39 protein-coding genes and 1 tRNA gene (1 of these 40 running past the window's edge) are annotated in these 57,671 nt (G+C 37.1%); 31 read left to right on the top strand and 9 right to left on the bottom strand.

Annotation, left to right across the window (positions count from 1 at the left end; genetic code table 11):
* On the top strand, window positions 1–349 hold the final stretch of the coding sequence (locus O0955_RS09275; protein WP_269427271.1) for an energy transducer TonB. Its footprint begins 494 nt before the window's first position; the window shows 349 of its 843 coding nt (coding positions 495–843); its start codon lies off the left edge, out of view; the stop codon is at window positions 347–349.
* Window positions 350–485: 136 nt separating this feature from the next.
* Here the strand turns inward: O0955_RS09275 and purL are convergent, their stop codons facing one another.
* Window positions 486–4,181 carry a phosphoribosylformylglycinamidine synthase gene (purL, locus tag O0955_RS09270; protein ID WP_269427786.1) on the bottom strand — a complete coding sequence of 1,232 codons (3,696 nt, stop codon included), beginning with the start codon at window positions 4,179–4,181 and terminating at the stop codon, window positions 486–488.
* Between the two features lie 98 nt (window positions 4,182–4,279).
* Between purL and gloA2 the strand changes: the two genes are divergently transcribed.
* The 4 genes from gloA2 to fbp all read left to right on the top strand — a co-directional run bounded on the left by gloA2 (window position 4,280) and on the right by fbp (window position 7,081).
* Window positions 4,280–4,663 (top strand): SMU1112c/YaeR family gloxylase I-like metalloprotein, encoded by a 384-nt coding sequence (gloA2, locus tag O0955_RS09265; protein WP_269427270.1) that lies wholly within the window; start codon window positions 4,280–4,282, stop codon window positions 4,661–4,663.
* A 56-nt stretch (window positions 4,664–4,719) separates the two neighbouring features.
* Entirely contained in the window at window positions 4,720–5,370 is a 651-nt protein-coding gene (locus O0955_RS09260; protein ID WP_269427269.1) for a tRNA1(Val) (adenine(37)-N6)-methyltransferase, read from the top strand.
* Window positions 5,371–5,490: 120 nt separating this feature from the next.
* Window positions 5,491–5,982, top strand: coding sequence for a metallophosphoesterase family protein (locus O0955_RS09255; RefSeq protein WP_269427268.1), 492 nt, complete (start codon window positions 5,491–5,493; stop codon window positions 5,980–5,982).
* A 19-nt stretch (window positions 5,983–6,001) separates the two neighbouring features.
* The gene (fbp, locus tag O0955_RS09250; RefSeq protein ID WP_269427267.1) at window positions 6,002–7,081 is read left to right on the top strand and encodes a class 1 fructose-bisphosphatase; all 1,080 of its coding nucleotides are present in this window, start codon (window positions 6,002–6,004) and stop codon (window positions 7,079–7,081) included.
* A 63-nt stretch (window positions 7,082–7,144) separates the two neighbouring features.
* Here the strand turns inward: fbp and rnhA are convergent, their stop codons facing one another.
* Window positions 7,145–7,618, bottom strand: a complete 474-nt coding sequence (gene rnhA / locus O0955_RS09245) for a ribonuclease HI (RefSeq protein ID WP_269427266.1) — start codon at window positions 7,616–7,618, stop codon at window positions 7,145–7,147.
* Between the two features lie 176 nt (window positions 7,619–7,794).
* Between rnhA and O0955_RS09240 the strand changes: the two genes are divergently transcribed.
* From O0955_RS09240 to O0955_RS09185, 12 genes are all read left to right on the top strand, one after another.
* Window positions 7,795–7,868: transfer RNA gene (locus O0955_RS09240), tRNA-His, on the top strand.
* Between the two features lie 277 nt (window positions 7,869–8,145).
* Entirely contained in the window at window positions 8,146–8,472 is a 327-nt protein-coding gene (locus O0955_RS09235; protein ID WP_269427265.1) for an NAD-dependent epimerase/dehydratase family protein, read from the top strand.
* A gap of 718 nt (window positions 8,473–9,190) precedes the next feature.
* The gene (locus O0955_RS09230; protein ID WP_269427264.1) at window positions 9,191–10,003 is read left to right on the top strand and encodes a CHRD domain-containing protein; all 813 of its coding nucleotides are present in this window, start codon (window positions 9,191–9,193) and stop codon (window positions 10,001–10,003) included.
* A gap of 29 nt (window positions 10,004–10,032) precedes the next feature.
* Window positions 10,033–12,918, top strand: a complete 2,886-nt coding sequence (locus O0955_RS09225) for a SusC/RagA family TonB-linked outer membrane protein (protein ID WP_269427263.1) — start codon at window positions 10,033–10,035, stop codon at window positions 12,916–12,918.
* An 18-nt stretch (window positions 12,919–12,936) separates the two neighbouring features.
* Window positions 12,937–14,685 carry a RagB/SusD family nutrient uptake outer membrane protein gene (locus tag O0955_RS09220; RefSeq protein ID WP_269427262.1) on the top strand — a complete coding sequence of 583 codons (1,749 nt, stop codon included), beginning with the start codon at window positions 12,937–12,939 and terminating at the stop codon, window positions 14,683–14,685.
* Window positions 14,686–14,701: 16 nt separating this feature from the next.
* The gene (locus tag O0955_RS09215; RefSeq protein WP_269427261.1) at window positions 14,702–17,842 is read left to right on the top strand and encodes a SusC/RagA family TonB-linked outer membrane protein; all 3,141 of its coding nucleotides are present in this window, start codon (window positions 14,702–14,704) and stop codon (window positions 17,840–17,842) included.
* An 11-nt stretch (window positions 17,843–17,853) separates the two neighbouring features.
* The gene (locus tag O0955_RS09210; RefSeq protein WP_269427260.1) at window positions 17,854–19,620 is read left to right on the top strand and encodes a RagB/SusD family nutrient uptake outer membrane protein; all 1,767 of its coding nucleotides are present in this window, start codon (window positions 17,854–17,856) and stop codon (window positions 19,618–19,620) included.
* Between the two features lie 48 nt (window positions 19,621–19,668).
* On the top strand, window positions 19,669–19,947 hold the full coding sequence (locus O0955_RS09205; protein ID WP_269427259.1) for a hypothetical protein: 279 nt from the start codon (window positions 19,669–19,671) through the stop codon (window positions 19,945–19,947).
* Between the two features lie 109 nt (window positions 19,948–20,056).
* Window positions 20,057–21,499, top strand: a complete 1,443-nt coding sequence (locus O0955_RS09200; RefSeq protein ID WP_269427258.1) for a beta/gamma crystallin family protein — start codon at window positions 20,057–20,059, stop codon at window positions 21,497–21,499.
* Between the two features lie 99 nt (window positions 21,500–21,598).
* On the top strand, window positions 21,599–22,987 hold the full coding sequence (locus O0955_RS09195) for an alpha-L-fucosidase (protein WP_269427257.1): 1,389 nt from the start codon (window positions 21,599–21,601) through the stop codon (window positions 22,985–22,987).
* The gene (locus O0955_RS09190) at window positions 22,984–24,570 is read left to right on the top strand and encodes a beta-N-acetylhexosaminidase (RefSeq protein ID WP_269427256.1); all 1,587 of its coding nucleotides are present in this window, start codon (window positions 22,984–22,986) and stop codon (window positions 24,568–24,570) included. The genes O0955_RS09195 and O0955_RS09190 overlap by 4 nt, the downstream gene beginning before the upstream one ends.
* Window positions 24,571–24,598: 28 nt before the next feature.
* A complete protein-coding gene (locus tag O0955_RS09185) occupies window positions 24,599–26,053 on the top strand; it encodes an alpha-L-fucosidase (RefSeq protein WP_269427255.1) in 1,455 nt (484 codons plus the stop codon).
* Window positions 26,054–26,896: 843 nt separating this feature from the next.
* Here the strand turns inward: O0955_RS09185 and O0955_RS09180 are convergent.
* Window positions 26,897–27,364, bottom strand: a complete 468-nt coding sequence (locus O0955_RS09180) for an Lrp/AsnC family transcriptional regulator (protein ID WP_269427254.1) — start codon at window positions 27,362–27,364, stop codon at window positions 26,897–26,899.
* Window positions 27,365–27,537: 173 nt separating this feature from the next.
* Between O0955_RS09180 and O0955_RS09175 the strand changes: the two genes are divergently transcribed.
* The 9 genes from O0955_RS09175 to O0955_RS09135 all read left to right on the top strand — a co-directional run bounded on the left by O0955_RS09175 (window position 27,538) and on the right by O0955_RS09135 (window position 40,971).
* On the top strand, window positions 27,538–28,581 hold the full coding sequence (locus O0955_RS09175; RefSeq protein ID WP_269427253.1) for a PLP-dependent cysteine synthase family protein: 1,044 nt from the start codon (window positions 27,538–27,540) through the stop codon (window positions 28,579–28,581).
* Window positions 28,582–28,609: 28 nt separating this feature from the next.
* Window positions 28,610–29,059 (top strand): protein-disulfide reductase DsbD N-terminal domain-containing protein, encoded by a 450-nt coding sequence (locus tag O0955_RS09170; RefSeq protein WP_269427252.1) that lies wholly within the window; start codon window positions 28,610–28,612, stop codon window positions 29,057–29,059.
* A gap of 16 nt (window positions 29,060–29,075) precedes the next feature.
* Window positions 29,076–30,728 (top strand): protein-disulfide reductase DsbD family protein, encoded by a 1,653-nt coding sequence (locus tag O0955_RS09165; RefSeq protein ID WP_269427251.1) that lies wholly within the window; start codon window positions 29,076–29,078, stop codon window positions 30,726–30,728.
* A gap of 219 nt (window positions 30,729–30,947) precedes the next feature.
* Window positions 30,948–31,541 carry an RNA polymerase sigma-70 factor gene (locus O0955_RS09160; RefSeq protein ID WP_269427250.1) on the top strand — a complete coding sequence of 198 codons (594 nt, stop codon included), beginning with the start codon at window positions 30,948–30,950 and terminating at the stop codon, window positions 31,539–31,541.
* Window positions 31,542–31,611: 70 nt separating this feature from the next.
* Window positions 31,612–32,754 (top strand): FecR family protein, encoded by a 1,143-nt coding sequence (locus O0955_RS09155; protein ID WP_269427249.1) that lies wholly within the window; start codon window positions 31,612–31,614, stop codon window positions 32,752–32,754.
* A 197-nt stretch (window positions 32,755–32,951) separates the two neighbouring features.
* The gene (locus tag O0955_RS09150; RefSeq protein ID WP_269427248.1) at window positions 32,952–36,557 is read left to right on the top strand and encodes a SusC/RagA family TonB-linked outer membrane protein; all 3,606 of its coding nucleotides are present in this window, start codon (window positions 32,952–32,954) and stop codon (window positions 36,555–36,557) included.
* 11 nt (window positions 36,558–36,568) lie between these two features.
* Window positions 36,569–38,038 carry a RagB/SusD family nutrient uptake outer membrane protein gene (locus O0955_RS09145; RefSeq protein WP_269427247.1) on the top strand — a complete coding sequence of 490 codons (1,470 nt, stop codon included), beginning with the start codon at window positions 36,569–36,571 and terminating at the stop codon, window positions 38,036–38,038.
* Between the two features lie 86 nt (window positions 38,039–38,124).
* Window positions 38,125–39,531 (top strand): TlpA family protein disulfide reductase, encoded by a 1,407-nt coding sequence (locus tag O0955_RS09140; protein ID WP_269427246.1) that lies wholly within the window; start codon window positions 38,125–38,127, stop codon window positions 39,529–39,531.
* Window positions 39,532–39,561: 30 nt separating this feature from the next.
* Window positions 39,562–40,971: a TlpA family protein disulfide reductase gene (locus O0955_RS09135; RefSeq protein ID WP_269427245.1), complete on the top strand. Its 1,410-nt coding sequence runs from the start codon at window positions 39,562–39,564 to the stop codon at window positions 40,969–40,971.
* A gap of 509 nt (window positions 40,972–41,480) precedes the next feature.
* Here the strand turns inward: O0955_RS09135 and O0955_RS09130 are convergent.
* From O0955_RS09130 to O0955_RS09115, 4 genes are all read right to left on the bottom strand, one after another.
* On the bottom strand, window positions 41,481–42,764 hold the full coding sequence (locus O0955_RS09130; protein ID WP_269427244.1) for a tetratricopeptide repeat protein: 1,284 nt from the start codon (window positions 42,762–42,764) through the stop codon (window positions 41,481–41,483).
* Between the two features lie 660 nt (window positions 42,765–43,424).
* Window positions 43,425–43,883 (bottom strand): MaoC family dehydratase, encoded by a 459-nt coding sequence (locus tag O0955_RS09125; protein ID WP_269427243.1) that lies wholly within the window; start codon window positions 43,881–43,883, stop codon window positions 43,425–43,427.
* Window positions 43,884–44,040: 157 nt separating this feature from the next.
* Window positions 44,041–44,817, bottom strand: a complete 777-nt coding sequence (locus tag O0955_RS09120; protein WP_269427242.1) for an oxygenase MpaB family protein — start codon at window positions 44,815–44,817, stop codon at window positions 44,041–44,043.
* Window positions 44,818–45,451: 634 nt separating this feature from the next.
* Window positions 45,452–46,087 (bottom strand): TetR/AcrR family transcriptional regulator, encoded by a 636-nt coding sequence (locus tag O0955_RS09115; protein WP_269427241.1) that lies wholly within the window; start codon window positions 46,085–46,087, stop codon window positions 45,452–45,454.
* 173 nt (window positions 46,088–46,260) lie between these two features.
* Between O0955_RS09115 and O0955_RS09110 the strand changes: the two genes are divergently transcribed.
* The 4 genes from O0955_RS09110 to O0955_RS09095 all read left to right on the top strand — a co-directional run bounded on the left by O0955_RS09110 (window position 46,261) and on the right by O0955_RS09095 (window position 49,931).
* On the top strand, window positions 46,261–47,313 hold the full coding sequence (locus tag O0955_RS09110) for a serine hydrolase domain-containing protein (protein WP_269427240.1): 1,053 nt from the start codon (window positions 46,261–46,263) through the stop codon (window positions 47,311–47,313).
* 76 nt (window positions 47,314–47,389) lie between these two features.
* Window positions 47,390–48,118: a hypothetical protein gene (locus tag O0955_RS09105; RefSeq protein ID WP_269427239.1), complete on the top strand. Its 729-nt coding sequence runs from the start codon at window positions 47,390–47,392 to the stop codon at window positions 48,116–48,118.
* 271 nt (window positions 48,119–48,389) lie between these two features.
* Complete coding sequence (locus tag O0955_RS09100) at window positions 48,390–49,328, top strand: serine hydrolase domain-containing protein (protein WP_269427238.1); 939 nt, start codon at window positions 48,390–48,392, stop codon at window positions 49,326–49,328.
* A 393-nt stretch (window positions 49,329–49,721) separates the two neighbouring features.
* Entirely contained in the window at window positions 49,722–49,931 is a 210-nt protein-coding gene (locus tag O0955_RS09095; protein WP_269427237.1) for a bacteriocin immunity protein, read from the top strand.
* A gap of 149 nt (window positions 49,932–50,080) precedes the next feature.
* On the opposite strand, the gene O0955_RS09090 is transcribed toward O0955_RS09095, so the two are convergent.
* Window positions 50,081–51,463, bottom strand: a complete 1,383-nt coding sequence (locus O0955_RS09090; RefSeq protein WP_269427236.1) for a helix-turn-helix transcriptional regulator — start codon at window positions 51,461–51,463, stop codon at window positions 50,081–50,083.
* A gap of 166 nt (window positions 51,464–51,629) precedes the next feature.
* Window positions 51,630–53,063, bottom strand: a complete 1,434-nt coding sequence (locus O0955_RS09085) for a tetratricopeptide repeat protein (RefSeq protein ID WP_269427235.1) — start codon at window positions 53,061–53,063, stop codon at window positions 51,630–51,632.
* A gap of 411 nt (window positions 53,064–53,474) precedes the next feature.
* Here O0955_RS09085 and O0955_RS09080 point away from each other — a divergent pair.
* A partial coding sequence (locus tag O0955_RS09080; RefSeq protein ID WP_269427234.1) for a beta strand repeat-containing protein occupies window positions 53,475–57,671 on the top strand: 4,197 nt, incomplete at its 3' end.

Here is a 57,671-nt window from a genome sequence, read left to right as displayed (position 1 = left end):
TAAGATAGAAGGGACGGCTGATAATGGCATTACAGATATTAGTGGGGTAGATGAATACCCTGAATTTGCCGGTGGAATGAATGCCTGGGCAAAATACATTCAGCGTAATTTAAGGTACCCAAGTCAGGCACAGGAAGATGGTATCCAGGGAAAAGTATTTATCAGTTTCGTAGTTGAAAAAGATGGATCGATAACCGATGTTAAAGTGGTGAAAGGGATCGGCTATGGTTGTGATGAAGAAGCTGCAAAAGTGATTAAGAAATCTCCGTTATGGAAACCGGGGAAAAATGCAGGTGTGCCGGTAAGGGTTCGTTATAATTTGCCGATAAACTTTACCATTTCTAACTAAATATTCAATTAGCGCTCGGTGTAGGGGGGATGTTTGAGAGTTCGGGGAAACCCGAACTTTTTTATACCTATATAATCAGGTATGCAAACAGAAAGGCAGATGTTTTTAACTCATCTGCCTTTATCTATAAAATTAATTATTTTTTTTCAATCCATTTTCTGGCATTAACAAAAGCTTCCATCCATGGCGATACTTCATCTTTACGGCCTTTTGGATAATTTGCCCAGTGCCATTGGAATAGGGAACGTTCAATGTGTGGCATCATCACGAGGTGACGACCTGTTGTATCACACATCATTGCTGTGTTATAATCAGATCCGTTTGGACTTGCAGGATAACTCTCGTAAGCATATTTAGCCACAATGCTATATTGATCTTCACTATAAGGTAAACTAAAACGACCTTCGCCATGCGATACCCAAACACCCAGAGTATTGCCTGCTAAAGTAGAAAGCATTACCGAATTGTTTTTGGCAATGGTTAAGGAGGTAAAAATACTTTCGTGTTTATGACTTTCGTTATGCAGCATTTTTGGTTTTTCTGCATGGTCTTTGTTAATCAAGCCTAACTCTACAAAAAGCTGGCAGCCATTACAAACCCCTACAGAAAGTGTATCCGGGCGGGCGAAGAAATTTTCTAAAGCTACTTTAGCCTTTTCATTAAACATAAATGCACCTGCCCAGCCTTTAGCTGATCCTAAAACATCAGAGTTAGAGAAACCACCAACTGCGCCAATAAACTGAATATCTTCCAATGTTTCTCTGCCCGAAATTAAATCGGTCATGTGTACATCTTTAACATCAAAACCTGCAAGATACATGGCATTTGCCAGTTCACGCTCTGAGTTACTGCCTTTTTCGCGTAATACAGCTGCTTTTGGTCTTGGCTTACTTTCGTCAATTACTGGTTTTTTACCGTTAAAATAACTCGGGAAAGTATAATTTAAAGGTTGATTTTTATAGTTATCAAAGCGTTCTTTAGCTTTTACCGGACCGCTTTGTTTTTTATCCAATAAATAAGAAGTTTTAAACCAAACATCACGTAAGTGATCGATATCGAAGCTTAAACTATCTGATTGGTTTTTTAATTCAAGTTTTGCAGCAGCATTTACCTCACCAATTTTATGATAAGTAATGCCTTTTTCTTCCAGTATAGATTCTACAGAAGGATCAGCCTGGAAAACTACAGCAATGTTTTCAGCAAAAAGTACTTTAATAATATCTTGCTCAGCTAAAGAAGAAAGATTGATGTTTGCACCTAAATTACGGTCGGCAAAGCACATTTCTAATAAAGTGGTAATTAAGCCACCACTACCCACATCATGTCCTGCCTGTATTTTATCTGTCGCAATTAATTGTTGAAGCGTATTAAAAGCCGTTTTAAATTTTTCAGCATCCTTAACATCAGGGGTTTCCGTACCAATTTTGTTTAAAACCTGTGCGAAAGATGATCCGCCAAGTTTATATGCATCGTTAGAAAGATTGATGTAATAAATAGAACCGCCATCTTTTTGAAGAACAGGTTCAACAACTTTCGTAATGTCGTTACAATTACCTCCTGCAGAAATAATTACGGTACCCGGCGCAATTACATCACCAGTTGCATATTTCTGTTTCATTGAAAGTGAATCTTTTCCGGTCGGAATATTGATTCCTAAATCAATGGCAAAATCAGAACAAGCTTTAACTGCTGCATATAAACGGGCATCTTCACCTTCATTTTTACAAGCCCACATCCAGTTGGCAGAAAGTGAAACACTTTTTAAACCATCTTTTAGCGGTGCCCAAACGATGTTTGAAAGCGATTCGGCAATGGCATTACGACTGCCAGCAGCGGGATCAATTAGCGCCGAAAGCGGTGCGTGGCCTACCGAAGTAGCAATACCTTCTTTACCCTGAAAATCTAAAGCCATTACGCCACAATTGTTTAAAGGCAATTGCAACGGACCTGCATTTTGTTGTTTAGCTACGCGGCCACCCACACAACGGTCTACTTTATTGGTTAGCCAATCTTTTGAAGCAACAGCTTCTAATTGTAAAACCTGCTCTAAATATTCGTTAATCTTTGTAGTGTCATAAGTAACCGGTTGATACTGACGATCAACTGTTTTATCTTCCATTACAATTTTTGGAGAACTGCCAAACATATCTTTCAATTCTAAATCCATTGGTTTAGCGCCAGTGGATGCAGATTCAAAAGTAAAACGATGATCGCCGGTTACTTTACCTACCGTGTACATAGGCGAGCGTTCGCGATCAGCAATTTTTTGTAAAGTATTAATGTGTTCATCGCTAATCACCAATCCCATGCGTTCCTGAGATTCGTTGCCGATAATTTCTTTAGCCGAAAGGGTAGGGTCGCCTACAGGAAGTTTATCTAAATTGATTTTACCACCAGTTTCTTCGACTAATTCGGAAAGACAATTTAAGTGACCACCTGCGCCATGATCGTGAATAGAAACAATGGTGTTATGGTCACTTTCTACCATACCACGAACAGCGTTGGCTGCTCTTTTCTGCATTTCAGGATTTGAACGCTGAATGGCATTTAATTCAATACCACTGCCATGTGCTCCGGTATCTGCAGATGAAACTGCTGCTCCACCCATACCAATGCGGTAGTTTTCTCCACCCAGCACTACGATATTATCACCCTCAGTTGGTTTTTGTTTTTTCGCCTGGCTTGCTTTTCCATATCCAACACCACCTGCAAGCATAATTACTTTATCAAAGCCTAACTTACGTGAGTTTTCTTCATGTTCGAAAGTTAATACCGACCCCGTAATTAAAGGTTGTCCGAATTTATTTCCAAAATCTGTAGCCCCATTTGAAGCTTTAATCAGGATATCCATTGGGGTTTGATATAGCCATTGTCTTTCTTCAACCCCTTTTTCCCATGGGCGGTTTTCTTCCAAACGGGATAAGGCAGTCATGTAAACAGCTGTTCCAGCTAAAGGCAAAGAACCTTGTCCGCCAGCCAATCTGTCTCTGATTTCGCCACCAGAACCTGTAGCCGCCCCATTAAAAGGCTCTACAGTGGTTGGGAAATTATGGGTTTCCGCTTTTAACGAGATCACCGATTCAAAATCACTTAGTGCATAGTAATCAGGCTCATCAGCACGTTTTGGCGCAAATTGCTGCACTTTAGGGCCTTTTATAAAAGCTACGTTATCTTTATAGGCGGAAACAATATCGTTAGGATTCTCTTCAGATGTTTTACGGATCAGCTTAAACAAAGATGTTGGCTGCTCTACACCATCAATTACAAAAGTACCATTGAAAATTTTGTGACGACAGTGCTCTGAATTTACCTGAGAGAAACCAAATACTTCTGAATCGGTTAAGGCTCTGCCCAAATTTTTAGAAAGATTATTCAGGTAATTTACTTCTTCATCACTTAAAGAAAGTCCTTCTTGTTTATTATAAGCTGCAATGTCTGTTATTTCTAAAATTGGTTCAGGCTTTATATTAATGGTATAAATATCCTGATCTAATTTATTGTATTTTTGAGAAAGCATAGGATCAAAATCTGTAAAATCTTCTTTTACAATTTGAAACTCCTCAATTCTGATAATGCCCTGCATGTCCATGTTTTGAGTGATTTCGACAGCATTTGTACTCCAGGGAGTAATCATTGCTGCACGGGGACCAACAAAGAAATCAGTTAAAACTGTTTCGTTTTGCTTTTTTGCTCCGCCGAATAACCATTCTAATTTCGTAATATCAACAGTGGACAGCGCTTGTTCTGTTTGTAAAACAAAAACTGCGTTGGATTGGCTTAAGAAGAAATGAATCATGCTTTTTTTTTGAAGTTGCAAATTTAGCTTTAAAATTTTAAAAAGCTCATTATAGAGTGCAATATAATTGTGCTTTTATTACTTTTGATGTGTATAAAATCTATTTCGTTCGTTTTTTTACTAAAATTAAAATTATGTTCAACCGAATCCATCACATCGCCATCATTTGTTCTGATTATGAAAAGTCGAAAGATTTTTACGTTAATCAATTAGGGTTCGAAATATTGGCAGAAGTTTATCGGGCAGAACGGAAATCGTATAAATTAGATCTGGCTGTTAACGGAATATATCAAATTGAACTTTTTTCATTCGAGAATCCACCAGCAAGACCATCAAGACCAGAAGCGCAGGGTTTAAGGCATTTTGCGTTTGAAGTTAATGATATAGAAGAAGAAATTGCCCGTTTATCCAGTCATGGTATAATTTGCGAACCCATTCGTATAGATGAATTTACCGATAAAAGATTTACCTTTTTTAACGATCCTGATGGTTTACCGCTTGAGCTTTATGAACTGTAAAGATGAGTAGCATCTTTAAATTTAAACAATTCGCAATTGACCAAACGGGTTGTGCCATGAAAGTAAATACCGACGGTGTTTTACTTGGTGCACTGGCCAGTCATCAATCGCCTTCACGCATTTTAGATATTGGAACAGGAACAGGCGTAATTGCTTTAATGCTTGCACAGCGTTTTGCCAATGTATTTATTGATGCAATAGAAATTGATGAATTAGCGGCTAAAACTGCAAGCTTAAATGCTGAAAAATCAATTTTTGCTAACCGCATCAAAGTAGAACATATCGCCTTTCAGGATTTTGAAACCGCTGAGCAATATGATTTGATTGTGTCTAACCCACCTTTCTTTGTAAATGATTTAAAAAATGAAGAACACAGAAAAGGAATTGCGAGGCATGCTGATGTCGATTTTTTTGAAATGCTGATCGAAAAATCTGCCCATCTTTTAACTGAAAGTGGTAAGTTGTGGTTAATTCTACCTGTAAAACAAGCAAACGAAATAATTTCTAAAGCTTCAACATTCAATTTATCGCTTTGCGACAGAATTAATTTGCACTCAGATAAGAGTAAGGCCACTTTTCGACAAATTATTTGTTTAAGTAAGGAAGTTTTACCACTAAATGAAACAGATTTTTACATTTATGAATCTTTAAAGGAAAACACAGCAGAATACAAGTTGTTGCTTAAAGATTTTTTTCTGGCTTTTTAAAAGATTATGTATATAATTTGACCTTTATTTTAAGGTAATCTCAAATTATCTGATTATCATTTGTAATTTAGATCTGCATTAATTCTTTCTCTATTAACAGTAAAATACCTTAATTATTAATTGAAAAAAATAGGACTTATATCGGATACTCATGGTTATTTAGATGATGCGGTATTTAAACACTTTGAAGCATGTGATGAAATTTGGCACGCCGGAGACTTTGGTCCGGATGTAGCCGGACCTTTAGCTGCCTTTAAGCCATTAAGAGGTGTGTATGGGAATATTGATGATAAAATTATACGGTCAGAATTTCCGGAACATAACCGGTTTATGTGTGAAGGAGTAGATGTTTGGATGACCCATATTGGAGGTTATCCGGGTAGATACTCTGCGCTTGTAAAACCAGGTATTTACACTAAGTCGCCAAAATTATTTATAACCGGACATTCACATATTTTAAAGGTGATGTTTGATGATAAAATCAAATGTTTGCATATAAACCCCGGAGCAGCCGGTAAACATGGCTGGCACAAAGTTAGAACCTTAATTCGTTTTTGCATAACTGATGAAAATATTCATACCTTAGAGGCCATAGAATTATCGGGTAGATAATGTAAAAAATACACTAAGTATGGTTTGTGGCGTTAAAACACTAGGACAGTTTATTATTGAAAAACAAAGTGATTTTCCTTATGCAAAAGGAGAACTTTCCAGATTGCTAAGAGATATCGGTATTGCAGCAAAAATTGTAAACCGGGAGGTAAATAAAGCCGGACTGGTCGATATTTTGGGGGATGTGGGTACTACAAACATACAGGGAGAGGAGCAAAAGAAACTGGATGTGTATGCAAATGAACAATTTATTGCTGCTTTAACCAGTGGAGGTGAGTGCTGTATTGTGGCTACCGAAGAAGAAGATGAAATTATTCATATTGAATCTCCGGTTTCTCAAAATGCAAAATATATTGTTTGTATCGACCCGCTTGATGGTTCATCTAATACGGATGTAAATGTTGCCGTAGGAACAATTTTCTCCATCTTTCGCAGAAAATCTATTGATGGAAGGGCCACAATTGATGATGTTTTACAAAAGGGAACGGAGCAGGTTGCAGCCGGTTATATTATTTATGGTTCGTCTACTATGTTGGTTTATACTACAGGAAAAGGCGTTAACGGCTTTACTCTAGATCCTTCAATCGGTGAATTTTGTTTGTCTCACCCCCAAATGAAAATCCCCGATACAGGTTATATCTATTCGGTTAATGAAGGAAACTATGTGCATTTTCCGGATGGAGTAAAAAAATACATTAAATATTGTCAGGTAGAAGATGAAGCTACAAAAAGACCTTATACCTCCAGATATATTGGCTCTATGGTTGGCGATATTCACCGCAACCTGATTAAAGGCGGAATTTATATTTACCCAACAACTTCACGGTCGCCTAATGGAAAACTAAGGTTATTGTACGAATGCAATCCAATGTCTTTTATTATTGAGCAGGCAGGAGGGAAAGCTACAACCGGTTTCGAAAGAATTTTAGATGTGGAACCTACTGAATTACATCAGAGGGTACCTATTTTTATCGGATCTAAAAATATGGTGAATAAAGCCGAAGAAATGATGGCCATTTATACCAATCCCAGTGAACTGAATAATACAAAGGTTGAAGGAAAACTTGAAAACCTGGGGATTGTTGGTGGAATAGACTAGGATGATTTCAATTTTCAAAGCATCTTATCTGCATTAGGATGCTTTGAAAATAATATAAACAGTTTAAAGCAGCGTTGTTTTGTTTCGTTCTGCTTCAAAAAAAGTATCGATAGCTAAGTTCTGCTTATCATGAGAAGCTGAAACTGCTAAACGATCGCAGCGTTCGTTTTCAGGATGGTCGTTATGCCCCTTAATCCAGGTAAACCTTACCTTGTGCAATTTGTACAGTTCCAGAAAACGCATCCAAAGATCTTTATTCTTCTTATCTTTAAAACCTTTGGTTACCCAGCCAAATACCCATTTTTTTTCTACTGCATCTACTACATATTTGGAATCCGAATAAACCATTACCTCCTGGTTTAAACTTTTTAAGGCTTCCAGTCCTTTAATAACGGCCAGCAACTCCATTCGGTTATTAGTAGTCATTCTAAAACCTCCGCTTAGTTCTTTATAGTGCTTTCCTGTTCTTAAAATGGTGCCGTAACCACCTGGTCCAGGGTTACCGCTAGCTGCTCCATCGGTATAAATCTCAATCATAAACGTTGCAAATCTAAGTTTTTAGGTTCATAATAGCTGTTTTAAAGTGTTTTTTATAAGAAAGTTAAAATTCAAATAATTGAAATATAAGGAATTAAAAAATAGTTGCTTTTAAAAGCATAATTTTTTTTGCAGGAAATATTAAAAGTTGTACTTTTGTGACACTAAAAAATACGGTGGCTGTAGCTCAGTTGGTTAGAGTATTGGTTTGTGGTGCCGAGGGTCGTGGGTTCGAGCCCCATCAGCCACCCGAAAGCCCTTTAAGGTATCTTAAAGGGCTTTTTTATTTTTAGGCGATTTCCAAATCGTTGAATAGGGCAGATAGAACGTGTTTTTTAGTTCGAGCCCCTATACGGGTACCCTGATTGGGGTAAAATAGCTCCTAATTAATCTACATTATTTAATTGCTGGTAATTAATAAGTTATGGTTTTTATTTCCGGTTTTTTTGGTTCGATGCTGTAGATATGGAAACCGATAAAAAACGTCGTATACCGAAGCCGATTGAACAGAGCTGAATGAGACCGTTGTGCCTTATCAGCGTTCCAAAACGATTTCGGAAAGAGGGGCTTGGGATTTTATTGAAAATGAAGGTAAAGGAATGGAGTTGTTAGTAGTAAATTCAACAGGTGTGTTAGGTCCTGTCTTGTTAAACGATTTTTCCCATTCTATTCAAACCATTAAGCAAATGTTGAATGGCGAAATGCATTCTTTCCCCGAATTAATTTTTGGATATGTAGATGTGCGTGATGTAGCAGATTTACATTTCAAAGCAATGACAATGCCCGAAGCCAACGGAAAGCGTTTTATTGCAGTTGTGGGACAGTCGCTTTCTTTTTTGGATACGGCAAAATGAACAAGATATTATTGTTAGAAGTAAATGCACAGCTAATTTTAAATTAAAAAGTACCGATTTACGCAAACGTTTGTGTATTTGGTTGAACTTTTTTAATCTTTAAGCAATTATAAAATCAATTAAAACCTTCGTGTTTAAAGTACACATTTTGAGACTACAACACATTAAAATGTTTTACTGAATAATAGAGCCATTTTTTAACTTATTTAAAATAAAATTTTATTGTCAATACAGGAGACATAATTTTTATGTTTTGAATATTTTTTTTCGAAGAAAAGCGAAGTTTTTACCTGCAGTGTTTTATTAGAGACTAACAAAAAAAAATATTTTGTATACTGAATTGGTAGTTTAGCGAAAACTTATATAAAATGAGCATTTTTTTAAGTTAGATTATCAGTTTATTGATCTGTAAAACCCATTCAGCGATGTGTTTCAAACGTTTGAAATGGAAAATCAAACGTTTGCGTGATTATTTTCTTTGTCCTCAGGATATGTTATAAATAACTTGGCTTTAATCAACGAACTTAACCATGATATTAAATCTACTAACTATTTATCCTGCAAAATGGATAGTCTGGGAACAAGTGTTCTCTATTAAAAATTTCAGAAAAAAATATTTGAATCAGGGCTTCTCCATTAGAAGTTTTTAATCTGATTAAAATTTAGTTATTCCTGCTTAGGGTAGGTTATTCATTCTTAATTTTCTTAATCTCTAATTATGAGAAATTCAACGAAAAAAATGCACTGCGTTTTCTTCGCAGTAGCCCTTTTGTGCCTTTTTTCCTGTAAAAAAGATACTTACACTTCCGAGGTATTTATTCGGAAACAATGGAAGGTAGAACTCAATACCACCAATAATATCCCTGCTGTTGCCGGGAGAACAGATGCTGCGGTATGCATGCTGTTTTTGATGGATAACAATCAGCTCTTTTATGATATCTATTTTATTAACCCTCTAAATAATGGCGATGCGCCAACTTCGGCCAAACTTTTTTTAGGCAATGCAGTTGAAAATGGCTCAGTACTTATCGATTTGCAAAATCCGGCTTTTAATACCGAAAGGGAAGCTAAAGGAAATGTAACACTTAATGCCGCAACTATTACGAGTCTTTTAAGCGGCCCGGTTTATTTACAAGTAAATTCTAATCAGCAAACTGCGGGCTTAGTTCGCGGGCAGATTGATAAAACTGTTAAATTTTCTGCCGATGTAGATTTGGGCAAATACGCAACTACGGTAAATACTACCGCTACCGGCAAAGCTTATATCCGATTGTTAAGTGATAATTCTCTTGCGTATAAGGTTGAAGTAAATGGCCTGCCAACGGGCGACGGATTAACCACATCGCATTTGCATAAAACAACAGATAATAGCAATGTTTTAACGCTGGTTTCATCAGCTGCTGATTTCAATAAGGCCTTTTTAATTCCGGCAGCATCCGTTCCGGTAGCCAGTATCACAGCAGATCCACTTTATATAGATGTACATTCTCAGCTATATCCAACGGGATTGCTTAAGGGCACAGTGCGATAATTTTTTGGTAAAAAACAAAACAAATGGAAATGGATAATCAAAATTTTAAGCTAAAAATATACAGATTTCTACTCGTGTTATTTGCATTATCTGGTACTCAGTTAAGTGCATTTTCAAAGAGTTTTAGCTGGCAACAACAAAGTGATACAACCAAAAAAGATAGTTTGGTTGCAAATCCAATGTCAATTAAAAAAAATATTCAGGATCGCCACATTAATTTATGGAATAGAACGATACCACGCCTTCAAAATGTAACCGGAAGTTCTACAATTTATAACGAAGATGTGAGTACAACGCCTGTGGCAGACATTAGCAATGTTATTGCAGGACGAATTCCTGGTTTGTATTCTTCCAGAAGCTCTGGTCGAACCGGGCCGATGTATGATGCGTCATCTTTAACTTTAAGAGGACAATCTCCATTAATTGTTATCGATGGGGTAGTACGTTCTTTTACTTCTTTTAATGTGGAAGATATAAAAAGCATTACCGTAATGAAAGATGCCGTTTCGACCAGTATGTACGGTTTAAGGTCATCGCATGGGATTATTTATATTACAACAAAAGATCAGAGCGATGAAAAGCCCTTTGAGTTAAACTTTTCGGCTCAGTATGGCTTTCTCAATCAGGTTAAGAGACCGAATTTTATAAATGGTGCTCAATATGCCCGGTTGTATAATGAGGCACAACAAAATACTTTCCCCGGCGCAGTTCCTGCTTATTCTGCAGCAGCTATAGCATCCTACCAAAATGGAACTAATGATCCTTTTTCACAACCTAATAACGATTGGTATAACACCATTTACAAAAACAATACTGCACAGCAGCGTTATTCTGTAAACGCATCTGGTAATGGAAAAAGTTATCGTTATTATACTTCTGTAGAGCATTTTGCACAGGATGGAAACTTTTTAACGGATAGCAATAATCCTTATGAAACAAACAATTTTTATAAGAGATATAACCTGCGCACCAATGCACAAATCGATTTTAATGAAGACATACAGTTATCGCTAAACATTTTTGGCTCGATAGAAAACAATAATGAACCAGGAGCGGGTGCATCTACAATTATGGATCGCATTTATGGAGTTTCACCACTTGGTTATCCTGCCCGAAATGCAGATGGTAGTTTTGGTGGAAATCAGCAGTATACAACCACTGTAGATAATGTAACCTACGGAACCAATATTTTAGCAAGTACCATTAATTCGGGTTATACAAGACTTAATGAACGAACTTTAAGTGCGGATGTGGGTTTAAAATTTAAGCTTGATGATTTTGTTAAAGGCTTATGGGCCAAAGGTATGTTATCAATTAATAACTATTACCTGCAAAAAACCACAAGGATTAAAAACTTTGCAGTTTACTATCCGGTAACAACGCCCACAGGCACAACCTATACTAAAATTGGTAGTGATGGAACGATAGAAGCCAACAAAGGTATTTCTACAATTGATATTCAAAACAAACAATCGTTTTTTAATGGTTTAATTGGTTACGATAAAACATTTGGAAAGCACAGTTTAAACGTACTGGGTACATTTAACCTAACCAATTTAATTGATTCTTATTATCAGCTCAACCAAATTTATCAAAATGCAGGCGTTACTGCGAGTTACAACTATGATAAAACTTACCTGGCCGAGGTTGGAATGGTTTATAGCGGATTCAATCGTTACCAGGAAGGAAGCAGATGGGCCTTTTTGCCTTCAGTTGCTTTAGGCTGGGTAGTTTCAAACGAAAGCTGGTTTAATAAAGGTACGCTGAGTTTCTTAAAGCTTCGCGGTAGCGCAGGCAAAACGGCTTGGGCAGATCCATCAAATTACTATACTTACCTGCAAAATTATACCGTTGGAGTGGCGGGGAATTATAATTTCGGTTCTACAGCTACAGCGGTTAACGGTAGTTACGAAAATGCACTGAATAACCCGAATATAACCTGGGAGAAATCTTTTAAATACGATTTGGCTTTAGAAGCAGGTTTCTTTAAAGATAAGTTAAACCTAGAACTTACTTATTACAACAACAAAAATACTGATGAACTAATTGATCCTGCAAACGGATATGCATCGGGCATGCTTGGCTTAACATATCCAAAGGTTAATGCCGGACAAACAAGATATTCAGGCATAGAAACTTCGATAGGTTTTAACGATAAAAAGGGCGATTTCAGCTATTTCGTAAAAGGAAATTTTACTGTTGCTAAAAATAAAATTCTGTCAAGAGCCGAAGGCATTTACCCTTACAGCTGGATGTACAGAGCCGGGCAACCATCAGCAACATTTGGTTACGAAACAATAGGCTTTTACCAGCCAGGAGAAGATGTAAGTAAAACAGCAAATATTCCAGGTTACAATCCGGTAGCTGGCGATTTAAAATATAAGGACTTAAACGGTGATGGAATTATCAATTTCCTTGATCAAAAGGCAATTGCAGGTGACAAACCTTTAGTGTTTTTCGGTTTTAACTTTGGTTTTGGCTATAAAAACTTTGATTTCAGCGCCTTGCTTGAAGGCAGAATTAACAGAGATCTTTATTACGATCCAACAGCCATGTCGGCATTTTACAACAGTACGGGTTATGTGTTAGATTATACAACAGAAAACAGATGGACGCCACAAAATAGCATTAATGCAACGTTGCCAAGGCTAACTTTGGGTACCAATACCAACAACCAGCAGGTATCTTCTTTTTGGATTAGAAATGCAGATTACCTGAGATTAAAAAATGTAGAAATAGGCTATTCTGTTCCGCAAAGTTGGCTTAAAAAGGCAAAACTGAGTAAGCTTAGGTTTTTTGTTAACGCTTACAATGTACTTACCTGGACAAAGCTTGATTATTTCGATCCTGAAACTGGTCTTTCTCCTTTCCCTAATTACAGGATAATTAATGGTGGGGTATCTCTAAAACTATAATTCAAAAAAACTTTAGATATGAAAAAATTTATATATACACTTCTGTTCGCATTCTTTTCATGCTTAATGTTAACCACAGGTTGTAAGAAAATGATTGAGGACGGGCCACTTGAAAATGCAAATAAAGATTTGGTTTTTGATAAAACAGATTCTTTAGGTAAGTACGCCGAAGAGTTTTTAAATAACATTTATTCCACTTTACCAAAGGGATATAATAGAATTGGAAATAACCTGCTGGACGCGGGTTCTGATGATGCTTTACCTTCTTCAACAGCAGATATTGTTCAATTTTATTCTAACGGTGCTTTTAATCAGGTAAACCTGCCAGATAATACCTGGGATGCAAACTATGCAGGAATTAGAAAGGTAAATGAGTTTTTGGCAAACATTGATCAGGTTCCTTTAAAAACGCCAGGTTTTAAACAAAGATGGAAAGCTGAAGCCAGAGGTTTAAGGGCGATGTTTTATTTCGAACTGATTAAAAGATGGGGCGGTGTGCCAATAATAGGCGATAATATTTATGATTTGAGCAGTAATCTAAATCTGCCTAGAAACACCTATCAGGAATGCGTAAATTATATTAACACGGAGATTAAAGCAATTTTACCGTTCTTAATCTCTCCAAACACAACCAGCAGTTACACTACTATTTATTTCGGAAGGTTTACAACTGGCGCAGCCCTGGCATTACGCTCCAGATTAATGCTTTACGCGGCTAGTCCGCTAAATAATCCTTCAAATGATTTATCTAAATGGACTGCCGCTGCTACTGCCGCAAAAGATGTAATGGATAGTGTTACGGCTAATAAATTTGTTTACGCTTTATCAACAGCAACTACAACTGCACACTACACTACAACCAATATGGCTGCTTTGGCTCCAACTGGGGTCATAAACAACTATGTTGCTGGTGTAAACAAGTTTTTAAATGTTTTTTCCAATCGTTATAGTGCCGAAATCATTTTGCCTTACTTACAGGCTACAAATACTGGTGTAGAATATAATAATGAGCCAATTGGTTATACCCGTGGCGGTTTGGGTAAAACCAATCCAACGCAAGAGCTTGTTAATGAGTTTGAAACCTTTGATGGAAAAATGATTGCCGATAATGGCTCTGGCTACTCGCTTAACAATCCCTATTACAACCGCGATCCACGCCTGGCCAGTTCGGTTTCTTTTAACGGACTTTATTGGCTTACCAGAAATGTACAAACTTATGATGGGGGATTGGATCGGCCTAAAGGTTATGGAAATGCTACATCTGGCGAAACCAGAACGGGGTATTACCTCAGAAAGTTTATGACAGGAACCACGAGCGAAAGTGCTTACACGGTACAAAATCATAATTTTCCAATTTTTAGGTATGCTGAAATATTACTGAATTATGCCGAAGCACAAAATGAAGCAGTTGGCCCCGATGGAAATGTATATGGAGCAATAAATGCCATAAGAAGCAGGGTAAATATGCCTGCGCTTCCTGCAGGGTTAACACAAAATGAAATGCGTTTGCGCATCCGTCATGAGCGTCGTGTAGAAATGGCTTTTGAAGAGCAGCGTTTCTGGGATATTCGTCGCTGGAAAATTGCCGAAAACGTATTAAACGGAACGCTTCATGGCATTCAGGCAACTTTGAGTGGTGGTACAACAACTTATAAGATTGTAGATGCCGCTCCCGTAAAGTTTGAAGCAGGAAAAATGTATCTGTTCCCAATTCCATTTAAGGAATCTGCGGCCAATAATAAAATGGTTCAAAACCCAAACTGGTAATCCTATTAATAATCGTATGAAAAGATATATATATGGGCTATGTCTAGTCTTAGCCATTTTTGTAAAAAATACTGTTCAGGCACAAACTGCACAGGTCGTTTCAGGAGTTGTTTCTGATGATAAAGGGCCTATTCCGGCTACAAGTGTTTATCAAAAAGAAGCTACTGCTAATGGAACCGTTACTGATGAAAACGGAAGGTACAAACTTACCTTAAAAGGAACTTCTAAAATTCTGGTGTTTTATTCGCTTGGCTACCTGAAAAAGGAAGTTAATATTGGTAGTAAAACTACGGCTAATGTAACCATGGCTGAGGATTCAAAAGGGTTGGAAGAAGTTGTAATTCTGGGTTTTGGCGAAAAAACCAATAAAATAACCAGTACAGGTTCAATTAGCTCTATTACAGGGAAAGAAATCAGACAAAGTCCTACTTCGAGTTTGCAAAACTCACTTGCAGGTCGTTTACCAGGTTTTTTCTCGCAACAAAGAAGCGGACAGCCGGGTAAAGATGGTGCAAATTTTCAAATCAGGGGTATTAGTACTTATCAAGGCTCAACTACACCATTAATTGTGGTTGATGATATTGAAGTTACTTCAGATCAGATCGGTATGATTGACCAAAATGAGATTGAAAGCTTAACTATTTTAAAAGATGCTTCTACAACAGCATTGTATGGTGTACGTGGTGCAAATGGAGTTGTGGTTATTAAAACCCGAAGAGGGCAGGCCGGTAAACCGCAATTAACTTTCCGTCAGGAAACGGGTTTAAATAGCTCGGCGATGAACTTTGATACCAATGATGGATACACCACATTAGCCTTATTAAGAGAAACAACAGCTGAGCAATATCTTGATCCTGCTACGCAATATCCTAAATATTTTGGAGGGAATAATTTAGAGCATTATCGCCTAAAGGATGATCCCTATAATTTTCCTTTTGTAGACTGGTGGAAAGAACTGACTCAAAAATTTAGTATGCAAAACCGTACCAACTTCGACATTAGCGGTGGTACACAAAAAACTAAATATTTTGTTTCTTTGGGCTATTTTAACCAGGGTGGTTTATATAATGATTTTACTAAAGATGAAGGTTATAATGGTAATTACAATTTCGATCGTTACAATTTCAGGTCAAATGTAGATTTAGATCCAACAAAGGATCTTCACATCAGGTTTGATTTATCAGGCAGATTTGGAGTGACGAATTCGCCAAACGATTCTCCCGGAAATGGCGGTGCACCAACTTTACAATATTTGTGGAATGGACAATTATCGGCATTTGCTTACCCTGCGTATAATCAAAATGGTACTTATGGCGGTTCTACCAGTGGTGCAACCAAAATAAATCCAATCGCAAATTTAAGATGGTCCGGTTACAATAGAGATTATACCAATAACCTTGCTTTTGTATCTCAAATTGATCATAAATTAAATTTTATAACCGAAGGCTTGTCTGCCAATGTATTGGTTTCTTATGCAAGTGATTATAAGTTTAGTCGCAATTTAACCAGAAGTTCTTCAGAAATACCAACCTATTACTGGGATCCAAATTTGAACAGTTATATGCCAGTAGTAAATAATTTATACCGCTTGGGTAAATTATCCCGTACAGGTGGTTACAATGGCTCAAACAGATTGGTTAATTTACAAGCTTCCTTAAAATACAACAGAAGTTTCGGCTCGCACAATGTAAGTGCACTTGCGTTGTTAAATCAAACCACAAAATCGGAAGAAACCGTTGTAAGCAATACATTAATTACTTACGATCCTTACAATGTTAGAGGTATAACGGGAAGAGTAAGTTATAACTTTAAGCAAAAATACCTGATTGATTTTAATGGGGCTTATAATGGCTCTAACAAGTTTCAATCCAGCAAATTATATCAGTTTTTTCCGTCCGTTAGTGTTGGTTATAACATTAGCGAAGAACCATTTTTTAAGAACAATATTAAGTTTATTGATAACTTAAAGATAAGAGGATCTTACGGTATGGTGGGTAATGATGGTATCGGGACTACGGTATATGCTTATGAAAAAACGTATTCATCAGGAAGTGGAAAGCCTTATGTTTTTGGAGAAACACCAGGTACAACTTCAACGGGTTTAATAGAGCCAACTTTGGCTAATAATAACATTACCTGGGAAACGCAAAAAGACGCCAATATAGGTTTGGATTTAAAGATGTTTAAGGGGAAATTAGCTTTTACAGCAGATTTCTATAAAAAACGCAGAAAAGATATTCTAACGCAAAGAGCATCCGTTGCCTCGTCATTTGGTGCATCGCTACCTTTTGTTAATTTAGGTATTGTAGATAATAAAGGATACGAATTTGAATTAACCTACCGTGATAATGCACTTTCTAATAAGCTTAGCTATTTTGTTAATGCACAGATTAGCCATTCAGAAAATAAGGTGGTTTTCAGAGATGAGGGCTCTTCAAGATATCCTTGGTTAGGTTTAACAGGCAGACCAGTAGGTGCTTTGTTTGCTTATCAGGATGCAGGTCTTTACCAATCGCTTGCTGATTTATACACCAGCCCTAAGCTTATTACTTCAACCCCTTTATCCAACACAGGTTTAGGTGGTGTTAAGTTGGTTGATTTAAATGGCGATGGAATTATTGATCAAAATGATATGGGTTACATTGGTACAAACCAACCTGAATATATTGCAGGTTTGAGCTTTGGTTTCTCCTATAAAGGATTTGATTTTAGCACTTTATTTCAAAGTTCATTTAAATACCTGATCAATATTCAACGAGGAATTATTAATTACAGTCGCCCTGAAAATCAATCTATTCCATACAATTTAGGTAGGTGGACGCCAGTTACCGCGGAAAATGCAACTTTTCCTGTATTAAGCGGAAGTGGTTCTACAAATTCACCATACTCTACTTATTGGGCTAAAAGAGGAGATTATGTGCGCTGGAAAAATGTAGAAATTGGTTATCGTTTGCCTACTTCTATTGCAAAAAAACTTCATGTAAACAACATCAGAGTTTATGCTAACGGCTATAATATGGGTTTAATTTATACAGCATTGCCTGTGTTTATCGATCCTGAATCTGTTACGGGATCTTCAAATACAACCAATATTGGCGATTTAAATGAATATCCGCAACAGCGCATTTACAATTTTGGAATTCAGTTTGGCTTATAATTAAGAATAATATGAAATTAAAATATCTTTTAGGCAGTTTAGCTATAGTAGTCATTACTGCTTTTTCAGCCTGTAAAAAGGCAGGTTTTTTAGATAAAAAAGCCGAAACACTTACCGAAGATAAAGTTTTTGCCGATAGTGCTTTAACATCGGCTTTAATTACCGATATGTACGCTTTTACCGGGCAGGATGTTATCCCGGCAAGGTACACCATGATTACGACGCCAGTAAATAATGAGTATGGTTGTTTAGACGATCAAACTACACTGTCAATGGGCTATTGGGATGATCCAACCAAAAGTGTAATGCAAGGTACTTACACCGCTACAAACTATGCTTTTAATAATTATTGGACAACCTATTATAGAAAAATAAGACAAGCGTCTTTATTTATGCAGAAAGCGGTAAATAGTCCTATTTCTGCTCCGAGAAAGAAACGCCTGATGGCCGAGGCAAAATACTTAAGAGCATTTTTTTACATAGGCTTAATCCGGTTTTACGGTGGTGTGCAAATTATGCCAAATGAACCTCTTGACGTTCAGGACCCATTAATTTCTAAACGAAATACCTATAAAGAATGTGTTGATTTTGTAGTAAGCGAACTTGATGCTGCGGCTGCAGATTTACCAGCAGCATCTGCTCAGGATGCCAGTGAATACGGACATGCTACAAAGGGTGCCGCTTTAGCTTTAAAAGCAAGAATTTTACTTACAGCAGCCAGTCCTTTATTTAACGGAAACTCATTTTCTTCGGATGCTAATATACTTCCATATATTACTTATTCTGCAAGCTATAACAGTTCATTATGGCAAAAAGCGGCCGATGCTTTGAAAGCAGTTATTGAAATGCCTGATTATAGTTTAGTGGTTGATAACAGTACAAGACCAGGCCATGGATTTTGGAAAATGTTTTTAAAAGGACGTAGAAATTCAGAATTAATTACCCCTTATTTTTGGAGCGGAAGCGCACTAGAAACTTATCGTTTCCCAAGAAGTCGCAATGGTTCTGGTGGGTACAACAATCCTAGCGAAAATGCGGTAGCCAACTTTGGAATGCAAAATGGAAAGTCTATAACAGATCCAACCTCAGGCTATAATCCGGCTAATCCTTATGTAAACAGAGAACCCCGTTTTTATTATTCAATTATCTACAATCAGGCGCCCATCTGGAAAAGCGGCTCAGGTACCACATTAGTTCCTATTGATATTTATTTTAATAAATCTACAGGTGCAATGACAGCCGATGGAATACAAGCTTATTACACCAGAACAGGATATTACTCCAGAAAGATGTGTAATGATTCTATTGCTCCTGGTGGGATAGCAAACTCAAACAGAGCTTATCCGGTAATTCGTTTAGCCGAAATGGTTATGGGTTACGCAGAAGCACTTAATGAAATGGGTCAAACAGAACAAGCTGTAACTTACTTAAACAAATTAAGAAGCCGTGCAGGAATTAGTTCCGGTAGTGATAACAGATATGGTATTGCAGTTGGTATTTCGCAAGCCGATTTACGTAAGGTAATTCAAGCAGATTATGTTGCTGAATTTTTCCAGGAAGGTTTGTTTTGGTACAATACCAGAAGATGGAGAACAGCAGAAATAACAGAAAAAATGAATACAACCTCTATGCTGGTGAGTAGAGAAACGAATGGAACATTTACCTATGCGCCAGGAAATGCGGTAGTTGTAAACTGGCAGCAACGGGCTTATTTTGCACCCATACCACAAGCAGAGATTAATAAAGCATCAACGCTTATTCAAAACCCTGGATGGTAAAACCTTAAAGAAAGAAAACAAAATCTATTAAAACATATTGAATTGCGCATGACTAATGAATTAACAATTAAGGAAGTAAATCCAATGATTTTTTATTCCGGAAAACAAGACGAGGTACAGATTTTATTAAAGGCTGCCGAAACGGGAGAGCTGATTGTGAAATCTTTAACGACAGAGATTATGAAGGTAAGTGATGTTTCACTGGATAATGATATGGCCGAAATTAGTTGGCATCAGGATATGAACGGACTTAAAATAAGCATGCCTAATCAGCTACCTGTTCTGGATAATGATGTGCGCATTTTGAAAGTGAAATTTAAAGATTAGAATCATTCACCTTATACATTTTATTAACTAATAACCATTTGAAAAGAATAAAGTATGAAAATTTGAGATAAATAAATAATCAATTAACTAAAAACCAATTCATTTACCTATGAAAACAACTAAAATTAGAAGAAAACAACGCATTATTTTAACGATGATGCTGTTTATTGTAAGTGGCATTTTAATAAGTTCGTGCAAAAAGGCAGCTGTTGTAAAAGAAGAAACTTCGCAACTTAAAAAAACAGAATCTGCCCTGAGCCTCAGTAACGGAGCAGGATTTACAACCAACACCAAAAATTTAAACATTGTAATGTTTGTACCCACGGATAATCCGGCATTGCCAGATTATAAAACACGTTTGAGCGCACTTTTTACACATTTCCAAAGTTGGTTTCATACAGAAATGCTTCGGTATGGTTATGATAAATACATGGGATTGCCAATTAATGATTCTACAAATCTGGTTAAGATTATAGAAATTCCAGCACAATTTGGTCAATCTGCTTATCCTTACAGCGCCAGTGTTTCTGCCAACAAAATTTTGGCTGAAATTAATACTTACAAAGCTGCACACCCAACTGAGTTTTCCAATTCATCACATACATTAATTTTAATGCCAATGAGAACAGATGGTGGCGACCAACCTTTTTATGGTTATGGTAAAAATTGTTTCGCTCTGGATAATGCAAATATGGCTGTCGATAAAATTCCTAATCCTACATCTAATTACCTTGGAGGAATGCTGCATGAATTAGGGCATGGCTTAAACTTACCTCATGATGCCGGTAAATACACAAGCGAAAGACCTACACTCGGCACTTCATTAATGGCAAATGGAAATGTAACGTTTAGTAAAGGCCAACCAACGTTTTTAACCCCTGCCGACGCCGCAATTTTGAATCGTAACGAGGTTTTTCAAAACCCATTACCAACTGAAATTCCTTACGAAGCCGCAACTGCAACTTTTGATGCGAATTTTGTTTATAGCTCTGCTAGTCAATCGTTTAATGTAAGTGGCTCATATACCAGCAATAAAGAAGTAAGCGATATATTGATTTATATGGACCCAGATTTAGGCAGTAGCGATGCTGATTACAATGCAGTAACATGGAGATTTAATACAGCTGTGGGCAATACTTTTACTGGAAGTATAGCACTTAATGATCTTCAGTATAAAACAAATGAACCATATAATATCAGGGTTAAACTGCTATTAAAAAATGGCAATGTGGTTAGTAAAAATTATTCATTCTCATTTTTAAATGGGGTGCCTCAAATTGGTGCAAATGGATCGGCAACATTCTATCAAAATGGAAGTTATGGCGGTTATGCTGTAGAGCTTCCCGTTGGTAACTACACCACTGCAGACTTAATAGCAAAAGGTATCAGTAATAATGATATATCTTCTGTTAAGTTAGGTTTAGGGGTAAAGTCAATTCTTTACAACGGAGATAATTTTACGGGTACCGGCTACGAAGTAACTTCAACCACGAGTTTCTTATCAACTTTTAATGATCAAACATCTTCTATTAAAGTAGTTGCTGTAAATTAATAGATATGAAAAGGATATAATAGACAAGCTTTTTAAATTTACACAAGAAATTAACTAAATGACGCACCGGAAAAGCTCCGGTGCGTTTACATTCCATTAATGAAGAAATTTTACCTCATCACACTACTTGTTATAAACTCAATACCGAGCTTATTTGCACAAACCGACCGTATGGATTGGTTTAAAGCAGATAAATTTGGTCTCTTTTTGCATTGGGGCTTATATGCCCAAACTGCAGGTGATTGGAAAGGACACGCGGTAAAAGGAGGGGAGCACTTTATGTTGTACGAACGCATTCCGGTTAAAGAATATGCTCGTATTGCAAATCAGTTTAATCCCGTTAAATTCGATGCCGATCAATGGGTGAGAACAGCCAAACAGGCTGGTATGAAATATATTGTTTTTACCACAAAACACCATGATGGCTTTGCCATGTACGAATCGGAAAGCAGCGATTATAACATTGTAAAAAGAACACCTTTTAAACGGGATCCCGTTGCAGAACTTGCAAAAGCATGCAAAAAGTACGGTCTAAAACTTTGCCTTTATTATTCTTTGGGGCGCGATTGGGCAGATCCTGACGTACCCACAAATTGGCCTGTTAAAGCTGGTAGAAGCAATACATGGGATTACCCGGATGAGGATTCGAAGGTTTTTAACCGCTATTTTGAGCGTAAAGTAAAACCTCAAATTACAGAATTACTTACTAAATATGGACCAATAGGTGTATTGTGGTTTGATACGCCTGAAATGATTAGCAAGGCAGAAAGTGCTGAATTAAAAACTTTGGTTAACCGTTTACAACCCAATTGTCTTTTTAATAGCCGTATTGGAAATGGCTTTGGTGATTTTTCGGTATCAGAGCAAACGCTAACGCCTTCTTCAAAAAAGGCATGGGAATCTTGCATTACCATTGGGCAGAATTGGGGCTATAACAAGCACGATAGCGTGTGGAAATCGCCTGAAGTTTTAGTACGTCATTTAGTGGAAGTGGTAGCCAATGGAGGTAATTTATTGTTAAATGTTGGCCCAAAGAGTGATGGAACCTTTGCAGATTGGTCTGCAGAAAGACTAAAAACAATAGGCTCGTGGATGGCAATTAACCAGGAAGCCATTTACAATACACGGCCCTGGAAATATGTTAAGGAACAAAATGCGGAAACTGCTAAAAATGAAGTAGATAATAGTAAAAATACAATAAAAGATGCAGTTTTTGATGCAACTCCATCTACAACAAAACCAGATATTTATTACACAGCCAAAGAAAATACAATTTATGTGTTTTTAAGAAGCTGGAAAGACCCGGAAGTTACCCTGAATAAAATAAATAGTGAAATGGCTTCAATTAAAAATGTAACCTTGCTTGGGAATGCTAAAAAAATTAAATGGATTTTATCAGATTCAGATTTAAAGGTGAGCCTTCCGTTAGATTATAACCAAAATATTGCTGTGCCCGTTTATGTATTAAAAATAACTTTGAATTCATGAGAAATCTATTATTTGTAGCTTTTTTTTGTCTCACACAGATGGTATTTGCACAGCAAAATCAGGCAATAATTCCAATGCCCCAATCTTTTGTAAAAGCAAATGGTATGTTTAAAATCGATAACCATACCACCATATCCATAAATAATGCAAAACTAAAGCAACTTGCCCAATATTTAAAAAATGAATTGTCAGTTCAAAAAAATGTAGATATTGCTATAAATTCAAAAAGTAACAAACCAACGATAGTTTTAGAGTTAGTAAAAGATAGCAAAAACACTAACCAGGAAGCTTATCGGTTGGTTGTCAGCTCAAAAAAAATAACCCTTACTGCTGCAAGTGATAAGGGAATTTTCTATGGAATAATTTCTCTTTTACAACTTGCCTCAAATAATAATGAAATTCAAAATTGCAGTATAAAAGATGCTCCAATCTACAGTTGGCGAGGTTTTATGCTCGATGAATCGCGTCATTTCTTTGGGAGAGATAAAGTTAAATCGATATTAAATTGGATGGCTTTTTACAAGCTTAACACCTTTCACTGGCATTTAACAGATGAGCCAGCATGGAGAATAGATATTCTTAAATACCCTAATCTAGCCTTGATAGGAGGAAAGGGCGATTACCTGAATCCAAATTTACCTGCCCAATATTACAGTCGGGCAGATATTAAAGAAATTGTAGCATACGCCGCAGAACGTTTTATTCAGGTTATTCCTGAAATTGATATGCCCGGACATGCAACTGCAGCTAATAAAGCATATCCCGAATTTTCTGGCGGTGGTTCTGCTGCACATCCAGATTTTACTTTTAACCCTGGCTATGAAAAAACATACGGTTTTTTAAGTGACATTCTTAAAGAAACACATTCGCTTTTCCCTTCTGATAAAATTCACCTTGGCGGCGATGAAGTAAGTTTCGGTAATGAAAAATGGAAAGTAAATCCTGAAATACAGACTTTAAAAGCAAAGCACGCATTGAAGGATGAAAAGGAGGTGGAAAAATATTTTATGAAAAGAATGGCAGACTCTGTCTATAAATTAAAGTCGCAGGTTTTAGTTTGGGATGAAATGGTTGATGCAGGTTTGCCTGTGGATAAAACCATTATGTTTTGGTGGCGACATGATCGTCCTGAAGTTTTGAAAGCTTCTTTAGCTAAAGGTTATCAAACAATTATATGCCCAAGATTACCTTTTTACTTCGATTTTGTACAAGATAGTACACATAAATTTGGACGTAAATGGGATAAGAAGTTTAATCCCGTTCAATCGGTATATCAATTTAATCCCTCACAATTAGTCACTGAAAATCAATCGAATATTTTAGGAATCCAGGCCAATTTATGGACGGAAACCGTAGCAGATAATAAACGACTTGATTATTTGCTTTTCCCACGTTTGGCTGCGCTTGCAGAAACGGCATGGACCTGCAACGAAAATAAAAATCTGGAAGATTTTATGGACCGGCTTAAATCGCATTTGCTTTTATATAAGGCCGCAGGTTTATATTATTACAACCCATTTAATCCAATTGAAAACCCTGAACCAGCAGGAGGAAAGAAGTTACCATTAAACTATAAAGACTAGAATTTACAACACACAAATCCCTTATTATATGAATATTCACTTTAATATAAAACGTTTCGGCTTAGTTCTTGGCTTAATGGTTTTGAGCCTAAATGTGATTTACGCACAAGAAAAAGTAGTTAAAACCGATACAATTCCCTTAAAACATGGCGCACACCGCATTGATAAACGCACCGATAGCGTAATGGCCAAATGGCGTGGTTATGGCTTAGGACAATTTATTCATTGGGGTTTATATGCTATTCCCGGCGGAGAATGGAATGGTAAAACTTATAATGGTGCAGCCGAATGGATCCGATCATGGAATGGAATTCCAAAATCTACTTACGATTCTTTAATTTACAAATTTAATCCAACCAAATTTAATCCCGAAAGTTGGGCAAAAACGGCTAAACAAATGGGCGCAAAATATGTAACCATAACCACTAAACATCACGATGGGTTTTGCCTTTGGCCAAGTAAATACACAAAATATACGGTAGCCAATTCTCCTTATAAAAAGGATATTATCGGTCCGTTGGTAAACGCCTATAATAAAGAAGGTATAGATGTGATTTTATATTTTTCAATTATGGACTGGAATCAGCCAGGATGGAGATATGAAATAAAAACCAAAGAAGACAGTATAGCTTTTGAAGGATTTAAGAAATTTACCCGCAACCAATTATTAGAACTTTTAAATAAATATCCTACCGCAAAAGGATTGTGGTTTGATGGTACCTGGGATAAATCATGGGTTAAACAAGCAGCCTTTGCTGATGAATTGGAAAAAGAAATGAGGGCTTTAAGACCAGGATTAATAATCGGTAGCCGTTTCCGCCCTGATGATTTTGGTAAACGCCATAATGATTCAAATGGAAGGTTGATGGGGGATTATGAGCAAGGCTGGGAACGTAAAATTCCAAATAAGATAGAAGATGTACATGGCAATGACTGGGATTGTGTAATGACGGTTCCAGAAAACCAATGGGGCTACAATAAAGCCTGGAATGGCCACATTAAAACGGTAAATGAATTAATTGAGATGACAGCCAAATGTGTTTCGCTGGGCGGTAACTTTGTATTAAATTTTGGTCCAAAAGGAGATGGCTCTATCCGTAAAGAAGAAATTGACTTAGCAGCAGGTATTGGCAACTGGATGAGAGTGAATAATGAAGCCATTTATAATTGTCAGTATGCAGGTTTAGAAAAACAGGATTGGGGCTATTTTACCGGTAAAACCGGATCAAACAAAGTTTATATGATTATTTTCAACGTTCCGGTATCGGGTGCATTTAGGGTAAAGCTACCAGCAAAAACCTCTATAACCACCGCTTCTTTATTGGAACAGCCAAACACAACATTAAAAGTTGAAGAAATTAGTGAAAACCAATATTTTATACATACTTCTGCAAGAGCAGATAATAAGCCTTTTGTTATTGTATTAGATTTAAATAAAAAAGCAGGTAATGCTTCCGGTACTTATGAAAAAGCAAAAATATAACCTTCAATTGATCAAAACCGAAAACAATAATTTATTATAAATGCAAAATCTTAAAAAACTAAAATTTATACTATTTACAATGTACCTTATGCTGCAAATAGCAATGCAGGCACAATTACCCTTGGTATAGGAGGGATAGCATAAGCACAGGTATTGAGTAAACTCAAAGAAAAAACCAAAACTGCTGTATGCAGTTGTCGACTCAAATAAAACAGCAACCAAGCCTAAGAAAGAGAACAGATAGCTTCATAAAACTAGAGAATCATAAAAAAGATATTGACTCTTTTAAGTGCCCTGTTAATTGTAACCGGCCTTAAAGCGCAAAAAAAATAGTTGTAAAAAAAGAAACAGTAAAACCAAAAGCCGATACACTTGCCAAAAGTAATGTTGGTCAACGAGCCAATAAAACTATAGGTAAAAAAGAGGCAAAAATTGCTCCAGTAGCAACAAAAGCCGCCAAGATTGCTCCTGCAAATTAGTACCCTGCTCATTCACAGCAAAATCATATAGAAAAACTATGAGGTTGATTATTCTCTAAAATTTTCCTAAAACCGCCTAATTCAATCAATTCATCCACAAAATGGTTCGAATTACGCACCGTTACTGACCTTAACGGTACAACACGATTTATTTATTAATTTTATTCTACTTAATTGTTTAGTAATTAGTATATTATATTTTATATAAATGTGTTTTTTTGGTTCGATGTTGTTGCTTTGATACTTATTTAGCAGGATTTTTAAAGATTTTGCTAAATAAGTGTTAAAGAGGCTAATTAAGTTGCTGATTTTACAAATTACAATGGTATTTTTTGTTTATGGCAGCAGCATTTTGCCAGTTAATTTATATTGGATAGGCCGTTTCATTTTTTGGCTCAGAAAGAACGAAATAACTCTGAACAGTTGTGATATTCGGTAAGGTAGCCAGTTTATTCCTCAAAAATTCATGGTAAGCATCCATATCTTTTGTCGCTATACGAAGGATAAAATCATGTGCTCCTGTCATCTGCAAGCATTCCATGACTTCAGCAAACTTAGAAACTTCTGTTTCAAATTCAATCAATGTATTTGCAGTATGTTCTTTTAACAAAACATGAGAAAATGCAATTAAACTTTTGTTGATTTTCTTCCGGTCTAAAATAGCTACAATCCTTTTAATAAACCCTTGTTCCTTCAACCGCCTGATCCTTTCATGAATGGTTGCAATAGATTTATGAAGTTTAATAGCGATCTCCTTATTTGTTAATGAGGCATCTTGCTGCAAAATTTTTAAAATCTCTGTATCCGTATGGTCTAAATCTCCGTGTATCATACTGCTCTGTTAATGAAAAAAAATATAATTAATGGTTGAATAAGATTTGAAATCTGAAAAAAGAACTAATAATATGACAAAATACCATAAAATTTATGTAAAAATTAGCATGTATTGATATAATTATTTGTGATACTGAGTTTTGTTGAAACAAATCCAACAATTATTATAAGATGAGAGTTTTGATAGCTGATATTAACGCTGGTTTGAATGAAAAGTTTGAGCAGTTAGCCCTTCTAATCGGAAACACTCCAATGCTTGAGTTAAATTATACATTTAATGGAAGGCCAGGTAAGATTTATGTAAAATGTGAACATTATAACCTTACTGGAAGTATAAAAGACCGTATGGCCCTTTACACCTTAAAAAAAGCTTATCACGAAGGCGAGATTAAACCTGAAGCTGAGATTGTAGAGGCGACAAGCGGAAACACGGGAATTGCTTTTGCAGCAATAGGAAAGGCCTTAGGACACACAGTTAAAATTATTATGCCTAACTGGCTCAGCAAAGAACGGATTGACATTATAAAAAGTCTAGGGGCAGAAGTTATTTTGGTCAGTAAAGAAGAAGGTGGATTTCTTGGTAGTATCAAAATGGCCGAAGAAATGGCACTTAAGGATCCAAATATATTTTTACCCAAACAATTTGAAAATACGGCCAATCCTGAGGCACACGAACGCTCTACAGGTAAGGAAATTTGGGAGCAATTACAATTAAAAAACCTTTTTCCTGATGCTTTTATTGCCGGGGTAGGCACTGGAGGTACCATTATGGGCGTAGGTAATTATTTAAGAGCTAAAAATGCTAATATCAAAATACATCCGCTTGAACCTGCTGAATCGCCTACATTGACTACTGGTTATAAAGTAGGCAACCATAGAATTCAGGGAATATCTGATGAGTTTATACCTGAAATTGTAAAGCTAAAAGAGTTGGATGAAGTGATTCAGGTAAACGATGGTGATGCTATTTTAATGGCACAAAAGCTGGCTAAAAAACTGGGCCTTGCTGTAGGCATATCTTCCGGTGCGAATGTAATTGGAGCCATTAAGCTTCAGCAGCAAATGGGAGTAGAAAGCTGTGTAGTTACCGTATTTTCAGATAGCAATAAGAAATATTTAAGCACCGATCTGATGAGGGAAGAGCCGGTAAGAGCGGGTTACATTTCTCCCGAAACCGAATTTATAGATTATCAGGCCTTTAGTAGATTATCATAAATTATCAATCAAACTATAAACTTAAAAAATGAAAAGAAGCATTATTTTATGCTGTATTGTTACGCTGTTTAACTTTAGCGCATACAGTCAGATTCTTAAACCCGTAACCTGGAGTTACGCAGCAAAAAGAAATGGCCCAACCGAGGCAACGCTTTATTTTAAAGCCACAATCGATAAAGGCTGGCATCTTTACTCCCAATTGATTAAAGATGGAGGACCTGTTAAAACCACTTTTAGCTTTGTTGACTCGAAAGACTTTAGTTTATTAGGTAAAACCACCGAACCAAAACCAATTACCAGAAACGAGCCTAATTTTAAAATGGAAGTCAGCTATTTTGAAAACTCGGTTATCTTTCAGCAGAAAGTTAAACTCAAAGGCAAAAATATAACCGTTAAAGGTAATGTCGAATTTATGGTTTGCAATGACAAGCAATGTCTGCCGCCAGAGCAAGTTGATTTTAATATTCCCGTAAAATAAGCTTGATACTATAAATATGAACTCATTAAGAATTATTTTTTTTGGTATTTTATTTTCATTTCTTCTAATTCAAACAAGTCGGGCACAGGATACCAGCTCAACCCAGGGTCTGAACTTTACAGAAATTAAGTCCGGTGGAGAAGATACAACAGCGAAAATAAAAGATAGCCTGACCAAAACTTCCGCGTTGGTTAAGACCATTAATAAAACAGAAAAAGAAGGGCACAAAACACTTTGGGGGATTTTTATAGCCGGTTTTGTTGGTGGATTAGCTGCATTGCTTATGCCTTGTATTTTTCCAATGTTACCGCTTACAGTAAGCTTTTTTACCAAAGGGTCTGAAAAAGGAAAAGCGTTTGGAAGGGCTGCACTCTATGGTTTTTTCATCATTTTAATCTATGTGGTTCTGGGTTTATTGGTTACAATTATTTTTGGCGCCGATGCACTGAATAGTCTGTCTACAAATGGGATTTTTAATTTCTTTTTCTTCCTGTTACTGCTTGTTTTTGCCGCTTCATTTCTTGGTGCCTTTGAGATTACCTTGCCCTCGTCATGGGTAAATAAGGCAGATGCAAATGCAGATAAAGGTGGTTTGAGTGGTTTGTTTTTTATGGCCGGAACACTTGCACTGGTTTCATTCTCCTGCACCGGGCCAATTATTGGAACTTTACTTGTTCAGGCTGCAACCACTGGTGCATTATTAGGACCGGCCATTGGTATGTTTGGATTTTCTCTCGCTCTTGCCATTCCTTTTGCATTATTTGCCCTGTTCCCGTCAGCGATGAACAAACTGCCAAAATCGGGCGGTTGGTTAAATAGTGTAAAAGTGGTTCTTGGATTTTTAGAGCTTGCTTTTGCATTAAAATTTTTAAGCAATGTAGACTTGGCCTACCATTGGGAATGGTTTGACCGGGAAATATTTTTAGCCTTATGGATTGTAATTTTTGGACTAATGGGCATTTACTTATTAGGCAAACTAAAATTCTCTCATGACAGCACATTAGCCTTTATTTCGGTGCCAAGACTTTTCCTTGCTACAGTAGTACTTGCTTTTACTGTTTATCTGATTCCCGGATTATGGGGTGCACCTTTACATTCGGTATCTGCATTTTTGCCACCCCAGCAAACTCAGGATTTTGATCTTTATACTTCCAGTTTACTAGCTGGAAAAGGAAATGCCCAAACTGGGGCAGTTCAAGAAGATCGTCCTCATAAGTATTCGGATAAATTTCAGGCCCCATTAAAATTGAATGCTTATTTTGATTATAAGGAAGGGGTAGAAATGGCGAAAAAATTAAACAAACCAGTGCTTATAGATTTTACCGGGCATGCTTGCGTAAACTGCAGAAAAATGGAGGCAAATGTTTGGCCAGACAAGGAAGTATATAAATTAATTAGCCAGGATTATATACTTATTCAGCTTTATGTAGATGATAAATCAGAACTCGCAGTTGAAGATATTGTGCATACTCCCGAAGGGCGGGAACTAAATACGATAGGGAAAAAATGGAGTGATCTCCAGGCCAGAAAATTCTTATCCAATTCTCAACCATTTTATATACTGTTAGATCCTAAAACTGAACAAATGCTGGTACAACCCCAAGGAGCAGATTATGAGGTGTCGAATTATAAAAATTTTTTAGAGAGTGGCCTTTCCGCCTTCAAATAATATAACAACAGTGTATAGAAGGCCTGTTGGTGGTTAGTAATAGGGCATGACTGGATGGTCTGCCCTTTTCTTTACCTCAAGCAATGAAACAATATTTATGGCTAGGATATGGAACTTTGATCGCCCATATTTATCCTAGTTTATTCTGGATTTTATACACCAAGTGATTATTTTAAAATTGGTGTTGATTTATGTTATCTTTGTTAAGAACAATCCCAAATGTCAACTTATAGCAACTTTAGCGATAATGAACTATATGCCCTGATGGTGCAGGACAATGAGGAGGCATTCACCTTTTTATATCACAGATATTGGAAGCGGCTCTTATATAAAGCAGCTTTTAAGTTACAGTCTGATGTCGATGCAGAAGAAGTAGTACAGGACGTATTTGTAGACCTTTGGAAAAGTAGAAAAAGAATAGAAATCCAACATAGTTTTCATACTTATGTTGCAGCTATATTGCGGTATAAAATTATGGCAAAGATGGCTGCGAATAAAAAGTGTCTTCATAAAACTGTAGAAGATATTTATCAATTGGCTGTTTCCGATCATTCAACTGAACAATGGCTCGCTTTTAGTGATTTACAGGAAGAAATTGAAGCCGCAGTTAAAGCGCTACCTGATAAATGCCAGCTCATATTTCGTATGAGCAGGGAAAAAGGACTGAGTGATAAACAAATTGCGCAGGATCTTGACTTATCCCCAAAAACAGTAGAAGCACACATCACCAGAGCGATCAAATTTCTGCGTATTTCTATTAACCAGTTTCTGACCCTACTTTCTTTAGTAATTGCTTTCCTGATTCTGGTTTAAAAAAAAAATATTTTTAATTGCATATAGGGTAGCCCTCCGCTTTTGCACACCATGTAAAAAAGGACATCCTATGAATGAACCAAATAAGGAGGAACTTAACCACTTAGCCGATAAATGGCTAAGAGGAGAACTTACGCCCCTGGAAAAAGAAAAGCTGGATAAATGGTACAATCTCGATACGGATGGTCCGGTTGATTGGATTGGCAACAATGAAACAGAAGCAGAACTAGGTCAACGTTTATTAAACAATATCAATAAAGCGAAAAGATTTTCACTTCTCCCTAAAAGGAACTGGAAAATTGCGGCAGCGGCAATTTTGCTAATGACTTTAAGTCTGAGTCTCTATTTTTACCTTGCTGAACAAAACCCTGGCCCGGAGGACACCATTGCAAATGTAATTTATCCCGGCAGGAATAAAGCGGTTTTAGTTTTGGCTAATGGCGAAAAAATAAATTTAACTGACGCTTTAAATGGTAAAATAGCAACACAACCGGGCGTTAGCATTACCAAAAATGTTAACGGACAATTGGTATATAATATCGAGGGAGGAAACCAGGCTAAAAATACGGTTATTCAATACAATACCATTGAGGCACCAGCAGGAGGCCAGTGGCAGGTAAAGTTACCCGACGGTTCTATAGTGTTTCTAAATGCTCTTTCCAGTATAACTTATCCAACCCGATTTGTTGGACACGAAAGAAAAGTACAACTGAAAGGGGAAGCTTACTTTGAAATTGCTCATAATAAGGCCATGCCATTTAAAGTTGAAAGTTTTGGGCAAACCGTGGAGGTTTTAGGCACACATTTTAACATAATGGCTTATGCAGATGAAGGCGTTACTAAAACAACACTGATTGAGGGTTCAGTTAAGCTGTCAGATCTAAAATCAAAACATTCCAATGTATTAAAACCAGGAGAACAGGCCGTTTTAAATGCATCAGGCAATCTGTCCGTTATCCAGGTAAATACTGATAAAGTTGTTGCCTGGAAAAATGGAAAATTTGCTTTTGATAATGAAAGTATTGAAGTCATTATGCGTAACCTGGCCAGATGGTATAATGTTGAGGTGGTTTATAAAGGTGATATTAAAGATTTGCCTTTTACTATATCAATTAGCCGTTACGATAACATTTCTAAAATATTGGATAAGATTTCATTTACCCAAGCACTTCATTTTAAAGTAGAAGGAAGGAGGATAACTGTTATGCCATAATTATACCTGAAAATGGCAGCAAATAAAAAACGGGAGTGCTTCGACCTACTCCCGTTAAATGTTTTGATGCTGTCAATAGTTTATTTCTTTGCGAGAACAACAATTAACCAACAACTAAACATTCAAAATTAATGAAAATTAACCATTTATTAGAGGGGGGCTATCTCACCAGTAGGTTTCTTCAAATTTTTCGAATTATGAAGATAATTATACTCATAATAACCCTTTGCCTGATGCAGGCGAGCGCATCAATTAAAGCGCAGATTACCATTAAAGAGCGCAGTATATCGCTTCAAGCAGTACTCGAAAAAATTAGTATACAAAGTGGTTACGACCTGGTGTATTCCAATACTGATCTAAAAGGTTTGAAACCAATAAATATCAGTTTGAATAATGCAGGGATAGAAACCGCATTAAACAATTGCCTTAAAGATTTTTCGCTCGTTTACGAGATAGTAGATAAGACAATCATAATCAGAAAAAGACAAGAGGTGAGGCAGGACATTTCTAAAAGTTATTTAACAGAAATAGACGTCTCCGGACGCGTCGTTGATGAAGAAGGAAAACCACTTTCCGGAGCCACTGTTAGTATTATTCTCACAGATTATTCAGAGGATAAAAAAACCGGGGAATTTTCTATGTCTGCAAAGGGCAGAAAGGCAATCGCCATAACTGATGCAAACGGCGCTTTTCAATTGCGCAATATAGATGAAAAGGCAATGATCTCTATTTCTTATACCGGTTATGAAGCCTATTCGGTAAAAGCGGCTAAAGATCTTGGTACCATTAAAATGAAGCTAAGCGGAAACTTACAGGAGGTTATCGTAAACACTGGTTATCAAAAAATATCAAAAGAAAGGAGCGCGGGATCATACGTTGCAGTAGACACCAAAATTTTAGCTGCCCGTAGCACAACAACAAATGTGCTTCAGCGTTTGGATGGCCTGGTACCCGGTTTAGTTATAAATAATTCTCCAAATGCAGCAAGAGATAAGAGTCTATTCCTAATCAGGGGGTTGAATACCATAAATTCAACTAAAGATCCTTTAATCGTGGTGGATGGAATTGCCATGGATATTAGCAATGTATCGTCCATCAATCCACAGGATGTAGCAGATATAACGGTTCTAAAAGATGCTACTGCCGCATCAGTTTGGGGAGCAAGGGCTTCTAATGGCGTTATTGTAATTACTACAAAAAAAGGTGCTAATGGTAAGATGAGGATAAGTTACGATGGGTTTATCAACTTTCAGGGAAGACCAGATTACGATTATTTTCCGGTTCTAAACAGTCAGGCGTATATTCAGGCTTCCAGAGAAACCTTTGATCCGGTAAACTGGCCTTACAATCCTAATGCAACCATATATAACCCTGCCTATGGAAATCATACCGGAATTTCTCCAGACCGGCAGATTCTATATGACATTAATAGAGGAGCAATTACTGCTGCACAAGGAAATGTGAAACTAGACAGCTTATCCAGGATTAGCAACCTCAACCAGATTAAATCTATTTATCGTCCCGCTATGTTAATGAACCATAGCTTATCTGTTTCGGGGGGCAGTGATAAGTATACCTATTACAACTCTTTTGCCTATACCAATGCACGCGATTTTATACCGGGGAATAAAGACAATACCTTCAAGATAAACACAAGGCAGGATTTTAACTTTACTAAATTTCTGAAAGTTTATTTTATTGCCGATTTAACCAATAGAGTCATCTCCGGAAACAATCCCTTAAGCGTAGATAATCGTTTTTTACCTTATCAAATGTTCAGAGATGCTTCAGGTAACAGCATCTCTATGCCATATATGGGCTATCTTAGTGAAACACAAAGACCCAGCATACAAAATTTAAGTAAAATAGATTTAAATTATAATCCCTTAAATAATACCAATACGGGTTCAACCAAAGGAAATGCCTTCACCGGACGCTTTAATACTGGAGTAACTATTAAATTGTTGGAAGGCTTACAATTTGAAGGGCTCTATGGTTATATCAGAGGAACTAATAGAACACAGCAGTATTTGGATTATACCAATTATCAGCAAAGAATAAATGTGGTGAATTTTGCTAATGTAAGCCCAACAGGGGTGTTAACCTATAATTTGCCTGCAACAGGTGGTCAGTATACTGTAAACAATTCACTTCAGCAAGATTGGGTAATCAGAAATCAGCTCACCTATAATGCAAGCTTTAAAAATAGTCTTCACCAGATTACAGCCCTATTTGGACAGGAAGCTCAGGAACAGGTAACAACTAATAATATGAGTTCCGTTTATGGTTATGATCAGGCCCTCCAAACATATGCAACTGTTGATTATAAGCTGTTGACTACTGGTATTGCCGGAACGATCATGCCCCAATATACTACAGGGTCAAGGTTACCTGTTAATTCTTTTTTTGGTGAATCAGAAACCATTCCCCGCAACAGGTTTAGCTCATATTATGCAAATGCAGGTTATACTTTTGATAAAAAATATACGCTGAATGCAAGCTGGAGAAATGACCAGAGCAACCTGTTTGGAACCAACAAGTCTTCTCAGCGTAAACCTGTATGGAGTGTAGGTCTTAAATGGAATCTCGGAAATGAAGCCTTTGTATCCGAAATTAAAGCCATTAGTATGCTTGCTTTGAGGGCTACTTATGGAATTACAGGCATGTCACCTCCACCGGGATATGCTTCACCTTATGATATTTTAAGCCCGTTTACAACTCCAAATGCACCTGGTGGACAAGGCTTACGGATTTCTACCTATGGAAATCCGGATTTGACCTGGGAAAGTACAAAAACGTACAATCTTGGAATTGATTTTGGTTTACTGAACAATCGCATAACCGGATCGATCGATCTTTATCAGAAAAACACATCCAATTTACTAGGGCTTCTGGGGATAAATCCACTGGCCGGAGGACAAAATTACATTAACGGGAATGTGGGAAGTCTGACTAACAAAGGAATCGATCTGTCTATCAGTTCTGTTAACATCCGTAGCAGAGATTTTACCTGGAGTACCACACTTAATGGCGCTTACAACAAAAATAAAATAACTGATCTTGGTTTGTTGCAAACACCAATAGCAACGGGAGATAATCTGCGTCAGCAAAACTATGTCATAGGTTATCCTGCTTTTGCTGTTTTCGCTTATAACTATGCGGGGTTGGATGCTATGGGAGATCCTCAAATCCGCCTCGCTAATGGTAATGTAACTAAAGCCAGAGGTGTAAGTTTACCAGGAGATATGTTGTATATGGGACAATATCAACCCCTTTGGAGTGGTGGATTGTCAAATTTATTCCGCTATAAAGCTTTCTCACTTAATGTAAACATCATCTATAATTTGGGTAATGTGATGTTTAGAGATATGAATAAAATTTATACTGGCGCTGCTTTTATTCAAAACCAGAACTTCCAGACTGGAAATCTAAATTCGGATTTTGCCGATCGCTGGAAACAACCAGGCGATGAAAATAAAACAATTATTCCGGCTTTTATCAGTAGCGAATCTTTGGATGCAACCCGGCGCAATACCAATTATTATGTTTATGGCAATCAAAATGTGGTTAGTGCTTCTTATGTAAAACTGAGGGATTTGACACTTTTCTATAATATGCCCGAAAACATCATAAAAAAGATAAAAGCCGAGGGGTTGACTTTTAGATTACAACTATCTAACGTGATGCTCTGGAAAGCTAACAGTTATGGGATCGATCCTGAATTTCAGGATGCTCAGCTTGGTGTCAGATCTATGCCTTATAATCAAAAAACCATCACTATTGGTGCTCATTTAACACTATAAAACCAAAAGAAATGCTACATATTAATAAAAATACGATAAAGTTCGTTAGCATACTTTTTATAAGTATGGTGCTTAACGGATGTAAAAAAGATTTCCTTGATATTAATCCAAAAGGTAAGTTAATTGCCCAAAAAACTTCAGATTATGACCTGCTTTTAAATGACCAGGCCTTAACTCTTGTGACCCCAGCTTCTCATATCCTAATGTCAGATGAGGTTGCTGGCTCATCACCTGCATTTTCATCATTAGGGGCAGGAATTGGAACACTAGCCGATCAGAAAGCTTTCAAATGGGAAGACGATATCTATGTGCAGGGCGATAACGCATCTGAGATTTCACTTTTGGTAAAGGGCATTTACACCAATAACAAAATTATCAATGAGGTAATGACTTCTGAAGGCGGAACAGATGCTCAGAAAAAAGCCATTCTGGCAGAGGCACTGGCAGGAAGAGCCTGGGCAAATTTTGTGCTGATTAATTTGTATGGTAAACCTTATAATACTAACTCTTCATTAACCGATCTGGGCATTCCTTTGTTAAAAACAGCCGATGTAACTCAAACAAAATTTACCAGGGCAACCGTTCAGGAAGCCTATGATCTGATTATAGCTGATCTTAATCAGGCCATACCTGATTTATCTGCTACTGTAGTTAGCCGGGTAAGAATGTCTAAAGCAGCAGCAAAAGCACTTTTGGCTAAAGTATATGTATTTATGGGGAAATTTGATCAGGCCTTGCCTTTATTAAATGGTTCCATATCGGATCTAACAGGTGCCGAAGTGCCAGTAGGTTTATATAATTTTTCGACAGAATTAGCTGCAGGTGGGGCATTTTATCCATCTAATCCAATTGTCGGACCACCAAGAAATGATCCGAATAAGGATAAAGAAATTGTTTTCTTAAGGTATACACCTAATTATTATAGTTATGTCTTTTCAGGAGCGGTTATTAGTCCGGAAGCATCTGCCTTATTCAAGGCCAGTGATTTAAGGAAACAATTCTTAACACCTTACTCATTCGGCATGGCCTCTGTGTATCCTTTGGGCATGCTTAGGACTTACGGTAAAGGTTATAGTAGTATGGGTATAACCGTACCTGATATGTATTTGCTGAGAGCTGAATGTAGATCACGCTTAGGCGATTTGCCTGGTGCTGCAACAGATATGCAGGCCTTTAGATTAAACCGAATGCCAGCTGCCGACGCCGCCGTTCCAGCAGGGGTTTCCGGTGATCAGGTTACCCTAACAAAATTTATTTTGGAAGAAAGAATCCGCGAATTTGCGGTAAACGGTGATCGCTGGTTTGATATGCGTCGCCTTTCTGTTGATCCTGTATATAAATCTACAGTTGGAACTACACACAGGATTTATGATAATTCCGGTGCGGTTACTGCAACTTATACCTTGCGGCCAGAGCGACTTACTTTCAGATTTCCGCTATACATTATGAATGCGAATCCTGATATGCCTCAAAACCCCTGAGAATAACGATTGGCTGTTAAAAAACAATTTACAGGAATTAACAACCGCTTAAATTTTTTGAGAACTAACATTTAAAATATTTTAAAATGAAAAGAATAACCCTAGTATTGATATTTTGTTTTTGTACAGGAATAACTTTTGCTCAGCAAAAAGGGGCAACTGTATCTGTAGACATTAGCCCTTTAAAATTAGATTCGTTACGTCTTTTTAAGTACGACAATAATGATTTGTACGCAAAAGCAGATAAAGACGGAAAATACCGGTATAATTTCCCCGAAACACCACCAAAGGAAATCATATTGGTTGGACCCAAAAATAAAATGATCTATGCATTTCTAGAGAAGGGCAGCCAGGTGAACATCAAAACAGATTTTGATCAGCAGACTAGCTTCTCTGGTAAAGGTGCAGAAAACTCACAGGTACTAAACAATTATATGGGTACTTTTGATGCTGCCTTTGCTAAAATTGATGCGAGTAAAATGACAACGAAAGAATTTTTCGATGTATTAAACAAGACCAATCAGATACCAATTGATCTGCTCAATCAAAATAAGCAAAAAGTAAGTTCCTCTTTTTACGAATTTGAGTTAACAAATCTAAACTATAAAAAGGTAAAAGATTATATGTGGTTTGGATATTATTATATCCTGGGTACCAAGAAAAAATTCTCTGAAGAGTCTCCTGCCGATCTTTGGGAACAGAATAAGGAAGTTAAATTTGATGATCATTTACTGGGCAACCGTTCCTATGACGCACTCCTTTTATATTTTTATCCTCCTTACCTGCGTAGGCGTGAACTTTTTTTACAGGGAAAACTGGATAGCCCACACGAACTGCAGGACGCATTAACGGATTACCAAATGATTGTAAAATATTATCCTACCGGTAAAATAAAAAATGAAGCGTTAAAGAAAACAATGGTAAGCGTTTTGGATCAGGCTAAGGATCTGAAAACGGTAAAACCGCTAATGGAAGAACATATTGCTAAATATGCCAGTGCCGGTGAAGCAAAGGATTTGCGTGAAAAGTATGATACAATGGATAACCTATCTTCAGGGAAAATGGCCCCTGATTTTACACTAAAAAGTCTGGATGGTAAAGATATATCCTTAAAAGATTTTAAGGGTAAAGTAGTTTATCTGGATTTCTGGGCGAGTTGGTGTGCGCCATGTCGTGGCGAAATGAAGAATGGTAGCCCTAAGCTCCACGAAAAATTTAAAGATAATAAAGATGTCGTTTTTCTTTATGTGAGTTTAGATAGTAAAGTAGATGCCTGGAAAAAAGCCATTGAAGAAGATAAAATAGAGGGTATTCATCTGCTTTCGCAGGCAACCTCCGGGGTAAATACACCAATAGCCAAAGCCTTTAACATTTCTGGTATTCCACGGTATGTAATTATTGGTAAAGATGGAAAAATATTTGATAACGATGCTTCAAGACCCAGTGAAGACAGGACCCCTGTAAGAATTAATGAAGCACTAAATGCAAAATAAATAAAGTCTTATTTATGAAAATCTAAAATCATGATCAGAAAAATAATATTAATGTTTGCCTTAGGGCTCAGTGTGGCAACAACATTTGCACAAAAAGATAAATCAACAGTTACCGTCGAAATTACATCTGTAAAAGTAGATTCTATGTGGGTTGTACCGCCCAAAGGAGGTGTGTTTTTTGTAAAGCCAGGAGCGAATCATAAATTTGTGCTTAATTTTAATCAGGAGGCTCCGTTTATCCTTACGTTTGGCATCGATGTTCCTAAAAAAGGGAGAATATCGCTGTTTATTGAAAAAGGTGATCATTTAAATGTTACCACAGATCTGGATCAAAAATCTGTATTCACAGGTCAAGGATCTGAAAATGCAAAAGTGTTTGATGAGTTTACTAATGCCTATTTAGCAAGCTATTTGAAATTGGATGCGAGTAAAATGACAGCAAACGAAGTGTTCGATAGAACGATGGCTATGGGGCAGCACTCCTTAGATATTTTAGATGCAAACAAGCAAAAGGTAAGCCCTGCATTTTATAAGTATCAATCTATTGCTCTTTTATATCAAAAGTTAGGTTCTGGTATGATAATACCTTATTTATATCATGTGGGTTTAGGTAAAAAAATTTCTGAATCTATACCCGAACACTTTTGGGATGTAGAAAAGCAGGTGAAAATGGATGATAAACTTTTAGAAAACCCTGAATATGCGAGGTTTATGCAGGGTAGTTTTCCAATACTCTTAAGCTATAAAGAAAAATTTAAAGATGGAACATTAGATAGCACTTTCACGTCTGAAGCAGAGACTAATCTCAAATTAAGTGTGGTCGAAAAAACATATACAGGAAAGGTCAGGAGTTTAGCGTTGGGCGCAATTCTTAAAGCCGCATTAGCAAGGGCAAATGATGTTGCCTCTGTAAAACCTTCAATTGACGATTATATAACCAAATACGCCAATGCTGAAGATGCTAAATCTATATTATCCACCTACGATAATTATATAAAAACTGCTGCCGGAAAAACACCGCCTCCTTTTGTTTTAAATGATTTAAGTGGTAAGGAAGTGACTTTAAAGGATTTTGCAGGAAAGGTGGTTTACATGGATTTTTGGGCCAGCTGGTGTAGCCCCTGTAGGTACGAGATGAAGAATGGCAGTCCAAAGTTACATGCAAAGTTTAAAGATAATAAAGATGTGGTTTTCTTATACATCAGCATAGACAGTAAGACCGAAGCATGGCGGAAAGCAATTGAGGAAGACAAAATAGAAGGAATTCATTTGCTTTCGCTCGGTGGCAATGGAAGCCCGGTAGCCAAGGCTTTTAACATTACTGGCATTCCTCATTATGTAATTATAGGAAAGAACGGAAAAATATTTGATAATAATGCACCGAGACCAAGTGAAGATAAAACACCTAAACGAATCAATGAAGCACTAAATGCCAGGTAGATTTAACAACTAAAACTTTTATAACAAAGTTCGGTATCAACTTATTTGCTACCGGCTTTGTTGTATTAGCTTATCCAAAAATGTAGGGAGTAAGGTTTATCGGTTATTCAATCTGCTCAACAAAATGCTGATAAATATATTAAAGTCTGAATTCGTTAGATATGGGGCTTTGTGAGCACCATATACAGGTAAACCCGACGGAGGATGGCAAGTCAACAGAAATAAGTGTCCTAAATTTCATTGGAAATCATTTAAACACCAAATCTGGTCTGCAACTGCTTATTTATCAATGGTCATGAATGGTTTGATAGGATACATAACGATGAAAATGGAATTCATTCCACTCCAGGTAAAAGTTCTACAAGATTCTCGAAATACTTTTATAAAAAAAACTTTTGCACTTCCATTATTTAAATAACTAATTGTAGATTAGCTTGTTAATTGGTTATTTTGTGGTCTGTAAAGCGGTGGTTCGAGAATTTTCAGAATTTCTCAATCGATTGAGTTAATTAAAAATCACATCCTTTAATCAATCCTTTAGATAAGCCGATTTTTTTAACTTCACCATCTTTCTTAATCTCGACAAACCTTTCTACACGTTGGCTACGCTCAACAACATAATCCTCATCACGATAATAATTGGTTATCATCTGAGTATTGCCTTGCATTGCTGTATTTGAACCAGTGTAAACCCGGTTCGTTTTTAGTTGATTAAAATTATGAATCATCTGGATAAAATATTTGCCTGGTTTTAATCCTTCAAAGCTAAATCTTCCCTCTCCATCAGTAAAAGCTTCAATCGCGTACTTATTTGCTTCTTTTGACATATAAACCGATATTTTTTTACCTTCTTTCTTATCCCGTAGTGCATACCACTCTTCCAGATAGGGTGTAACAGGGAATAATACAACTTTAGCGCCCCCGGCTTTAAATATAAGTCCATCAATCTTCGAACAGGCTCTACCTTCAATTCTAGATAAGCCACGACTTAAGGCAGATTTGGCCAGCGCTGCATCGAAGCTACCTTGTGGATAGATAGAACGCTTCGTGTTTCCGGATGTAGCCGAAATTTCGCCACCCAAATCGCTATATTTCTTCCGGTCGAGATCGGCCAGTTTGGTATTTCCTATAGCATCATAACAATCGGCACGATTGATATAAGCCAAAAGAAATTTCGGGTCAATTTCTATCGCTTTTGTATAATTTGTAATGGCTTGGGTGAAGTTCTCCTTAGTGCTGTATACATATCCAATGTTATTATATCCAGTGGCATCTTTGGGCAATAACTTAACGGACATTTGATAATCTGCCATTGCTAAGTCTGGCTTTTCCATATTATTCAAATAAATATTGCCCCGGTAAATGTATAACTCCGGATAATTTTTACCGCCAAATTCAATAGCTTTTGTATAATTTGCAACGGCCAATTCATAGTTCTTTTGAATTTCGTAAATGATACCCTGGTTTTTGTAAACCGCAGGTTCTCTTGGTTCCAGTTGGATAACTTTTGCATAATCGGCAAGTGCCTCCGAGTATTGCTCTTTTTTCTTGTAGGAAACGCCACGGTTTAAATAAGCATCAGAGAATTTAGGATTAAGTGCTATTGCCTTGGTGTAGTCGGCAATGGCCAGATCATATTTCTGTTCCTGGAAGTATTTACCTCCCCGATTATAAAATGCATCTGCAGTACGGGGATTTTGTTCAGTAGTACCATTTTGAGCAAGAAGCGTATTGGTGTTAGTAATTAGTATTATAACTATTAAAATAGAAAATTTGGTTAATTTTTTATGCATAATATCAGTCGTTTCATTTACTTGTTTGAATCAATTAGGTTTTTATAGCCAATTTTTGCTTTACAGGATTCGATGCGTAAATCGAAATAATGGAAAGTAGTTTGAATATTAGCCTCATCACGTTGATTCAAATATAGTAAATAACTGAAATAAATAATCAACACGAAATACTTTATCTGTCTGATTTCATTTCATTTCTATGTTTATTGTAGATACAACAGGTTCGGCTGTAGTGCAATGATTTTTAAAAACCATTTAAACAAATGCCAGATGTATGATGTTGGAATAATAATCGTTGTTGTATATGATCCTGGCGAAAATGGGGCACATGAATTGGTTTGTACACTGTTGACTGGTACTAAACACCATTAATGCAAACCTTTAATTTCCTACCAATGGTTTTACTAAACTTAAAGCTTTTTCATTACCAACCAATGCTATTTTATGCATCATAATCAATGTACTCCGAAATAAAATCAGACAAATGACGAACGCACACAAATAATGATTGCTAGCTTTGCTTTATGGAACAGTTTATTGAATTTATTTTACAATTTGGCTGTTTGAACAAACAACAAACTAACCTTATCACAAGTAAAGCAACAGAATTAGAACTTCACAAAGATGAATGCGCTTAAGACAATCTGAATATTTACCATTTTAGTTGAAATGGTATAAAAATACCACATTCCCGGTATAGGCAGTTTTAGATTGACCTTTTATATCGAGATTTGCCTCAATAACAACTTTTGTAATACCTCTCAAATCAGAAATTGAAATAAGTTTTGCTCTAAGCTGAACTTCGTCATTTACCAAAACGTGCCGGTTGAATTTAAATTTTTCTATGCCGTAATTTACTTCCATTTTAACATTCCGGATATCAGCTATCTGTTTCCAGAGATACGGAATAAGTGATAATGTTAAATAACCATGGGCAATTGTTGTTCCAAAGGGCCCGTCTGATTTGGCTTTTTCCTCATCCACATGGATCCACTGATTATCAAGTGTCGCCGCTGCGAATCTGTTAATTTGTTCCTGACTTATTTTATGCCATTTTGATGTACCAATGTGGCGACCTAAATGAGCTTTGTATTCTTCAAAACTGTTAACTATAACCATACAATTATTTTGATTTCCATTTGACCGGAACAGGTGAATTTTTTCGCAATTGCCAAGAGGCAAGGTATAAAATTTTGTAGGATTTAAGTTTATTAATACTAAAATACTTACTTGGTAACTTTTTTACAATTATCTAAATTGAATGAAATTATTCATTTTAGATAGTCTGTCTTTTACGTTTAATAATTTCCAGGTCCAGTATCTGTGCTTTGTATTCTGCAGGGAGAATCAAATTTCTTAAAGTTTTGTGCAAATTAAACCCTCTACTCAATTTATATAAAGCAAGAATTGGAATAACTAGTTTTCCTTTTCCTAATTGTAGCAATTCGTTTACCCGAACAGGTACAATTAGCGCTTGTATTTTTCGCATTAAGAAAAATCTAGAAAAGCCCAGGTGCTTTTTATATTGGCTAAAAAGATCTTGAGAAAAATGACTATAAACCAAATCTTCATGTAATTGTAGTTCGTGCATGGATTGCCATTCAGTGAAATTGGTTGGAAGACCATTTATTTCCATCCTTTGCCCAACAAGATAAAAAGTATTAAAAATTTCTTCTTTTTCTGCCAGATTAAGTTTTCTTTCCAATACTTCAAAAGATCGAATAGAATAGTCGATCAACATAAACAGCACATCCCGGTAAGCCCAATCTGGAATTTTGGTGTTTCTTGCTCCTTCAACATGCTTATGAATCATTGTAATTTGATCTATTGCTGCATTGGCTTCATTTAATGGAGAAAATACTATTTTTTGCGCATAGGCCACCGTTGAAAATAATCGCCCTAAAGGATCTTTCGGAAGTTTGCCAGTAAAATATAACCAATCAACTGCTTTATTGAGGCTGAATTCTGCTGCGGCACCAGCAAAAATGAAAAGGATTACATCGGTATTGCCCCATATTTTTCTTACAATAGAATGTTCATTTACAAAGTCCATAATCTATAATTGCTTTTTAATCTTTCAACTTTTTTATGTTGATGTGGCATAATGTCAATAGGATAGGAATAGATATAAGGCTTGCGATTCAATGCTTGTGTTTTTTAAAGTGCTTTGTATTTCAAAGTAACTGTTAAATTTTGAATATTCAAAAAGTAAGTCAACTTTTTATTTAACTATTGAGATTGTGCAGAATGATATTGATCCTGCCCGATAGGATGTGACTACCTTTTATTATTAAATTTGTACGTTGAGAACATTTAATTGAAAATTAACCTACTTATTCGGGGTATTAATCATTGTAGAAAAAGAATAGAGATTCAGCATAGGTTTTCATACTTATATTGTGGCAGTATTGCGATATAAAATCATGGGAAGGATAGCTTCGAATAAAAAGAATCTTCATAAAACTGAAAATATCCATCAATCGGCTTTACCTTCTTTATATAACTCAATATATGGCCAGTTGACCGCGGAAAACGATACTTATGTAACTACTGTCACTTAAAATTTCAAAATAATGCGAGTTTTCTACGAAATCATCAAATCCTGTTTTAAAAGTTTTTCCAACAAGAAGCGGGCGTTTATCCAGTAAGATTTTGAAGTTTTCTTATGAACATTATTGGCTTTACATTTATTTCAAAAAAGTATATACTTGTTCAATCAGCATCGCAATTGCTTTTTTTATCTGGTTTCTTCCTGTTTCACTTTTAATGTCAATCCCACAAAATGTATTTCCATTAATTTCTGCGTAAAGATTAAGGTAATATGCCCCGGAAACAATTAGCGCCATTGCTGCTCGGGAATCTTCTGAATTTTCTGCAAAATAAGTATCCATAATGTTTTGTAAAATAAATTCACCGTTTGCTTCCTGTTCATCGGTAAGTTTTTTTAATGAATTTCTTGGCTCGGATAATCGCCAAAGCAAAACTTTTTGAAATTCTTTATTTCTAAAAACATAATCAAATTGCTCCAACACCGTATTTGTGATAAATTCTTTTCCTCCATCAGTTATTTCATTAGGTTCGATTTCGCTTTTTACATTGCTCCAGAAATCCTGTGTTTTTATATATTCATCTAACAGTCCTTCCAATCCTCCGAAATAATTGTAAATCAGTTTTTTATCTAACCCGGCAGTAGTCGCGATATTATTTATTTTCAAGGCAGAATAACCCTGGGTTTTCAGTATTTTCCCTACTGCATCCAGAAATTGCTGTTTACTATTTTCTTTGTTCCTTATTCGGGTTTTTACCGGGTTATCTTCCATCATTAAATTTTATAAAATAGGAAATAATTTATTTGTCACTGATTGGTGACTTTGTGTACATTTGCAAAATATCTTTTAAATACAAACATAACTGAATCTATAAAGCATTACTAGTTTTCAAATGATTTATTAAAAACCATTCAAAAAATAAGAATCGATTTAAATTGCTAAACCTTATGAAACATTTTTTTGTGCTTATTTATCTTTTTATAATGTTGTTTTCAAGTTGCCAGTTAAATGCCCAAAAAAAAGATAATTACTTCATAAAAATTGATAGCTTAATTAAAACTAAAAATCCCAGGGATTTTAACGGCGTGGTTTTCATCCAGCAAAACGGGAGAGAGAAATATGCCAAAGCTTTTGGCTATGCCGATTTCATTAAAAAAACACCATTGAAAATCGATGACAAATTTTCTACAATGTCTATTGCAAAACAGATTACAGCTACCTTGATTTTGCAGGAAGTAGAAAAAGGAACCATTGATTTGCATGCACCCATCCGCAAATATTTGCCCGATTTTAAATACAGTTGGGCAGACACGGTGACCGTTCATCACTTGCTCAACAATACTTCTGGATTGTACAGCGAAAATATAGATAAACCGTTAAAATTCAAGCCAGGAACTACTTTCAGCTATTCAAATATTGGGTATTACGTTGCAGGATTGGTTTTAGAAAAGCAAAGCGGGAAAACTTTTCAGGAATTGGTAACGGCTTTATTCAAAAAATGTAAAATGAGTAATAGTTCTTATCCGACCGAAACGAGCAGCAAACTTATGGTCAAAGGTCACACCATCGGAAAAGATGGCAGTTCCAGGCTTAATGAACATTCAGATTTTGGCCCGGATAATTATTTTGGAAGCCACTTAATTGTTACTGCACCCGATTTGGCAAAATGGAATGAATGTTTGCATAATGGAAAATTGCTTAAACCTGCAACTTACAAGATGATGACGAATTATGTAATTACCGATACGCACCAGGTTTTTAGCAAAAATCCGATTGGTTACGGCTACGGTCTGCGAATTAATGACAAAGAGGGCATTATGGAAATAGGGCATACGGGCTTTCACCCAAGCGAAGGGTTTATCGCTGTAAATTTATATTATCCGAAAACCCAAACTAGTGTTATTGTTATGGAGAATGTAGGCAATGAAAATTTTGATATTGCTTATTATTTTGAGCAAGAAATCAGGAAGATTATCCTAAAATCCAATCTTGTAAAATGAGAAAATGCAAAAACATTTAAAAACAACTAAATATAGTGGTATCAATTTTTAATAATTAAATTTAAAAACAGGTCAGATGAAAAGTAAAATTTATTTATTCCTCTTATTGACGTTTTTCAATGCAAGTCTTTTGTATTCACAATCAACCAAGTTTGTATGGGGTGAAAAAGAAAAATTGGAAAAAATAAAAAAACTGCAAGATAGCACTCAATGGGATAAAGAAATGTTATTGGGTGATTTAAATCAAATCAGACCAAAACTGGAACAGGAGGGTATGAATTTTGGGGTATTTCCAGCAGCTAAGTACAAACAAGGTTTGGGTACTGGATCAAGTGCAGAACGCAATTTTTTTGGTAAAACTCTTTATTGGAACTATTTCTTCGGTGAAAAAAATATAGTTAATCAGGAATACCTGAAAGATAAAAAAAGTGAGGTATTTTTCGCTATCGTTATTCTAACAGATACATTAAATTTTTCCAATGAGAAATATAATATGTCGTACAATGTGGTTTCGAGAAATTATCCTGATAAATTGGGTAACGGCATACTGAAAACAAAAAATAATTCAGTTGAATACACTGCTTTTCTTACGGGTGACAGAAAGCAATTTGCATTGGTTAATTTAAGGTTATTTGATCTAGATCAGGGAAGGTTGATTTTGATTGCCCCGCAAAAAGATGGTTCACTTCGTTCCAAGCAAATTAAAATGCCCTTACTTGAATTTGAAAATATTAATGAATATGTAAGGTCGGTAATAAAAGAAAATGATGTAAAAAAGTTCTTCATGGATTTTGGTAATATATAATTCCGTTTAATAGGGTTGCTAATAGATTGATTGCAAAATTAAAATTCATTTATGCAGATTGTAAACCGACCCTTATCAGCTTTTATGTCTCGATTTTACGCCCGATCACAAAGCAAAAACGGTACCTAACTATTTAAACCAACCTTTCACGAAAACAAGAAATTAAATTATGCAATATAACAGACAACTATTCTCAATCTTCATTATTCTATTACTTCTGGTAAATAGGGTATTTGCACAAACGGGGCAGATAAAACAAATTGACTCTTTAATGAAATGGTCAAGCCAGATTGGTGTTTTTAATGGGAATGTATTGGTCTCAAAAAATAATAAAATAATATACAACGCTTCATTTGGATTTACCGATGCCACTAAAGCGAATAAATTAACTACCGACTACAGATTTCACATTGGCTCAATTACAAAGGAATTCAGTGCGGTTGCTTTAATGCAATTGAAAGAACAAGGCAAATTGAAACTGGATGATAAGGTTTCCAAATTTATTCCCGAATTGCCACAATGGGCAAATGAAGTTACCATTAAAGATTTACTGCAATACACAAGCGGAATGCCTGATGTAAACTGGAAAAGTATTAAAAATGACAAAGACCTTTTTGATGGTTTAATGCTTATTGAAACACTTGATTTTAAACCCGGTACAAATTACGATTATAACATGAATAATGTTTTTCTAAGACAGTTTATTGTCGAAAGATTGGCCAAAATGTCTTTTAAAACGTATGCAGAAAAATTCATCTTCCAACCTTGTAAAATGAATTCTTCTGTTATGACTTCTTTCAAAAATGAAGAAAATATAGCCAAAGGATTTAATAATAATTTAGTGGCAGATAAAGCAGATCTGCCCATAACAGGAGGAACTTACCTCACAACAGCTGATTTATTAAAATGGGAGAAATGTATTCAGAATAATAAGCTAATCAATAAAAAATCACTTTACGAATTAGGTCAACAATTTGATTTGCCAGAAACGCAATCATCCCTTGGACAGGCAAAATTTAAAAACGAAAAATTAATTAAACATTTACACGATGGAAGATATGGAAATTATGAAGCAATTCTAGTTTCGGATATTGATGAAAAGTTCACTATCATTCTGTTAGACAACAACTATAACGGGAAAGTTTTTGAAATTTCGGATGCGATTACCGCAATCTTGAAAAATCAAAAATGTAGCATTCCGAAAAAATAATTGAATAATAAACAATTCAAGATTAACAGTTTAGGATCAAGCATTAGCACCCCGATAATGGCATAATTTCAGCCAATAAAATGGTATATGTTTGAACTAACTAAAATCGTATTCGGACTCGGCATTGTATTGAGTATGATCTATAGCCTTTCGATCTGGTCTTCCTTTGAGAAGCGGAAAAGAGATTGCTATTTATTTGGGAAGTATTGCGATAAACATCTTGATTGGCCTTTGGTTCTCATACATGGCCACCAGAGACAGGTGATCCGCAGGATGGAATGCTTAGACCGGATTATGCAGATTTGTAGGCTGATTACAATCGTCATTGCACTGATTTGGGTAATTGTTTATTTCATTAGAAGATTTTGACTTTTTAACCTGATATAAACTAAAATGACAAGAACTGAATTAATTGAACTAGCAGAAAAGATACAAAATGCTGCTGGAGCAACTGAAGCAGAGAACGACAACATGCTTGAGCTTTTTTTGGCAAATGTACCAGACCCTAATGCCAGTAATTATTTTTTTGAAGTGGAGTACAATGCGCTAAGCCCGGAGGAAATTGCAGATAAGGCATTACGCTATAAACCTTTTCAACTTTGATTTACAATATTTTCGAGGATGATAATCAATAAAAACCATGCAAATAAAAAGTGCTCTTGAACCTGACCTGAAAACAGCTGAACAGCACACACTACCAGCATGTACTGAATACTATTTTAAGCGATACCAACTTTTGCGATGAGCATCTTCTAAATATTTGACATCCAAATATTAAAATCTTGTTCCGAAGGAATTCCAAGCTTTTTTCTGATCCTATATTTTTTTGACTCTACTGCCCGTACAGAACTTTTCGTGTATCTGGCTATTTCTTTAGTTTCAAAATTTAGTCTTGCCATTACACAAAATTCAGTCTCTGTAGCAACCAGGTTAGGCGCTTTTTGGAGGATCTTTTTACAGAAATCAGGGTCAAAGTCATTGAACTTTATTATAAAGGCCGGATTATTTGCTATGGCCAATTTAACAACTTCTTTCAGCTCTTCAATTTTTGATTCGCTCTGTTTGTCTTCTTTCAGTTCAATTTTCCTGATAAGTGTTTCTATTGTTTCATTTGCTTTGCTTACCGATTGTTCATTTTCTCTTCGCAATAGTAGTTCAGCTTTATTAAGTTTTACAATAAAGATAATCAGGAACAGAGCGAGAATAAGTATTAATACTAAATTGATAAGAGAAAACTTATTTAATATAGATGCAGTTTCCTGGTAGTTTTTGAGTGCCAATGCCTTAAAACTGTTGGCAAAGTCATAATTATTATCTTTTACTTCATTAATAATATTTTCTAGCCGGTTGATAATATTGGTATTTAAAACAGTTAATTCCCGTTGCATATTGTGCAGTTTCGAGTTCTGTTCTTGCAATAATTTCAATTTTTTCAGGTAAACGTTGCGGTCGCTATTAAGGTCGGGAGCAACAGCTTTCTGAATGCTTTGATCCTTTGACTTATCAGCAGTACTTTTGTTAATTTGAATTACTGAACTATCTTCTTTATTAATAATAGCATCTCTAATCCTCCTGAATAATCCTTTCTTTTTGGTGGTTTTTTGGACTGTGTCAATATAGGTCTTAGCTTCATTAAATTGTTGATAGATTAACTTTGGGAACTCACGATTCACATGGTCTATATCTTTTTGAAAAGCGCTATGCAAGAAAAGGAGTGAGTCGAAGCTATGCCTCAGGCTATAAAGTTTTGCAGAAAGGTCTATTTTTTTTATATACCACAACTTAATCTGTCTGTTCTGAACAGGACTTAAATAAGAGGTATCTTTTTGATCCTTTAATAGTGTATCTATTTCTCTGAATGCTTTGGCTAAATCGTTTTTATAATCATTAATTTTTTTTTGGCTGACATCCAAAAGAGATTGCTGAAAATTATCTTCGGCCTGATGAAGTAGCAATAGTGCACGCTCAGGTCTGGATTGCTCATTACTGGCGTTAATTGCAAGATTGGAAATATGCGTTAGTTTTCCGATCACCCTATTGCGCACAAAGAAGAATGTTACCGAAAAAAGGATGGCAAATATCAAAAATACTAAAAGAAGTCTTCTACCTAATCTTTTGGAATAAGTAATGTTCATTATCAGTTGTAGCTTATTGATGGAATTTGGAAAATGTGAGCGTACATTTTATCCAAATACAAAAAAGGGCAACCTAAAATGAAAAATGAGATTTTGCATCTACGCATTTCTACGCACAAAATCATATGGCCTGTGGATCAGACTATTAAAATGTATGCGTAGAAAATCAGATGTTAGCTATCCAGAGATAAGTGTCCTGGTCAGTAGGGATGGAAAGTTTTTTTCGAATGCGGTATTTCTTAGATTCTACCGCTCTTACAGAACTTTTTGTATATCTGGCAATTTCTTTTGTTTCAAAGTTAAGTCGTAGCATTGCACAGAATTCAACTTCGGTTGCTACAAGATTTGGGGCCAGATTGTTTAACTTCTTTCCGAAATCAGGATCAAAATCATTGAACTTTAAATAAAATGAAGGATTGTTCTGAATAGCCAATTGGACAACTTCCTTTAATTCTTCGATTTTTTGTGGAGATCTGTATTCTCGGTTTTCATCAATTTTCTTTATTAGTTCATTAATTCTGATTTCACTGATCTTTCTTTCTTTTTTTAATCTATAACGGTACAAAAATATTAGACTGATAACAATTAACAATAAAATAGAGGATACAGAAATAATCCAACGGGTTCTTTTTTTGTTTTTTTCTATCGTTTCTTCTTTATGACCTACAATATTACTGAGTGGAGCCTTAACTGAAGCTTTTTCGATTTTATTGATACTGTCGCCCAGCTTGTTGCTAAGCTGAAGATATTCAGTCGCTTTTTTGTTGTCGTTCAGCCTGTCGAAGATCTGTGATAGTCCTGTATAGGTTTTTTTTAACTGGTAAATATTTTTTAGCTTAATGGATACATCCTCGGCTTGTTTATAATAAGCCATAGCTGTGGAATATTTTTTTTGTTGATAATAGAGCTTGCCCAAGGAATTGAAAGCGGCTGCAGTAATGTTATTATTATCTTTAATTAGGGTAGCTTTTTTATAATAGACTTCTGCAGAGTCGTATTGTTTATGATTTTCAAAAACCTGACCAAGATTATATAAGGCTAAATTCAACCCTTTACTATATTTAACACTATCTCTGATCTGTATAAACTCAGAATAGCTTTTTCTTATGAAATAAAAGGCTGAATCTTTATCTCCATTCGACATCTGAATATTACTACCCAGTGACGCGTAGATTATCCCTAAACTATTATGCTGCTGATCTCTTTCCTTAATTCTTTTTGCTACAGAAATTGCCCCGAATAAGGCTTGTTTTCCATAGGTATAAAATCCCAATTTGGAATAAACCTGACTTTTTAAGATGAGAATTTGTGTAGGGTACAATGCGTCATTTACCTTAACAGTTAAAGTATCGGCCTTAGCAGTAAGTTTTAATACATCTTCATACTTGCCGGTATTAAAACTCTCACCAGCAAGCAATATTAAACTTTTAATAGTTCCTTCATTGTAATTTGCTGCTTTGGAGATACGGTATGCTTTGTTAATTAATTGAACGCGTTCCTCAATGTTATGAGACTGATTAACACCTTGAAGGAGGCTGTCAATTTGACTTATTCGGTATTGCGCATAGACTGAATTTGCCCGAAAGAGGAAAGAGCTCATTATTATAATAAAAGTGATCTTTACTTTCATTCTTACTGTAACAATAAGTTGTAATCTTTGGTAAAGTTAGCTTTTTTCTGATTTAAAAGGAAAGGATATTTTAATGAAAAATATTCCTAAAGGCTAGAAGACTTTCAATTTTTTAGCAGCAACTAATATTTGTCTTGTCGTTTTCAAGTAAATAGAAATTATTTTTTGATTTTGTTTTTTTTGTAATCTATTGTTTTTCAGTTAGTTGATTATGTGCGTAGAAGTGCGTAGCGTATTGTTTCTTGATAGCCTTTTTCTTTGTACTCTTTAAATTGATTAAAACTTAGGAGTTAGAGTTTATAAATAAGATTCGAAAAATGAGAATAAAAAAAATCAACCCTATAATTTAAAAAAATACAAATGAAAATTATAAGGATGTAAATGAAAAAAAAATTACTAATCTGTTTTAGCTTCTCAATCATGGCTATATCTGTTGCTGCACAGCAAAAGATTAAAGATGGTTCTACAAGTAACAACAATCTTCCGAATAAGGATGCAATTTTAGAACTGGAGAGTTCTAACAAAGGTTTTTTACATACCCGTGTTGCCTTAAAGGCTTCTACGAATGCCTTTCCGCTGAGTGCACATGTTGCGGGGATGATGGTTTATAATACCGCGACTGAAAACGATGTTGTGCCGGGTATTTATTACAATGATGGTAGTAAATGGGTTTTTGTAAGAAGCAGCAGTTCGATATTGGTTGAAAGTCAACCTGGTAAGACAGGTACACCTGGTACTCCCGGTCAACCTGGTGGTCCAGGATCTGGGGTTACGATTGTGACCAATGACAGTGGTACCTGGGTTTATAACCCAACGACCAATACCTGGACAAATATTAGCGGAGGAAAGGGAGCCGATGGAAAGAATGGTACTTCTGTAACAGCAGGTTCAAATACGCCTGTAAATGGAGCGGGTTCAAATGGGGATACTTATATTAATACCAGTACTGGAGATGTTTATACAAAAGAAGGAGATGTTTGGGTATTAAGTGGGAATATCAAAGGCCCGAAAGGAGATGCAGGTGTAGTTGGTGTTCAGGGTATGCCTGGCACAAGCGGAGCACCTGGTACTCCGGGATCAGGCACCGCTGGAGCACCTGGGACAGGGGTTACGATTGTAACGAATGACAGTGGTACCTGGGTTTATAATCCAACGACTAATACCTGGACGAATATCAATGGTCCAAAAGGAGATAAAGGTGATGCAGGTGTAGTTGGAGTTCAGGGAATGCCTGGCACAAGCGGAGCGCCTGGTACTCCGGGTTCCGGCACCGCTGGCGCACCTGGGACAGGGGTTACGATTGTAACGAATGACAGTGGTACCTGGGTTTATAACCCAACAACCAATACCTGGACCAATATCAATGGTCCAAAAGGAGACAAAGGAGATAAAGGAGACGCAGGCGTAGTTGGAGTTCAGGGTATGCCTGGCACAAGCGGAACGCCTGGTACTCCGGGTTCCGGCACAGCTGGAGCACCTGGCACAGGGGTTACGATTGTAACGAATGACAGTGGTACCTGGGTGTATAACCCAACGACTAATACCTGGACGAATATAAACGGTCCAAAAGGAGATAAAGGTGATGCAGGAGTAGTAGGTGTTCAGGGAATGCCTGGCACAAGCGGAGCACCTGGTACACCGGGTTCCGGCACAGCTGGAGCACCTGGCACAGGGGTTACGATTGTAACGAATGACAGTGGTACCTGGGTGTATAACCCAACGACTAATACCTGGACGAACATCAATGGTCCAAAAGGAGATAAAGGCGATGCAGGCGTAGTTGGTGTTCAGGGGATGCCTGGCACGAGTGGCACACCTGGTACTCCGGGATCAGGCGCAGCTGGTGCACCTGGCACAGGGGTTACGATTGTAACGAATGACAGTGGAACGTGGGTGTATAACCCAACGACGAATACCTGGACAAACATAAACGGTCCAAAAGGAGATAAGGGTGATAAAGGCGATGCAGGTGTAGTAGGTGTTCAGGGTATGCCTGGCACAAGCGGAGCGCCCGGTACTCCGGGATCAGGCACCGCTGGAGCACCTGGGACAGGGGTTACGATTGTAACAAATGACAGTGGAACGTGGGTGTATAACCCAACGACCAATACCTGGACAAATATAAACGGTCCAAAAGGAGATAAGGGTGATAAAGGCGATGCAGGAATAGTTGGTGTTCAGGGAATGCCTGGCACAAGCGGAGCACCTGGTACACCGGGTTCCGGCACAGCTGGTGCACCTGGCACGGGTGTTACGATTGTGACGAATGACAGTGGTACCTGGGTTTATAACCCAACAACCAATACCTGGACCAATATCAACGGTCCAAAAGGAGATAAGGGTGATAAAGGCGATGCAGGCGTAGTTGGAGTTCAGGGTATGCCTGGCACAAGCGGAGCGCCTGGTACTCCGGGTTCCGGTACGCCTGGTGCACCTGGGACAGGGGTTACGATTGTGACGAATGACAGTGGTACCTGGGTTTATAACCCAACCACGAATACCTGGACCAACATCAATGGTCCAAAAGGAGATAAGGGTGATAAAGGCGATGCAGGAATAGTTGGAGTTCAGGGAATGCCTGGCACAAGCGGCACACCTGGTACTCCGGGTTCCGGCACGCCTGGTGCCCCTGGCACAGGGGTTACGATTGTAACGAATGACAGTGGTACCTGGGTGTATAATCCAACGACTAATACCTGGACGAATATCAATGGTCCAAAAGGAGACAAAGGAGATAAAGGCGATGCAGGAATAGTTGGTGTTCAGGGAATGCCTGGCACAAGCGGTACGCCTGGTACTCCGGGTTCCGGCACGCCTGGTGCCCCTGGCACAGGAGTTACGATTGTAACGAATGACAGTGGTACCTGGGTGTATAATCCAACGACTAATACCTGGACGAATATCAATGGTCCAAAAGGAGATAAAGGCGATGCAGGAATAGTTGGTGTTCAGGGAATGCCTGGCACAAGCGGTACGCCTGGTACTCCGGGTTCCGGCACGCCTGGTGCCCCTGGCACAGGAGTTACGATTGTAACGAATGACAGTGGTACCTGGGTTTATAACCCAACAACCAATAGCTGGACGAATATCAACGGTCCAAAAGGAGATAAAGGCGATGCAGGCGTAGTTGGTGTTCAGGGAATGCCTGGCACAAGCGGAGCACCTGGAACTCCGGGATCAGGTACGCCTGGAGCACCTGGGACAGGAGTTACGATTGTAACGAATGACAGTGGTACCTGGGTGTATAACCCAACAACCAATACCTGGACGAATATCAATGGTCCAAAAGGAGATAAAGGCGATGCAGGCGTAGTTGGTGTTCAGGGTATGCCTGGTACAAGTGGCACACCTGGTACTCCGGGATCCGGCACCGCTGGTGCACCTGGCACAGGGGTTACGATTGTAACGAATGACAGTGGAACGTGGGTTTATAATCCAACAACCAATACCTGGACGAATATCAATGGTCCAAAAGGAGACAAGGGAGACAAAGGTGATGCAGGAGTAGTTGGTGTTCAGGGCATGCCTGGCACAAGCGGAGCGCCTGGTACTCCGGGTTCCGGTACGCCTGGTGCACCTGGGACAGGGGTTACGATTGTGACGAATGACAGTGGTACCTGGGTTTATAACCCAACCACGAATACCTGGACCAACATCAATGGTCCAAAAGGAGATAAGGGTGATAAAGGTGATGCAGGCGTAGTTGGAGTTCAGGGGATGCCTGGCACAAGCGGCACACCTGGTACTCCGGGTTCCGGCACGCCTGGTGCCCCTGGCACAGGGGTTACGATTGTAACGAATGACAGTGGTACCTGGGTGTATAACCCAACAACCAATACCTGGACGAATATCAATGGTCCAAAAGGAGATAAGGGAGATGCAGGCATAGTTGGTGTTCAGGGGATGCCTGGCACAAGTGGCACACCTGGTACACCGGGATCAGGTACGCCTGGTGCACCTGGCACAGGGGTTACGATTGTGACGAATGACAGTGGTACCTGGGTGTATAATCCAACGACTAATACCTGGACCAATATCAACGGTCCAAAAGGAGATAAGGGTGATACTGGTGCACAAGGTCCAATTGGCTTAACTGGTGCTACAGGAGCTCAAGGTCCGCAAGGAGATAAAGGAGACAAGGGTGATACTGGTGCACAAGGGCCAATTGGTTTGACTGGTGCTGCGGGAGCTCAAGGTCCACAAGGAGATAAAGGGGACAAAGGAGATACTGGTACACAAGGGCCTATTGGTCTGACTGGTGCTACAGGAGCTCAAGGTCCGCAAGGAGATAAAGGAGACAAGGGCGATACTGGTGCACAAGGGCCTATTGGTTTAACAGGTGCAACAGGGCCTGCAGGAGCTCAGGGACCTATTGGTTTGACTGGTGCTGCAGGAGCTCAAGGTCCGCAAGGAGATAAAGGAGACAAGGGTGATACTGGTGCACAAGGACCAATCGGTTTAACAGGTGCAACAGGGCCTGCAGGAGCTCAGGGACCTATTGGTTTGACTGGTGCTGCGGGAGCTCAAGGTCCGCAAGGAGATAAAGGAGACAAGGGTGATACTGGTGCACAAGGTCCA

The sequence above is a fragment of the Pedobacter punctiformis genome (genome assembly GCF_027213715.1).
GTDB lineage: Bacteria > Bacteroidota > Bacteroidia > Sphingobacteriales > Sphingobacteriaceae > Pedobacter > Pedobacter punctiformis.
This window is presented reverse-complemented; position numbering and strand designations above follow the sequence as displayed.

Excerpts from the sequence above, each read along its gene's own strand:
- O0955_RS09210 (WP_269427260.1), top strand. The coding sequence starts at position 17,854 with ATGAAATTAAAATATCTTTTAGGCAGTTTAGCTATAGTAGTCATTACT.
- O0955_RS09105 (WP_269427239.1), top strand. The coding sequence starts at position 47,390 with ATGAAAAGTAAAATTTATTTATTCCTCTTATTGACGTTTTTCAATGCA.
- O0955_RS09100 (WP_269427238.1), top strand. The coding sequence starts at position 48,390 with ATGAAATGGTCAAGCCAGATTGGTGTTTTTAATGGGAATGTATTGGTC.
- O0955_RS09135 (WP_269427245.1), top strand. The coding sequence starts at position 39,562 with ATGATCAGAAAAATAATATTAATGTTTGCCTTAGGGCTCAGTGTGGCA.
- O0955_RS09200 (WP_269427258.1), top strand. The coding sequence starts at position 20,057 with ATGAAAACAACTAAAATTAGAAGAAAACAACGCATTATTTTAACGATG.
- O0955_RS09125 (WP_269427243.1), bottom strand. The coding sequence starts at position 43,883 with ATGGTTATAGTTAACAGTTTTGAAGAATACAAAGCTCATTTAGGTCGC.
- O0955_RS09160 (WP_269427250.1), top strand. The coding sequence starts at position 30,948 with ATGTCAACTTATAGCAACTTTAGCGATAATGAACTATATGCCCTGATG.
- O0955_RS09195 (WP_269427257.1), top strand. The coding sequence starts at position 21,599 with ATGAAGAAATTTTACCTCATCACACTACTTGTTATAAACTCAATACCG.
- O0955_RS09085 (WP_269427235.1), bottom strand. The coding sequence starts at position 53,063 with ATGAGCTCTTTCCTCTTTCGGGCAAATTCAGTCTATGCGCAATACCGA.
- O0955_RS09165 (WP_269427251.1), top strand. The coding sequence starts at position 29,076 with ATGAACTCATTAAGAATTATTTTTTTTGGTATTTTATTTTCATTTCTT.
- O0955_RS09185 (WP_269427255.1), top strand. The coding sequence starts at position 24,599 with ATGAATATTCACTTTAATATAAAACGTTTCGGCTTAGTTCTTGGCTTA.
- O0955_RS09155 (WP_269427249.1), top strand. The coding sequence starts at position 31,612 with ATGAATGAACCAAATAAGGAGGAACTTAACCACTTAGCCGATAAATGG.
- O0955_RS09115 (WP_269427241.1), bottom strand. The coding sequence starts at position 46,087 with ATGATGGAAGATAACCCGGTAAAAACCCGAATAAGGAACAAAGAAAAT.
- O0955_RS09230 (WP_269427264.1), top strand. The coding sequence starts at position 9,191 with ATGAGAAATTCAACGAAAAAAATGCACTGCGTTTTCTTCGCAGTAGCC.
- O0955_RS09180 (WP_269427254.1), bottom strand. The coding sequence starts at position 27,364 with ATGATACACGGAGATTTAGACCATACGGATACAGAGATTTTAAAAATT.
- O0955_RS09205 (WP_269427259.1), top strand. The coding sequence starts at position 19,669 with ATGACTAATGAATTAACAATTAAGGAAGTAAATCCAATGATTTTTTAT.
- fbp (WP_269427267.1), top strand. The coding sequence starts at position 6,002 with ATGGTTTGTGGCGTTAAAACACTAGGACAGTTTATTATTGAAAAACAA.
- O0955_RS09140 (WP_269427246.1), top strand. The coding sequence starts at position 38,125 with ATGAAAAGAATAACCCTAGTATTGATATTTTGTTTTTGTACAGGAATA.
- O0955_RS09175 (WP_269427253.1), top strand. The coding sequence starts at position 27,538 with ATGAGAGTTTTGATAGCTGATATTAACGCTGGTTTGAATGAAAAGTTT.
- O0955_RS09150 (WP_269427248.1), top strand. The coding sequence starts at position 32,952 with ATGAAGATAATTATACTCATAATAACCCTTTGCCTGATGCAGGCGAGC.
- O0955_RS09220 (WP_269427262.1), top strand. The coding sequence starts at position 12,937 with ATGAAAAAATTTATATATACACTTCTGTTCGCATTCTTTTCATGCTTA.
- O0955_RS09110 (WP_269427240.1), top strand. The coding sequence starts at position 46,261 with ATGAAACATTTTTTTGTGCTTATTTATCTTTTTATAATGTTGTTTTCA.
- O0955_RS09225 (WP_269427263.1), top strand. The coding sequence starts at position 10,033 with ATGGATAATCAAAATTTTAAGCTAAAAATATACAGATTTCTACTCGTG.
- O0955_RS09170 (WP_269427252.1), top strand. The coding sequence starts at position 28,610 with ATGAAAAGAAGCATTATTTTATGCTGTATTGTTACGCTGTTTAACTTT.
- O0955_RS09095 (WP_269427237.1), top strand. The coding sequence starts at position 49,722 with ATGACAAGAACTGAATTAATTGAACTAGCAGAAAAGATACAAAATGCT.
- O0955_RS09190 (WP_269427256.1), top strand. The coding sequence starts at position 22,984 with ATGAGAAATCTATTATTTGTAGCTTTTTTTTGTCTCACACAGATGGTA.
- O0955_RS09130 (WP_269427244.1), bottom strand. The coding sequence starts at position 42,764 with ATGCATAAAAAATTAACCAAATTTTCTATTTTAATAGTTATAATACTA.
- gloA2 (WP_269427270.1), top strand. The coding sequence starts at position 4,280 with ATGTTCAACCGAATCCATCACATCGCCATCATTTGTTCTGATTATGAA.
- O0955_RS09215 (WP_269427261.1), top strand. The coding sequence starts at position 14,702 with ATGAAAAGATATATATATGGGCTATGTCTAGTCTTAGCCATTTTTGTA.
- rnhA (WP_269427266.1), bottom strand. The coding sequence starts at position 7,618 with ATGATTGAGATTTATACCGATGGAGCAGCTAGCGGTAACCCTGGACCA.
- O0955_RS09090 (WP_269427236.1), bottom strand. The coding sequence starts at position 51,463 with ATGAACATTACTTATTCCAAAAGATTAGGTAGAAGACTTCTTTTAGTA.
- O0955_RS09145 (WP_269427247.1), top strand. The coding sequence starts at position 36,569 with ATGCTACATATTAATAAAAATACGATAAAGTTCGTTAGCATACTTTTT.
- O0955_RS09260 (WP_269427269.1), top strand. The coding sequence starts at position 4,720 with ATGAAAGTAAATACCGACGGTGTTTTACTTGGTGCACTGGCCAGTCAT.
- O0955_RS09120 (WP_269427242.1), bottom strand. The coding sequence starts at position 44,817 with ATGGACTTTGTAAATGAACATTCTATTGTAAGAAAAATATGGGGCAAT.